Source organism: Thorsellia kenyensis, assembly GCF_042432445.1.
Classification (GTDB): domain Bacteria; phylum Pseudomonadota; class Gammaproteobacteria; order Enterobacterales; family Thorselliaceae; genus Thorsellia; species Thorsellia kenyensis.
On sequence record NZ_JBHLXE010000043.1, the window covers coordinates 1 to 50,615 of the forward strand.

Annotated in this window: 37 protein-coding genes, 2 tRNA genes, 1 other RNA gene and 2 pseudogenes; 17 read left to right on the top strand and 25 right to left on the bottom strand. The window is 36.9% G+C overall.

The features are described 5' to 3' along the window. On the top strand, positions 1 to 2,754 hold a 2,754-nt coding region (locus ACFFIT_RS04040), incomplete at its 5' end, for a YadA family autotransporter adhesin (RefSeq protein ID WP_385876371.1). Positions 2,755 to 2,795: 41 nt separating this feature from the next. Next, positions 2,796 to 3,674, top strand: a complete 879-nt coding sequence (locus ACFFIT_RS04045) for a hypothetical protein (RefSeq protein WP_385876372.1) — start codon at positions 2,796 to 2,798, stop codon at positions 3,672 to 3,674. 54 nt (positions 3,675 to 3,728) lie between these two features. On the opposite strand, the gene ACFFIT_RS04050 is transcribed toward ACFFIT_RS04045, so the two are convergent. Beyond that, positions 3,729 to 4,112: an Hsp15 family ribosome-associated heat shock protein gene (locus ACFFIT_RS04050; RefSeq protein WP_385876373.1), complete on the bottom strand. Its 384-nt coding sequence runs from the start codon at positions 4,110 to 4,112 to the stop codon at positions 3,729 to 3,731. Continuing rightward, entirely contained in the window at positions 4,112 to 6,673 is a 2,562-nt protein-coding gene (locus ACFFIT_RS04055) for a PBP1A family penicillin-binding protein (RefSeq protein ID WP_385876374.1), read from the bottom strand. The genes ACFFIT_RS04050 and ACFFIT_RS04055 overlap by 1 nt, the downstream gene beginning before the upstream one ends. A gap of 236 nt (positions 6,674 to 6,909) precedes the next feature. On the opposite strand from ACFFIT_RS04055, the gene smpB reads away from it, so the two are divergent. Then, positions 6,910 to 7,395 (top strand): SsrA-binding protein SmpB, encoded by a 486-nt coding sequence (gene smpB, locus ACFFIT_RS04060; protein WP_385876375.1) that lies wholly within the window; start codon positions 6,910 to 6,912, stop codon positions 7,393 to 7,395. A gap of 144 nt (positions 7,396 to 7,539) precedes the next feature. Continuing rightward, positions 7,540 to 7,901: a transfer-messenger RNA gene (ssrA, locus tag ACFFIT_RS04065) on the top strand. Between the two features lie 363 nt (positions 7,902 to 8,264). Here the strand turns inward: ssrA and ACFFIT_RS04070 are convergent. The 14 genes from ACFFIT_RS04070 to ACFFIT_RS04135 form a co-directional block, all read right to left on the bottom strand. After that, the gene (locus ACFFIT_RS04070; protein WP_385876376.1) at positions 8,265 to 9,233 is read right to left on the bottom strand and encodes a calcium/sodium antiporter; all 969 of its coding nucleotides are present in this window, start codon (positions 9,231 to 9,233) and stop codon (positions 8,265 to 8,267) included. A 206-nt stretch (positions 9,234 to 9,439) separates the two neighbouring features. Then, a complete protein-coding gene (ompA, locus tag ACFFIT_RS04075) occupies positions 9,440 to 10,501 on the bottom strand; it encodes a porin OmpA (RefSeq protein WP_385876377.1) in 1,062 nt (353 codons plus the stop codon). A gap of 229 nt (positions 10,502 to 10,730) precedes the next feature. Then, on the bottom strand, positions 10,731 to 14,660 hold the full coding sequence (purL, locus tag ACFFIT_RS04080; protein WP_385876407.1) for a phosphoribosylformylglycinamidine synthase: 3,930 nt from the start codon (positions 14,658 to 14,660) through the stop codon (positions 10,731 to 10,733). A gap of 55 nt (positions 14,661 to 14,715) precedes the next feature. Next, positions 14,716 to 15,438, bottom strand: a complete 723-nt coding sequence (gene rph, locus ACFFIT_RS04085) for a ribonuclease PH (RefSeq protein ID WP_385876378.1) — start codon at positions 15,436 to 15,438, stop codon at positions 14,716 to 14,718. 259 nt (positions 15,439 to 15,697) lie between these two features. Then, the gene (locus tag ACFFIT_RS04090) at positions 15,698 to 16,030 is read right to left on the bottom strand and encodes a MaoP family protein (RefSeq protein WP_385876379.1); all 333 of its coding nucleotides are present in this window, start codon (positions 16,028 to 16,030) and stop codon (positions 15,698 to 15,700) included. 69 nt (positions 16,031 to 16,099) lie between these two features. Beyond that, the gene (gene rpoC, locus ACFFIT_RS04095) at positions 16,100 to 20,335 is read right to left on the bottom strand and encodes a DNA-directed RNA polymerase subunit beta' (protein WP_385876380.1); all 4,236 of its coding nucleotides are present in this window, start codon (positions 20,333 to 20,335) and stop codon (positions 16,100 to 16,102) included. 129 nt (positions 20,336 to 20,464) lie between these two features. After that, complete coding sequence (gene rpoB, locus ACFFIT_RS04100; RefSeq protein WP_385876381.1) at positions 20,465 to 24,493, bottom strand: DNA-directed RNA polymerase subunit beta; 4,029 nt, start codon at positions 24,491 to 24,493, stop codon at positions 20,465 to 20,467. Between the two features lie 220 nt (positions 24,494 to 24,713). Then, positions 24,714 to 25,331: a DUF1349 domain-containing protein gene (locus ACFFIT_RS04105; RefSeq protein WP_385876382.1), complete on the bottom strand. Its 618-nt coding sequence runs from the start codon at positions 25,329 to 25,331 to the stop codon at positions 24,714 to 24,716. A 96-nt stretch (positions 25,332 to 25,427) separates the two neighbouring features. Then, positions 25,428 to 25,796, bottom strand: coding sequence for a 50S ribosomal protein L7/L12 (gene rplL, locus ACFFIT_RS04110; RefSeq protein WP_385876383.1), 369 nt, complete (start codon positions 25,794 to 25,796; stop codon positions 25,428 to 25,430). 75 nt (positions 25,797 to 25,871) lie between these two features. After that, complete coding sequence (gene rplJ, locus ACFFIT_RS04115) at positions 25,872 to 26,372, bottom strand: 50S ribosomal protein L10 (RefSeq protein WP_385876384.1); 501 nt, start codon at positions 26,370 to 26,372, stop codon at positions 25,872 to 25,874. 242 nt (positions 26,373 to 26,614) lie between these two features. Beyond that, complete coding sequence (rplA, locus tag ACFFIT_RS04120) at positions 26,615 to 27,316, bottom strand: 50S ribosomal protein L1 (RefSeq protein ID WP_385876385.1); 702 nt, start codon at positions 27,314 to 27,316, stop codon at positions 26,615 to 26,617. A 3-nt stretch (positions 27,317 to 27,319) separates the two neighbouring features. Further along, the gene (rplK, locus tag ACFFIT_RS04125) at positions 27,320 to 27,748 is read right to left on the bottom strand and encodes a 50S ribosomal protein L11 (protein ID WP_385876386.1); all 429 of its coding nucleotides are present in this window, start codon (positions 27,746 to 27,748) and stop codon (positions 27,320 to 27,322) included. Between the two features lie 234 nt (positions 27,749 to 27,982). Beyond that, positions 27,983 to 28,058 (bottom strand) — tRNA-Lys (locus ACFFIT_RS04130). Positions 28,059 to 28,068: 10 nt separating this feature from the next. Further along, a tRNA-Val gene (locus ACFFIT_RS04135) sits at positions 28,069 to 28,144 on the bottom strand. Positions 28,145 to 28,710: 566 nt separating this feature from the next. Between ACFFIT_RS04135 and gltX the strand changes: the two genes are divergently transcribed. The 5 genes from gltX (at position 28,711) to pth (ending at position 33,019) form a co-directional block, all read left to right on the top strand. Continuing rightward, positions 28,711 to 30,123, top strand: a complete 1,413-nt coding sequence (gene gltX / locus ACFFIT_RS04140) for a glutamate--tRNA ligase (RefSeq protein ID WP_385876388.1) — start codon at positions 28,711 to 28,713, stop codon at positions 30,121 to 30,123. Between the two features lie 55 nt (positions 30,124 to 30,178). Further along, the gene (gene dapB / locus ACFFIT_RS04145; protein ID WP_385876389.1) at positions 30,179 to 30,997 is read left to right on the top strand and encodes a 4-hydroxy-tetrahydrodipicolinate reductase; all 819 of its coding nucleotides are present in this window, start codon (positions 30,179 to 30,181) and stop codon (positions 30,995 to 30,997) included. A 72-nt stretch (positions 30,998 to 31,069) separates the two neighbouring features. Beyond that, positions 31,070 to 31,444, top strand: a complete 375-nt coding sequence (locus ACFFIT_RS04150; protein WP_385876390.1) for a diacylglycerol kinase — start codon at positions 31,070 to 31,072, stop codon at positions 31,442 to 31,444. A gap of 13 nt (positions 31,445 to 31,457) precedes the next feature. Further along, positions 31,458 to 32,288 (top strand): bifunctional DNA-formamidopyrimidine glycosylase/DNA-(apurinic or apyrimidinic site) lyase, encoded by an 831-nt coding sequence (gene mutM, locus ACFFIT_RS04155; RefSeq protein WP_385876391.1) that lies wholly within the window; start codon positions 31,458 to 31,460, stop codon positions 32,286 to 32,288. Between the two features lie 137 nt (positions 32,289 to 32,425). Further along, positions 32,426 to 33,019: an aminoacyl-tRNA hydrolase gene (gene pth / locus ACFFIT_RS04160; protein WP_385876392.1), complete on the top strand. Its 594-nt coding sequence runs from the start codon at positions 32,426 to 32,428 to the stop codon at positions 33,017 to 33,019. 92 nt (positions 33,020 to 33,111) lie between these two features. On the opposite strand, the gene glpD is transcribed toward pth, so the two are convergent. From glpD to ACFFIT_RS04180, 4 genes are all read right to left on the bottom strand, one after another. Further along, complete coding sequence (gene glpD / locus ACFFIT_RS04165) at positions 33,112 to 34,599, bottom strand: glycerol-3-phosphate dehydrogenase (RefSeq protein WP_385876393.1); 1,488 nt, start codon at positions 34,597 to 34,599, stop codon at positions 33,112 to 33,114. Between the two features lie 135 nt (positions 34,600 to 34,734). Beyond that, the gene (locus tag ACFFIT_RS04170; protein ID WP_385876394.1) at positions 34,735 to 35,670 is read right to left on the bottom strand and encodes a CYTH domain-containing protein; all 936 of its coding nucleotides are present in this window, start codon (positions 35,668 to 35,670) and stop codon (positions 34,735 to 34,737) included. Positions 35,671 to 35,698: 28 nt separating this feature from the next. Then, positions 35,699 to 36,370 (bottom strand): DedA family protein, encoded by a 672-nt coding sequence (locus tag ACFFIT_RS04175; protein WP_385876395.1) that lies wholly within the window; start codon positions 36,368 to 36,370, stop codon positions 35,699 to 35,701. A gap of 117 nt (positions 36,371 to 36,487) precedes the next feature. Then, entirely contained in the window at positions 36,488 to 37,480 is a 993-nt protein-coding gene (locus ACFFIT_RS04180; protein WP_385876396.1) for a Gfo/Idh/MocA family protein, read from the bottom strand. A 189-nt stretch (positions 37,481 to 37,669) separates the two neighbouring features. Between ACFFIT_RS04180 and rluD the strand changes: the two genes are divergently transcribed. Then, a complete protein-coding gene (gene rluD / locus ACFFIT_RS04185) occupies positions 37,670 to 38,641 on the top strand; it encodes a 23S rRNA pseudouridine(1911/1915/1917) synthase RluD (protein ID WP_385876397.1) in 972 nt (323 codons plus the stop codon). 52 nt (positions 38,642 to 38,693) lie between these two features. Beyond that, positions 38,694 to 39,446 carry a peptidoglycan editing factor PgeF gene (gene pgeF, locus ACFFIT_RS04190; protein WP_385876398.1) on the top strand — a complete coding sequence of 251 codons (753 nt, stop codon included), beginning with the start codon at positions 38,694 to 38,696 and terminating at the stop codon, positions 39,444 to 39,446. 115 nt (positions 39,447 to 39,561) lie between these two features. Here pgeF and ACFFIT_RS04195 read toward each other — a convergent pair whose 3' ends face one another. The 5 genes from ACFFIT_RS04195 to pmbA form a co-directional block, all read right to left on the bottom strand. Next, positions 39,562 to 39,834 (bottom strand): helix-turn-helix domain-containing protein, encoded by a 273-nt coding sequence (locus ACFFIT_RS04195; protein WP_385876399.1) that lies wholly within the window; start codon positions 39,832 to 39,834, stop codon positions 39,562 to 39,564. Positions 39,835 to 40,321: 487 nt separating this feature from the next. Further along, entirely contained in the window at positions 40,322 to 41,293 is a 972-nt protein-coding gene (gene ispB / locus ACFFIT_RS04200; RefSeq protein WP_385876400.1) for an octaprenyl diphosphate synthase, read from the bottom strand. A 91-nt stretch (positions 41,294 to 41,384) separates the two neighbouring features. Further along, positions 41,385 to 42,284 carry a phospholipase A gene (pldA, locus tag ACFFIT_RS04205; protein WP_385876401.1) on the bottom strand — a complete coding sequence of 300 codons (900 nt, stop codon included), beginning with the start codon at positions 42,282 to 42,284 and terminating at the stop codon, positions 41,385 to 41,387. Between the two features lie 21 nt (positions 42,285 to 42,305). Then, entirely contained in the window at positions 42,306 to 42,839 is a 534-nt protein-coding gene (yjgA, locus tag ACFFIT_RS04210) for a ribosome biogenesis factor YjgA (protein WP_385876408.1), read from the bottom strand. Between the two features lie 90 nt (positions 42,840 to 42,929). Next, positions 42,930 to 44,312 carry a metalloprotease PmbA gene (gene pmbA / locus ACFFIT_RS04215; protein WP_385876402.1) on the bottom strand — a complete coding sequence of 461 codons (1,383 nt, stop codon included), beginning with the start codon at positions 44,310 to 44,312 and terminating at the stop codon, positions 42,930 to 42,932. 391 nt (positions 44,313 to 44,703) lie between these two features. Here pmbA and mtnN point away from each other — a divergent pair, with 391 nt between their 5' ends. The 6 genes and pseudogenes from mtnN to ACFFIT_RS04245 all read left to right on the top strand — a co-directional run. Continuing rightward, positions 44,704 to 45,402, top strand: coding sequence for a 5'-methylthioadenosine/S-adenosylhomocysteine nucleosidase (mtnN, locus tag ACFFIT_RS04220; RefSeq protein ID WP_385876403.1), 699 nt, complete (start codon positions 44,704 to 44,706; stop codon positions 45,400 to 45,402). A 95-nt stretch (positions 45,403 to 45,497) separates the two neighbouring features. After that, a complete protein-coding gene (locus ACFFIT_RS04225) occupies positions 45,498 to 46,439 on the top strand; it encodes a helical backbone metal receptor (RefSeq protein WP_385876404.1) in 942 nt (313 codons plus the stop codon). 10 nt (positions 46,440 to 46,449) lie between these two features. Beyond that, on the top strand, positions 46,450 to 47,187 hold the full coding sequence (gene rsmE / locus ACFFIT_RS04230; RefSeq protein WP_385876405.1) for a 16S rRNA (uracil(1498)-N(3))-methyltransferase: 738 nt from the start codon (positions 46,450 to 46,452) through the stop codon (positions 47,185 to 47,187). A 324-nt stretch (positions 47,188 to 47,511) separates the two neighbouring features. Continuing rightward, the gene (locus ACFFIT_RS04235) at positions 47,512 to 49,098 is read left to right on the top strand and encodes a methyl-accepting chemotaxis protein (RefSeq protein ID WP_385876406.1); all 1,587 of its coding nucleotides are present in this window, start codon (positions 47,512 to 47,514) and stop codon (positions 49,096 to 49,098) included. A gap of 106 nt (positions 49,099 to 49,204) precedes the next feature. Then, positions 49,205 to 49,960: pseudogene (locus ACFFIT_RS04240) on the top strand (PAS domain-containing protein); the annotation flags it as partial. Positions 49,961 to 50,080: 120 nt separating this feature from the next. Beyond that, positions 50,081 to 50,503, top strand: a pseudogene (locus ACFFIT_RS04245) (methyl-accepting chemotaxis protein); the annotation flags it as partial. Positions 50,504 to 50,615: the final 112 nt, after the last annotated feature.

Genomic DNA, 50,615 nt, shown 5'->3' on the forward strand with positions numbered 1-50,615 from the left:
ATTGCAACTGATGCGACGAATTCATTAGCAATAGGAAGTGGTGCAACAATTCTAACTGGAGGTGATCATTCCCTTGCATTAGGATCAGGAAGTCGTGTAGATGCTGAAGGTTCAATAGCGTTAGGTTCTGGCTCGGTAGTTGATCGAGATTATGTATTATCAGTGGGATCTGGTGTGGATGGTGATGCATTTAAAACCCGGATAATTGCAAATGTAGGTGCGGGTGTACAAGATAATGATGCTGTCAACTTAGGGCAACTGAATTCAGTTATCGATCAAAATAAAACACGCTATTACAGTGTTAACTCCTCAACTCAGCAAGGTAATTATAATAATGATGGTGCTACAGGACTAAATTCGATGGCTGCAGGTATAAACGCCAGTGCAATTGGAGAGAAAAGTGCTGCATTCGGCTTTGGTGCAACCAGTACAGGTATCGGTAGTTTAGCTTTAGGAACAGATTCTAAAGCAAATTTTAATAGTAGTGTTGCAATAGGAGCAGGTTCAATAGCAGATTTAGCCAATACGGTTTCAGTAGGATCAGTGAATAACACAAGACAAATTACCTATGTGACAGCAGGGACAGCTGATACGGATGCAGTTAATTATGCTCAATTGAAAAATTTAGAAGCCATTGTTAGTGGAATTACTAGTGGCGGTACAAACAATAATAGTTTTTTTGCTGCGTTAGGTGGCGCTGATGGTAATAATCCACAAGCTATCTCTGCTGGATTTGATTCAGTTGCAGCAGGCGCTGGCGCTGCAGCACAGCAACTTGGAAGTATAGCAATTGGGGCCGCATCATCCAGCTCAGGCGTGGGTTCAATTGCGATTGGATATAACACTGAATCCACTTCAAATGCAGTCGCATTGGGTAATGGTGCTAAGGCACAAGATAACAGTGTAGCTCTTGGATCAGGGTCCATAGCTGAAGCTGGGACAGTTTCAGTGGGTAGAGCAGGACAAGAACGAAAAATTACAAATGTAGCAAAAGGAACTCAAGATACTGATGCGGTCAATTTACGTCAACTCAATGAAGTGGATTCTAGAGTCAGCACAATTAATACGACAGTTAACACATTAGTCGACAAAAATAAATATGTTGCAGTCAATAGTAATGGTTCTGCTGCAAGTGCAACAATCCTAGGCAGCTTAGCCATAGGTGGAGGCGCTATAGCGAATGCAGGCAATTCGATTGCAATTGGTGAAAATTCTACTGCAACTGAAGCTAATACTGTAGCATTTGGCAGTGCAAATAATTTAAGGAGATTAACTTTTGTTGGTGACGCCTTAAATAACAATGATGCTGTTAATTTGGGGCAAGTGAGTCGCTTGCTTGCTGATGTATCAATGCACTATTTTAGCGTAAATTCTTCCCCCAATTTAGGTAACTTTGATAACAATGGCGCAATAGGAATTAATTCTATGGCACTAGGGGCTAATGCTACCAGTTCTGGTATGCTCGCTTTAGCTGTGGGTTTTGGTGCGCAAGCAACAGCGCCTAATAGTATCGCCATAGGTTCAGGTTCTATAGCTACTCAAGCAAATACTTTTTCAATAGGTTCTTCTGGAAATGAACGCCAAATTACTCATGTAGCAAAAGGTACGGCTTTAACAGATGCAGTTAATGTGAGTCAGTTAAAGCTACTTGAAGACGAAATAAGTAAGATTACTTCTCAAGGCACTGGTAATAACAGTTTATTTGCCGCGAACCAAGCTGCAGACAATCAAAATACTCAAGCAACAGTTATTGGCGCTGAAGCCGTTGCAGCTGGTTCCAATGCATCAGCAAGTGGGGTCGGTGCAATTGCCATAGGTGGACAAGCTTCAAGTTCAGGTAATGGTTCACTTAGCATAGGATACAAAAGCGAAGCTCTAGGTAATGGAATCGCAGTAGGTCAAGACGCTTATGCAACGAATGATTCTTTGGCTTTAGGTCAAGGAGCTAATGCAGCTAATAACTCTGTTGCACTGGGTAAAAATTCTGTTGCTACAGAGGGAACAGTATCTGTTGGTAGTGCTGGAAATGAAAGGCGCATTACTAATGTAGCAGATGCAATTGACGATACAGATGCGATAAACAAAAAAACACTGACTTCATCAATAAATAATATTAAAACTGAAGTGATTGAGCAGTTGGAAAACTGCACTAATGGTTGTAATGTTGACTTAACTGATAAAAATGTCAAAACTAACTCCTCAAATTCAGTAGTGGCAAATGCATCAGGTACTAATACTGTCTCAATTGGCGGTGCATCCCTTGCATCCGGTACAGGATCTGTTGCGATTGGAGAAAATACGCGTGCTACAGGTACAAATTCTGTTGCTTTAGGGCAAGGCTCTATTGCTGACAGGTCAAATGTCGTGTCCATAGGCAGTAGTGGTAATGAGAGAATACTTTCTAATGTAGCAAGAGGCGAAAGGGCAACAGATGCTATTAATAAAGCACAATTTGATGAATTTAGATTTGAGACTAGCTCTGAATTTTCTCAATTAAGAGATGATTTGAATACTAAAACTGATAAGCTTGAGGCAGGAGTTGCAAGTGCGATGGCAATGGCAGGTATTCCTCAAGCATACAGACCTGATAGTGGTTCAATGGGTATTGCGGCTGGTGGCTATGGGGATAAATCTGCTTTAGCATTTGGCTTATCTAGTATCTCTAAAGATGGTGTGTGGAGCTTTAAAGTTCAAGGAAGCACAAATTCAGAAGGAGAATTTGGAGGTTCTTTGGGTGTAGGGTACCATTGGTAAGCCGTATTAAATTATCTACAGATATCATATAAGGAATCCTCATGGTCTCAAAGTTAAATGTAATTAAAAAAAGTACCCTATTTATCAGTGCTTCAATCTATTTACTGGGTTCAACAGTTGTTTATAGCCAAGATGAAAAAGAATCAACGCAGAAAACTGAGCAAACGCAAAATGCTTTGATGATGACTTATCCAATGAATACTTTGATGTTAGAATCTATTTTCGACCTGGTGCCTAGTGTTGCAAAACAGCGCGATGATGAAATGATGCAATTGCTTTGTAAATTGGCCAGAAAAGAGATTACTAAAGAAGAGTCATTAGCGTTACTCAGTGAGAAAGAAGGGTGGGCACCTAAAACCTTACCTAGCCCAGATCATGAATTTTACTTATGGGTATCAGATGACTTTGCATCACAGCAAACAGCTTGTGCTGCTTATATAGCAACCTCACTTTATACTGAACCAGATAACAAAGAATTTATTGTAAATGTTAAAGAAGACAATTCTATAGAAATCGATAATGCTAAATTTAATGAAGTAATGAAAATCCGATTAGCAATTGCAAAGAGTAATGCCCATACTTTCAATGCGATAGGAAATTTGATTAAACAGGCCGAAATATTATCTAAAGACAAGATAACATCAATCCCTGCAAAAGAAATCTATAAAGAAATTATTAAACAACAGTTTTCTCAAATAGCTCCTTACTATCTTTCACAAATAAAGCTATTTTATACTGAGCAAACAGCTGATCTAACCCTTGTATCATTGAATAGTTCTGATTACGCTATACAAAATAATAATGGAGAATATTTATCCTACCGAAATGGTGAATTAACTTATAGAGTGTTTGGCGTAGATTGGCTGGGTAATGGCAAAATAATGGGAACAGAACAATTTATCGGAGTAGCATACTATTAATATAGCTCTATCATTATTTTTGAAAAATTTAAAAATATTTTTATTAAGAAGGCATTAATTCTGATTGTCATAAATGTTTTTAAATTTAATAATCTCTCTTCTCTCTTTTTTTGATGGTTTGACTTTAGATAGCGGGCTTGGCGCTAGTTTTCTAGCTAATGCAAGTTTTTCACGCTTGGTTATACTTTCAGGTGTCTCAACATAAAGAGAGGAGGCTATTGTAGCTGAGCCTCTTATTTCAGATAATTCTTTTACAATGACCTCTTTTACATCAATGCCTTGTCTTAAGGTAATGTTATCACCGATGTCTATATTTTTACTTGGTTTAGCTCTCTGATTATTAACGTGAACCTTGCCGCCATCAATCATTTCTCTAGCAGTAGAACGAGATTTGTAAAACCTGGCGGCAAAAAGCCATTTATCTAACCGTACTGACATTAGAAAAGCTCTTGTGTTTGACCACTGGCTTCATCTTCAATTTCAGTTCCAAGCTCTTCTACAAAGTAGGTCGAAGGCTCTGTACCTTTGATGAAGTACTCTTTACGAGTCGGGCCACCATTACTGAGTTGTCCTGAATATTTGTCAATTGATAAGCTTATGATACCAGGAGGAGCAGGAAAGTTTTTTTCTTCAATGTTTTCTAGAGCAACTTTCATGTAGTGGTTCCAAGCCGGTTGCGCAGTCTTTGCACCTGCTTCTCCTCCAGATATTCCATCTGGATCGCCTGGCCATGCTGTACCGCTACCTAATGTCTTACGATTATCATCAAATCCTACCCACACACTCGTTACTATGTTGGCTCCATACCCTGAAAACCAAGCATCCTTCGAACTATTAGTAGTACCTGTTTTACCACCTATATCTTTTCTAGGAGCCAGTACTTTACCAGCCCTCCAACCAGTGCCATTCCAACCTGGTTCACCAAAGACATTCGAATTTAAAGCATCGCGCATTAAAAAGGCAACTTCTCCACTAATAACTCTTGGAGCATATCCACCAGATTGGTTTTCACTACTGATGAATTCAACTTCTTTTTCTTCATTCGATAAGATATTTTCGTTACCCTCAGATTGAGCCATGTCCTCGATTTCTTCATATGCAATCGCTGCAATTTTTTCAGATTCACCATAAATTGAAGGGATATTACATTCAGCGCAAGCTATTTTAGGTTTCGCTTCAAATACCATTTTATCCTCACCATCTATGACTCTTGTAATGAAATAAGGTTCAATTAAAAAACCGCCATTAGCAAAAACTGCATATCCTCTTGCAACTTGCATTGGGGTAAAAGAGGGACTTCCTAGTGACATGGCTTCTGTTCTATCAATATTTCCTTCAGGAAAACCAAATCTCTCCAAGAAATCAGCTGCAGCTTCTACACCTATTGCTCGAACTACCCGCACCATCACAACATTTTTAGAAAGGCCAAGAGCTTGCCTTAATCGCATAGGCCCTTCATAGACATTAGGGGAATTTTTAGGTGACCAACTTTTAAGTGAAGAAGGATTCCAGCTAGTAATTGGAGCATCATTAAATACGGTGGCTAAACTTAGGCCTTTATCCAGTGCTGCCGCATAGAAAAAAGGTTTTATATTTGAGCCGATTTGACGAAGTGCTTGGGTTGCTCGATTAAATTTACTTTGTTGAAAATCAAATCCACCAACAAGAGCTTGTACTTCCCCTGTATTACTATCTAGAGAAACTAAAGCGGAATTAACCTCAGGTTCTTGGGTCAACCAAAGCTCATCTTTGTAATATCTTACCCAGATTTGTTCACCTACATGAATAACATCGCTAACTCTTTTAGGTGAAGGGCCTTGAGATCGTTCATTGATATATTTTCTAGCCCACTTAACACCTTTGTGAGACAAAATTTTCCTAGAGCCATCACTGAATAATAGAGTAGCAGTGTTTTCCTCTTTATTGATATCCATAACTGCCGCGGGAATAAAATCTGCAAGTGGTACAACTGTTTTTAGATAGTCAGTAATTGCATTTTCCTCAGGGGTTCCTTCTTGGTGGTCCCAGATAAGTGCAACAGCACCGCGATATCCATGTCTCATATCATAAGATAGAATATTATTACGAAGGGCTTGTTCTCCAGCTAACTGTAATTTTTTCGTGATGGTGGTGTAAACTTTAAATCCACCAGTATAAGCATCTTCTCCATAACGACGATACATCTCTTGTCTCACTGCTTCAGTTATATAAGGTGAAGAAAAGGCTACTTTAGCTTGGTGATATTTTGCATTGATTGGCTCATTTCTAGCTTGGTTATATTCATCAATTGTGATGAAATTTTCTTCGAGCATACGTCTAAGTACAATATTTCTTCTATCGGTAGCACGTGCTACAGAATTAATTGGATTATAGTCAGAAGGGGCTTTAGGTAAGCCTGCAAGAAGTGCCATTTCTGCAAGTGTTAGTTCGTTTAAAGATTTTCCAAAATAAGTATACGCAGCAGCTCCTATACCATAAGAGCGCTGTCCCATAAATATCGTGTTTAGGTAGAGGGCTAATATTTCTTGTTTATTTAAGTTTTTTTCAATATCAAAAGCTAAAAAAACTTCTTTAATTTTTCTTTCAATTGAGCGTTCGTTACCAATTTCAGTTATATTTCTAGCTAGTTGCTGGGTAATCGTACTAGCTCCTTGCGAAGTGCTGCCTGAACTTGCCGCGACAAAGATAGCTCTTAATATACCAATTGGATCTATACCCTGATGCTCATAATATCTAGTGTCTTCAATTGCAATAAAAGCATTAATTAATTGTTCTGGTATGTTTTCAAAAAGTACAGGATTTCTCCTTTTTTCACCAAATTCGGCCATCAGTTCGCCCTCTGCACTATAAATGCGCATAGGTTCTTGCAAACGAACAGACTTTAAATCAGCAACAGTAGGTAATTGAGGTTTGACATAGTCATACAGCCCCACAAAAGAAATAATTCCAAGGGTAAATAATGCAATAGTTAAAAAGAGAACAAACTGTATTAAACGCACTCAAAAGTCTCCAATCATTTATTTTTATGAATTAATAAAATATTGCTATAGTATAAATCAATTACAAAGAATATAGGCAATTTTTAGTCATCAATAAAGCATTTAACTACATTTTTTTTGCATTTAGTCGATAAGTTTTGATTAAAGAAATAAATCATATAAAAAAAATGAGAAATTATGGTAGATTTACACCATATCAGTGACAAATTTTATCTATTAACGTATAATTTTCAATTATGGCTAAGAAAAAAACAAACAAACCCGGCTCTAACACAATTGCTTTAAATCGCAGTGTTAGGCATGATTTCTTTATTGAAGAAGAATTTGAAGCAGGTCTATCTCTTTTAGGATGGGAAGTAAAATCTTTGCGCGCAGGTAAAGCGAATATCAGTGATAGTTACGTGGTATTCAATAAAGGTGAGGCCTTTTTATTTGGGGCCAGTTTTCAACCTTTACTCGCTGCCTCTACGCATACAATTTGCGATCCAATAAGAACGCGCAAGCTTCTTTTAAATGAAAAAGAGATAGCCAAAATATTTGGTAAAGTTAGCCGAGATGGTTATACTGCTGTTGCAATATCACTTTATTGGAAAGGTCCATGGGCAAAGGTTAAAGTAGGCATTGCTAAAGGTAAAAAAGCCCATGATAAGCGTGAAGATGTTAAAGGTCGTGAGTGGAAAATTGATAAAGAAAGGATAATGAAAAATAAAGCTAAGGCTTGATGTTTGATTTTTTAATAATTTATTCATTCATATCTATTTGTATCATTTTTTATTACTATTGGCGCTTGTGTATTATTTTAAATTGTATCTTTTCGTAATATTGATTGCTTTCTTTGGTAATTATAGTGATAATATCAACTATCTGGGGTAGATATGGATTCGACAGGATCAGCGCGGCCCTAGGTGCATGCCGAGGTGCGGTTGGCCTCGTAAAAAAGCCGCAAAAAAATAGTCGCAAACGACGAAAACTACGCTTTAGCAGCTTAATAACCTGCGTAAAGCCTTCTCTCCCTAGCCTCCGCTCTTAGGACGGGGATAAAGAGGAGTCACCCTAAAAGAGATCGCGTGGATGCTTTGCTTGGAGCTGAAGCGTTAAAACTAATCAAGCTAGTCTATTAATGGCGTGTTTGTCCGCAGTTAGTAGGTGAATGTAAAGACAAACTAAGCATGTAGTACCGAAGGCTTAGGGGTCCTGGACGGGGGTTCAAATCCCCCCTACTCCACCAATCTTTTTAAAACACAAAGTTTAATGTGTAGTCATTAACTCCCTGAAACCCTTATTGTATAATAACTTTAAGGGTTTTTTTATTCCTCAAGCATTTTATAAATTTTCTTTGCGATGTTTTTGTTAAGCGTACCTAATGGCATATAATTGAATATGAAATAATTCATATGCATTACCCTATAGCGACAGTTGAATGCTTATGTGGTAAAAATTCTATATTTTAAATAAACAAAGAATAGATAAAAATGTACGAGGGTCAAAGCAACATTGTTTATCATTTAAACTTAACTCGATAATTTTTATCATAGCTCAATTTAAATAATTAAAGTGAGCTATGATAAACCCAAAATACTTAGGCACTTGATTATTTAATAACAGAGAAGATCAGCCAAGCGGTATAAGCAATGTAAGAAGCCAAAAGTATCCCTCCTTCTAATCGAGTGATTTGGCCTTGACGATTTTTAAAGCCATAGCAAAAGATAAATAGTGAAGCAGTTAAAGCAAGCATGACTGCCATATCTCTTGACAGGACTTCAGCATCAATCGAAAATGGTTTTACAAGCCCCGCAATACCCACTACCGCTAATGTATTGAATAGGTTTGATCCTAAAATATTTCCTAGAGCAATATCATGCTCACCCTTTTTAGCCGCTATGACCGATGACGCTAATTCAGGTAGAGATGTACCTACAGCAACAATAGTAAGACCAATAATCATGTCACTGATCTTAAAATGGTGAGCGATTTCAACAGCACCCCATACTAAAAATCTTGAACTCACTATTAAGAGTGTTAGACCTAGCATAAGCCAAAAAATTGCGGCTTTAAGTGACATAGACCCGTTGCTTATGTTATCTAATGTCGATTGTTCTGTATTATTTTTATCTTTTATTCCTTGGTAAATTGACCAGCTTATCAATAATATAAAGACTATAATCAATATAAATGCATCTATTCTCGATAAAGTTAAATCAATTAAAAGAGCAAAACTAAGTAACGTAATTGCCAGTAAAACAGGAAGCTCTTTTTTAAGAATTGATGAATGGACGAGAATAGGGCTGATAAGAGCCGTGACCCCAAGAATAAGCGCAATATTGACAATATTAGAACCATAAGCATTACCAATAGCAATACCAGGACTACCTTCTAAGGCTGCGAGTAAAGATACCACCATTTCTGGTGCAGATGTCCCAAATCCTACAATAATCATGCCAATCAAAATAGGAGGCATACCAAAATATCTTGCAGTTGCTGATGCGCCTTCGACAAATTTGTCAGCACTCCAAACTAAGACAAACAGACCTAATACCACTGCACCTATCGCTAGTAACATGACGAGTACTCCGTTAAATAAATTAAAAATAACCTGCAAAAACTGAGGGGAGGAATACCATTTTAACCATCTAATAGTACCAAATCGATTAAATATTCAGTACCATAAAATATCCGTGAGACGGTTAACTTTTTGCTAAAAATAGTTATAAAAAAACGCAGACAAAGTCTGCGTTAAAAGAGTAATACAAGATTAAAAAATTTTAATTACATTTCGCTTTCAGCGGTTTTTAAACCAGTAACTTGAATTTCAACACGACGATCTGGACCTAAGCACTCAATTAATGCTGAACGTGGTGAAACGTTATCACATTGGCTACCAGTAACTGGATTTTGAGCACCCATACCACGCGCTTCAATTAAGTTGGCTGGAACGCCTAAACCGATTAATTCATTAACAACTGATTGAGCACGACGCTCAGATAGTGCTTGGTTAGCTTGAGCTGAACCAATACGATCTGTGAAACCAATAACTACTGCTTTACCTTCATCCGGATCGATGCGTTGTAATTCAGAGAAAAGTTGTTTTAATGCTTCACGGCCTTCTGCTTTAAGTTCAGATTTACCAAAAGCAAAAAGAACATCTGAACGCAAGTTAAATTTCTTGGTTTCAGGAACAGGAGTTAACGTTGGAGCAACTACTGGAGCAGGTGCACCTTGACCAAAGCGGTAAGATAAACCAACACTTAGCATGCCATTATCAGGTTTCATGCCAATATCACGGCTCTTACCAAGGTTAGGCACATATTGATAATCTAAACGTGTTGCTACAGAAGGAGATAATGCATATTCAACACCTGCTGCGAATACTGGAGAAACGCCTGTTGAGTTATATCTTCCAACAAGCTTAGGATCTCTGCCCTGAGCAACATCTGTTACTCTGTTACTTGATCTCCAACCATATACACCTAGGCGTGTATACACATCAAAATCATGTACTACTTCATAAGAGAATTTACCTGTGGCATATAGGCCTTGACCTGTATATTTTCCAGTATATTCATCTTTTAAAGAATAATTAGCACGACCTAACCAGTCATAACCTACTTCAACCCCGATATTAGGAGTGAATTGGTAACCACCAAATGCGCCTGCACCTAAATGGTTACGGCTGAAATTGTTTTCACCTGCATCAGTAAAGTCAAGATCAAAGTAGTGAGACCATCCGGCTTTTGCACCAATATATGGCGTGTTAGGATCTGGGGCTGCGATTACAGTAGTAGTTAGACCAGCTAATAAAATAGCTGCACTAATTTTAGTTAATTTCATAAAAACTCCTTTAACAAGAATAAGTTTATTTTTTTATAAAAACGAAGAATTATCTAAATAAGTATAAACCGTATAGGTATGCTATGGAAGTTTTTTTTTACTCCATCGCTATTTTAATCTATAAGTCGAGCAATTATAGATTATTTTTCCTACTGTTAATACAATATTTACATTTTTGAATGTTTTAGGCTTAATTAACCGCCTCGTTTCTCACTATCTAGATCTTGAACTACTCACTAAAAAAAAGTCTCGCATTATAAAATAGTCTCATCCAAGGACTATCTTCCATCCAATCATTAGGATGCCAGCTATGTGTTATCGTCCTAAATACCCGCTCAGGGTGAGGCATCATTATGGTTGCTCGTCCGTCTAGGCTAGTCACCCCGGTAATACCAAGATCAGAACCGTTTGGATTCGCAGGATAGTTTTCAGTCGGTTGACCATAATTATCAGTAAATTGCATAATGATTTGTTTATTGTCTTTTAATTGCACTAAATCTCCTGCTTTACGCCATTCTACACGTCCCTCACCATGAGATACTACAATAGGTACTAAAGATGCGCTCATAGATTTAAATAGAGGGGATGTTGATTCATTTATTTTTACTAGGCTAAATCTTGCTTCAAAACGTTCTGATTTGTTCTGTATGAATCTAGGCCAGTTCTCTGCACCAGGGATAATTTCATATAAATTGGACATCATCTGGCAGCCATTACAAACCCCAAGTGATAAGGTATTGGGATTAGCAAAAAAATCAGAGAACGAATTTCGAAGTGTTTCGTTAAAAAGTATGGTTTTAGCCCATCCTTCACCCGCACCAAGTACGTCTCCATAAGAAAACCCACCACAGGCAACTAAGGCATTGAAATCTTTTAAATTACGCCTATTAGCTAATAAATCACTCATATGTACGTCAGTTGCATCAAAACCCGCTCGATTAAATGCAGCAGCCATTTCGACATGTGAATTAACACCTTGCTCTCTTAATATAGCAATTTTAGGCCTGGCATTTAGGTTGATCATTGTCGAGCGAAGTGGATTTTCATTTACATTAAATGTTAAACGAGCTTGAAGACCTGGATTCTCTATATCAGCTTTAAGCCGATGCTCGCTATCAGCACATTCAGGATTGTCTCTTAAACGTTGCATCTGCCAAGTAGTTTCAGCCCAAGTCATCCTTAGCTCAGTCCTGCTAGAACTAAATAGTATTTGCTCATTAAGTGAAATCGTAATTTCATCCTTGAGGGTGAGTGACGCAATTTCATGAAGTAAAGAATCAATATTGAATTGCTTAGCAAGTTGCTTTATTGAATCTAAATCATTTGATTTAATTTGAATCACGGCGCCAAGTTCTTCATTGAATAGGGCGCTAATTGCTTCTGATTTAAGGCTATCTAGCTTGATGTTAAGACCGACATTTCCAGCAAACGCCATTTCTAATAAAGTGACTAATACCCCACCATCACTTCTATCATGGTAAGCTAACAGTTTATCTTCTTTAACGAGTGATTGAATAAAGTCAAAAAAAGCTTTGAGTTTTTTAGCATCAACCACATCCGCAGGTTTATCGCCTAACTGGTTAAAGACTTGGCCCAGAGAAGAAGCTCCTAAACGGTTTTGTCCTTCACCTAAGTCAATTAGAAGTAAATGAGTATCTGTTGAGTTGTTGAGCTCAGGAGTGATGGTTTTACGTACATCTTCTACTCTTGAGAATGCACTGATAACTAAGGATAATGGTGATTTGACTGTATGATCGTTACCTTTTTCATCTGTCCAACGCGTTTGCATTGACATCGAATCTTTACCTACAGGTATGGTAAGTCCAAGTGCAGGGCATAAATCCATACCAACGGCTTTGACCGCTTCATACAACCGAGCATCCTCTTGAGCATCTCCTGTAGATGCCATCCAGTTAGCTGACAGTTTAATGCGCTTAATATCGCCGATGTAAGTTGCAGCAATATTTGTAATAGCTTCACCTACGGCCATTTTAGCTGAAGCTTTTGCATCTAGTAGGGCAATAGGCGCTCTTTCACCCATCGACATAGCTTCACCATGGTAAGTATTAAATCCACTGACCGTAACAGCACAATCCGCCACCGGGATCTGCCAAGGCCCAACCATTTGATCACGTACTACCATACCTGTTACGCTTCGGTCGCCAATGGTAATTAAAAAAGTTTTTTCGCTAACAGCAGGAAGACGTAATACGCGCTCTATGGCATCTTTGAGATCTATTTCCTTAGTATCGATAGCTGGACTCACAATATTTTGAGATACTCCTTTTTTCTCCATTTTGGGAGTTTTACCTAATAAAGCACTGAGCGGTAAATCAATTGGATGCGGTGTTTTATCATCCTGTGAAAAAATTTCATCAGTTAATTTGAGATGTTTTTCTTTCGTTGCTTCCCCTATTACAGCAAAAGGCGCCCTCTCTCTTTGGCAAATCGCTTCAAAAATCGGGAATGCTTTTTCACTTACTGACAGAACATAACGCTCTTGAGATTCATTACACCATATTTCTAGTGGACTCATGCCAGCTTCATCAACCAAAATACGGCGAAGCTCAAATAACCCACCTCTATCCCCATCACTGACAAGTTCAGGCATCGCATTAGATAATCCACCCGCCCCAACATCATGGATAAATTGAATTGGGTTACTGTCTCCTAATTGCCAGCAAGCATCAATGACTTCTTGGCAACGACGTTCCATTTCCGCATTATCCCGCTGTACTGAAGCAAAGTCTAACTGTGCTGCAGATTCTCCAGAGGCTACAGATGAAGCCGCACCGCCACCTAGGCCGATATTCATAGCAGGTCCACCAAGAACAATCAGCTTCGCTCCAACAGTGATTTCACCTTTTTGTACGTGATCTCTTTTGATGTTACCTATGCCACCGGCAAGCATAATTGGCTTATGATACCCTCTTTTCTCTTCCCCAGCAGAGGTTACGATATTTTCTTCAAATGTACGAAAATAACCATTAAGGGCAGGTCTACCAAATTCATTGTTAAATGCCGCAGCCCCTAGTGGGCCTGTTGTCATAATTTCTAATGCAGAACATATTCTATCAGGCTTTCCTAAATCAGTTTCCCAAGGCTGTGTAAAACCAGGTATTTTCAAGTTTGAAACTGAAAAACCAACTAATCCTGCTTTAGGTTTAGCACCACGACCAGTGGCACCTTCGTCACGAATTTCACCACCCGCGCCAGTCGCCGCACCAGGCCAAGGCGAGATGGCTGTTGGGTGATTGTGAGTTTCTACTTTCATTAAAATGTCAGTTTGTTCAGTTTGATATTGGTAAGTTTTGGACTTAGGATCCGGATAAAAGCGTTCAATCAAAGAACCCTCCATAACTGCTGCATTATCTTTATAAGCTGACAATACAAATTCCGGATTTTGCTCAAAGGTATTTTTTATCATACTAAAGAGAGATTTCTCTTGCGCTACGCCATCAATATTCCAGTGTGCATTAAATATTTTATGGCGGCAGTGTTCTGAGTTTGCTTGGGCAAACATATACAGTTCAACATCGGTAGGGTTTCTTTTGAGGTTCTCTTTAAAAGTAGTTTCAAGATAATCGATTTCATCTTCTGTAAGTGCAAGACCTAATTCTTTGTTGGCTACATGAAGGGCATTAATACCTTCTTCTAAAAGTTTTATAACCGTTAATGGTTTAGGATCTTTGTCATTAATCAGTTGACTAGCCTCTTTATTATCAAAAATGACATTTTCTGTCATTTTATCATGCAGAAAATCAATTAAATCATTTTGTTCAGTAGTATCTAGTGGCCGGCTTGTGTGAAAAGTATATTCAATCCCACGCTCTACACGACGTATATTTTCCAGACCTGTATTATGGGTAATATCAGTTGCTTTAGATGCCCAAGGGGAAATAGTCCCTAATCTTGGAATGACTGTAAAGCTAAACTCCACACTCGGAAGAATTTTTTCTCGTTGCTTTGGGCCATATTTTAATAATGTATTGATTAAATCAATATGCTTGTCTGTAAGCGGCGCATCATTGTGAGTAAAAACAAAATGAGTAAATATAGACTTCATTGCAACGACAGGGATTTTTCTTTGTGCAAAAAACTCAATAAACTGATTGATTTTAGCTAACGAATGGGCGTTGGGACCTGAAAAAATATGCATCATAATAATATCTCAATATATAGATGTTAAAAAGATAGATTTGTTTAAATTATCATTAAATGGCATTGTTTAATGCGTTTTTTTGTGCTTGAAATAGTTCTAGTAGCCCTTTCTTTCCAGTGTCTAAAAGGCAATTGAGTTCATCAAGATTAAAAGGAGCCCCTTCAGCAGTTCCTTGAATTTCTATTATTCCCCCATCATCAGTCATTACCAGATTCATGTCTGTGTCGGCGACTGAATCTTCACTATACTCTAAGTCTAAAAGCACTTGTTGATTGATAATACCAATTGAAACAGCTGCAACCATAGATTTTAAAGGTATTGATTTTATTTTTTTATTGTTTAACAAATAGGACATAGCGTCGTGAAGAGCCACGGCAGCACCTGTGATAGAGGCCGTCCTGGTTCCACCATCAGCTTGTATAACATCACAATCTAGAGTGATGGTATATTCCCCAAGTTTTTGTAAATCAACCATTGCACGTAGCGAGCGCGCAATTAAGCGTTGAATTTCCAATGTCCTGCCACCCTGTTTTCCTTTAGATGCTTCTCTTGGATTTCTTGTATTGGTTGCTCTTGGTAGCATGGAATACTCCGCTGTTACCCAGCCCTTACCTTGGCCTTTTAAAAAACGAGGTACGCCTTCTTCAACGCTTGCAGTACATAACACTTTGGTGTCGCCAAATTCTATTAAAACAGAACCTTCAGCGTGTTTAGTATAGTTTCTAGTAATTTTTACGGGACGAATTTGGTCATTTGCTCGTTGATTTGGGCGCATCAGTACTCCTAAAAGACATATGTTAAATTAAATTTTGTGTAAACAGTTTTAGTTTAAGGATTTCTAAATGTTTTACAAGGGATAAGTGAATAATGATAGTGTTTGTTATATATTAAGGATATATCCTGTTAGTGTCATGACTTCTTTGAAAATGAAATATCATTTTTGGGAAAATTTTTTATCACAAACTACGTTTTTCCCAATAACACTATTTAAGATATAAAAAAACCGAGCTTAGCTCGGTTTTTTTATATGAAAATTAGTCGTCTATATATTCATCATTTAGTTCAACTTGTGGTTTTCCACCAGATAAAGTATGGAAACGTTTAGGTTGACGGGTTTTTTGAATATATTTCATCCAAACTTTCTCAATATCAGTAACAGCAGCTTGCTTACCTTCACAGACTGCTACAAATTGTTTCTCTTCTGTAGTTTCAGGCTTTCTTGAACCTGATTCTAACTCTAAAAGAGCATTACCATATTTTTCAAGTAATTGCGCTTCTTTGATGGTGTAATCCCCATGTCTAGACAAACCACGCGGATAATTTTTATTATCAGTGAAACGACGAGGTGATGTAAAGCTATCCGCCATCTCTCATATTCTCCAAAATTGAATATTATAGGCTCTGGGGAATAAATATTCCCCAGCATTAGTTAATAATTATTCATCAGGTTGGTCATCAGAAACCATACCAGTCAGAAGTTCAGCAAGATTAGCAGTCGCTTCTTCTTGGGTTACCTGATGTTGGGTATCATCGTGAAGAAAGGTATTTTCTTGACGACGCTTAGCTCTCTCTTGATGATAAGAGTAGCCAGTTCCTGCGGGAATCAAGCGACCTACGATAACGTTCTCTTTTAACCCTCGTAATTCATCGCGTTTACCAGATACTGACGCTTCAGTTAATACACGCGTAGTTTCTTGGAATGACGCTGCTGAAATAAATGATTCAGTAGCAAGAGAAGCTTTTGTGATCCCTAATAATTCACGTTCATATTTAGCAGGGATTTTACCGTCATTTTCTAGCTGTCTATTAGCCACTTTCAAACGAGAGTATTCAACTTGCTCACCTTCTAAGAATGTACTACTGCCTGAATCAGTGACTGTAGCCTTTCTTAACATCTGGCGTACAATGACCTCAATATGTTTATCATTGATTTTTACACCTTGTAAGCGATAAACTTCTTGAACTTCATTGGTAATATATTTTGTCACTTCATCAACACCACGAAGTCTTAAAATATCATGTGGTGCAGCAGGGCCATCAGCAACAACGTCACCACGCTCAACAACCTCACCTTCAAACACATCAAGTTGACGCCATTTATGAATCATTTCTTCATAAGCTTCACCACCATCTAGTGGAGTGATAACAAGGCGACGTTTACCTTTAGTTTCTTTGCCAAATGAAACAACACCTGTGATTTCAGCAAGTATTGCAGGCTCTTTAGGGCGACGTGCTTCAAATAGATCTGCAACCCGAGGTAGACCTCCTGTTATATCACGGGTACCAACTGATTCTTGTGGAACACGCGCTAAAATATCACCAATACCAACTTTTACATTGTCCTCTAGTTGGACAATCGCTTTACCTGGTAATACATAGATTGCAGGCATATTAATATCGGTTAAGATAATATCGTTGCCTTCTGCATCTACGATTTTGATGCTTGGACGAAGATCTTTTGCTGAACTTTGACGTTCGGCACTATCTAGAACAACCAATGATGATAATCCTGTAATTTCATCAGTTTGACGTGTTACTGTTTGACCATCATTCATATCAGTGAAACGCAAGAAACCATCCGCTTCAGCGATAATCGGGTTAGTATGTGGATCCCAATTTGCTACGACTTCACCAGAAGAAACCTCTGCACCATCAGCTTTTTCCATCAAAGAACCATAAGGGAGTTTATAGTTTTCTTTAGTACGACCAAATTCATCTATAAGCCTTAGTTGAGCATTCCTTGAAGTAATTACGAAACGACCATCTGCTCTTTTTACTGATTTAGCATCAATGAGACGTAGATTACCACGGTTTTTAACCTGGATACTAGATTCAGCAGCCGCACGAGAAGCGGCACCACCAATGTGGAATGTACGCATTGTTAACTGTGTACCTGGCTCTCCAATTGATTGAGCAGCAATTACACCAACCGCTTCACCGTTATTGATTAAGTGTCCGCGTGCTAAATCACGTCCATAACAGTGTGCACATACACCAAAGTCAGTTTCACACATAACTACTGTACGTACTTTAACCGCATCTACAGAGTTTTCCTCTAAGATGTCACACCATGCTTCATCTAACAGTGTATTACGAGGTACTAAAACTTCAGAAGTACCAGGTTTTAAAACGATATCAGCAGTGACACGACCTAGAACACGATCACGTAGGGGCTCTTTAACATCACCACCGTCGATCACAGGTTCCATGATAATACCGCCTAAAGTTCCACAATCATCTTCAGTTACAACTAAATCCTGAGCTACGTCTACTAAACGACGAGTTAGGTAACCTGAGTTAGCTGTTTTTAATGCTGTATCGGCAAGTCCTTTACGTGCACCATGGGTTGATATAAAGTACTGAAGTACGTTAAGACCTTCACGGAAGTTTGCTGTGATAGGAGTTTCAATGATTGAACCATCTGGCTTAGCCATGAGACCACGCATCCCTGCAAGCTGACGAATCTGAGCTGCAGAACCCCTTGCACCTGAGTCTGCCATCATATAGATATTGTTAAAAGAGACCTGCTCCTCTTCTTTACCTTCACGATTTAGAACACTTTCGGTTGAAAGGTTTTCCATCATTGCCTTCGCAACACGCTCATTTGCAGCTGCCCAAATATCAATGACTTTGTTATAACGTTCACCTGCAGTAACAAGACCAGATTGGAATTGTTCTTGAATCTCAGCCACTTCAATTTCAGCTTCATCGATAATAGCAACTTTCTTCTCAGGGATCACCATATCATCAATACCAACTGAAACACCTGATACAGTCGCATAGCTAAAACCTGTATACATTATCTGATCAGCAAAAATAACAGTATCTTTGAGACCTAAAATACGGTAACACGCATTGAGCATTTTTGATATGGCTTTTTTACCCAGAGGTTCATTAACCAATGAATAAGGTAAACCTTTAGGTACGATTTGCCATAAAATAGCACGGCCAATTGTTGTATCAACAATGCTTGTTGAAGGCATGTTTTGGCCATCTTCTGTTCTTGTATATTCAGTTATTCTAACTTTTACACGAGCATGTAATTCAGCAATACCTTGGCGATAGAGTTTTTCCGCTTCTTTTTCGCTGCTTAAAACCATGCCTTCACCTTGGGCATTCACTTTATCACGAGTCATGTAATAGATACCCAATACAACGTCTTGTGACGGAACAATAATAGGTTCACCATTTGCAGGTGATAAGATATTATTTGTTGACATCATCAGTGCACGTGCTTCTAACTGAGCCTCAAGCGTCAATGGCACGTGAACAGCCATTTGGTCACCATCAAAGTCAGCATTGTATGCCGCACATACTAGTGGATGTAGTTGAATTGCTTTACCTTCAATTAGAATAGGTTCAAAGGCTTGTATACCTAATCTATGAAGTGTTGGTGCACGGTTTAATAAAACTGGGTGTTCACGGATAACTTCATCTAGGATATCCCATACAACTGCTTCTTCACGCTCTACCATTTTTTTAGCAGCTTTAATCGTTGCAGCTAAACCACGAAGTTCCAATTTACCATAGATAAATGGTTTAAATAGCTCAAGAGCCATTTTTTTAGGTAGACCACATTGATGAAGACGTAAATAAGGACCAACCGTAATAACCGAACGTCCTGAGTAGTCAACACGTTTACCTAGTAGATTTTGACGGAAACGACCTTGTTTCCCTTTAATCATATCCGCAAGAGATTTTAATGGGCGTTTATTCGAACCTGTAATTGCACGACCGCGACGACCGTTGTCTAAAAGCGCATCAACAGACTCTTGAAGCATACGTTTTTCATTTCTCACAATGATGTCTGGTGCTGAAAGATCTAAAAGTCTTTTTAAGCGGTTATTACGATTGATAACACGGCGATATAAATCATTCAAATCAGATGTCGCAAAACGTCCACCATCTAACGGAACAAGAGGGCGTAGCTCAGGTGGTAAAACAGGTAAAACAGTTAACACCATCCATTCTGGGTTATTTCCAGAAGCAATAAATGCATCGACCAGCTTAATACGCTTAGTTAATTTTTTACGTTTAGTTTCAGAATTAGTTTGCTCTAATTCTTCGTGCATCATTTCACATTCTTTTTGTAAATCTAGGCCTTTTAATAGAGCTTGGATACCTTCAGCACCCATTTTCGCGTCAAACTCATCACCATGCTCTTCAAGAGCATCAAGGTATTGTTCCTCTGTTAAAATTTGACGACGTTCTAATGAAGTTAAGCCTGGTTCTACAACAACATATGATTCAAAGTAAAGTACTCTTTCAATATCACGAAGTGGCATATCTAATAATAAGCCAATTCGAGAAGGCAGTGATTTTAAATACCAGATGTGTGCAGCAGGGGAAGCCAATTCAATATGACCCATGCGCTCACGACGCACTTTAGTTTGTGTTACTTCAACACCACAACGCTCACAGATAACCCCTCTGTGTTTCAAGCGTTTATATTTTCCACAAAGACATTCATAGTCTTTAACTGGTCCAAAAATACGCGCACAAAAGAGTCCATCGCGTTCAGGTTTGAACGTACGGTAGTTAATAGTTTCTGGTTTTTTTACTTCACCAAAAGACCATGAACGAATGGTATCAGGTGAGGCTAACGAGATTTTTATCGCGTTAAACTCTTCGCCTTTGGTTTGTGCTTTTATAAATTTTAATAAGTCTTTCACAGTTAGCTCCTGCGTATTTAGAGAAGCGTCCTTTTAATGATAAAAATTAAAAGGACTGATATCATTAAATGTTAATCAATTTGCTTCGATTACGGTCAATCCACTTTTGCCTATTATATTATAAGATGATTAATCATCTTCTAACTCAATATTAATACCAAGCGAACGGATCTCTTTTAACAGTACATTAAATGATTCCGGAATCGCAGGTTCCATACGATGATCACCATCAACAATGTTTTTATACATTTTCGTACGGCCATTAACATCATCTGACTTAACAGTAAGCATTTCTTGAAGTGTATAAGATGCACCGTATGCTTCAAGAGCCCACACTTCCATCTCACCAAAGCGTTGGCCACCAAACTGTGCTTTACCGCCCAGAGGTTGTTGAGTAACAAGACTATAAGAACCTGTTGAACGCGCATGCATTTTATCATCCACTAAGTGATTTAGTTTCAGCATATACATGTAACCTACAGTTACCGGACGCTCAAATGCTTGTCCTGTGCGTCCATCATAAAGTGTTATTTGACCAGAGGTTGGGATATCACCGAGTTTAAGTAACTCTTTGATTTCTGTTTCTCTTGCACCATCAAATACAGGTGTTGCGATAGGCATACCATTTCTTAGATTTTGTGCAAGCGTCATAACTTCTTCATCGCTGAAGGTATTCAAGTCTACTTTTTGATCAGTATCTTCACTTAAATCATAAGCACGTTGAATAAATTCTCTGATTCTAGCAATTTCTTCCTGCTGCTTAAGCATTGTATTGATTTTGTCACCAATACCTTTCGCTGCCATACCCAGGTGAGTTTCTAAGATCTGACCTATGTTCATACGAGAAGGTACACCTAGTGGATTTAAAACGATATCAACAGGTTGTCCTTTTTCGTCATAAGGCATATCTTCAACCGGATTTATCTTAGAGATAACCCCTTTATTACCATGTCGACCAGCCATTTTATCACCAGGTTGAATTTGGCGCTTAACTGCTAGGTAAACTTTAATTTTGATAAGTTCACCAGGCTTAAGATCAGCACCCTGAGTGATTTTACGACGTTTTTCATCAAGGCGTTTTTCAAATTCATCTTTCAATTCGTCAAATTGCTCAGCAAGTTGTTCTAATTGCTCTTGTTTGGAATCATCTTTTAGACCAATTTCCAACCATTTTTCACGTGGTAAAGCATCTAAGTCTGACTCTTTCACACCTGCACTTAATAGTAGAGTGCGCACGCGGATGAATAAAGAAGCAGCCAAAATTTTGTGTTCATCAGTTAAATCTTTCTTAACTTGTTTTAACTGCATCTCTTCTATTTCATTCGCGCGTTTGTTTTTGATGACGCCATCTCTGGTTAAAATTTGGACATCGATAATGGTTCCTGAAACTCCATTAGGAACACGTAAAGATGAATCTTTAACATCAGAAGCTTTTTCTCCAAAAATCGCACGAAGTAGTCTTTCCTCAGGAGTAAGTTGAGTTTCTCCTTTAGGTGTAACTTTACCTACAAGGATATCTCCGCCTTTAACTTCCGCTCCTACGAATACAATTCCAGACTCATCTAATTTAGACAGGGCAGATTCACCGACATTAGGGATATCAGCGGTAACCTCTTCAGGTCCAAGCTTAGTATCACGAGAGATACACTCTAATTCTTGAATATGAATGGTTGTAAAACGATCTTCTTGGACAACTCTTTCTGAAACTAAGATTGAATCTTCGAAGTTATAGCCATTCCATGGCATAAATGCCACACGCATATTTTGACCAAGAGCTAGTTCACCAATATCAGTAGATGAACCATCTGCTAATACATCATTCGCATCAATTCGTTCACCTTGAATGACGCAAGGACGTTGGTTGATACAGGTATTTTGGTTAGAGCGGGTATATTTTTTAAGATTATAAATATCAATACCCGCTTCACCTGGATTGAGTTCATCGTCATTTACATGAATAACAATCCGAGAAGCATCAACGAACTGAACGATACCACCACGTTTAGCAACAACAGTCACACCCGAGTCAACAGCAACAGTTCTTTCCATACCTGTACCTACTAGCGGTTTATCAGCTTTGAGTGTAGGAACGGCTTGACGTTGCATGTTTGCACCCATAAGTGCACGGTTAGCATCATCGTGTTCAAGGAATGGAATCAATGATGCACCTATAGATACAACCTGTTGTGTTGATACGTCCATGTAGTTAACTTGGTCGCGGCTAAATAAGCTTGACTCACCTTTGTGTCGGCAAGTGACTAATTCTTCGATAAATTCATTTTTATCAGTAAGATTTGAGTTTGCCTGCGCTATGATGAATTGGCCTTCTTCTATTGCTGATAAATAATCTATTTCATCGGTTACAACGCCATTTTCAACACGGCGATAAGGGGTTTCTAAAAATCCATATTCATTTGTTTTGGCATAGACAGAAAGTGAATTTATTAGACCAATGTTTGGACCTTCAGGCGTTTCTATTGGACATACACGTCCATAGTGAGTAGGGTGTACGTCTCGCACTTCAAATCCGGCTCTTTCACGTGTTAAACCACCAGGACCTAATGCAGAGATACGGCGTTTGTGTGTGATTTCAGATAATGGATTATTTTGATCCATGAATTGTGAAAGTTGGCTTGATCCGAAGAACTCTTTAACCGCAGCTGAAATGGGTTTCGCGTTAATTAAATCTCTTGGCATCAACGCATCTAAATCACCTAATGATAAGCGTTCTTTTACTGCTCTTTCAACACGTACTAGACCTATTCTGAATTGATTTTCTGCCATTTCACCAATAGAACGGATACGTCTGTTACCTAAATGATCAATATCATCAACTTCTCCATGTCCATTTCTGATATCGATAAGTTTACGCATCACTTCAATAATATCTTCATGGCTAAGGATATGAGAGCCTTCAACTTCTTCACGATTTAGTGAGCGGTTGAATTTCATGCGACCTACGGCAGATAAATCATATCTGTCTTCAGAGAAGAATAAATTATCGAACAAGGTTTCAGCTGCTTCTCTTGTTGGTGGTTCACCAGGTCTCATCATACGATAGATCTCAACTAAAGCTGATAATCTGTCAGTGGTTGGATCGATACGAAGCGTTTCAGAAATAAATGAACCGTTATCTAAATCATTAGTAAATAGGGTGTCAATTTTTTTGTAGCCCGCTTGAACAATTTTATGAATCAGATCAAGGTTCAAATCACTATTAGCAGGACAAATTAGTTCACCTGATTCTTTGTCCATATAATCAATAGCGGTGGTTCTACCAACTAAATAATCAATTGGGATTTCAATTGAACTGACACCATCTTTCTCAAGTTGACGAATATGGCGTGCAGTAATCCTTTTTCCTTGTTCAGCGTAAGTAACGCCTTTAGAAATGATATCAAAAGCTGCAGTTTCACCTCGTAGGCGTTCAGGAACAAGTTCCATCATCACTTTATCTTTTTTGATCTCATAGGTTACTTTATCAAAGAATAAATCTAAGATTTGCTCAGTAGAATAATCTAATGCTCTTAAAAGAATAGTTGCAGGTAATTTTCTACGGCGATCGATACGTACAAAAAGATTATCTTTAGGATCGAATTCAAAATCTAACCATGAGCCACGGTATGGGATGATTCTAGCATTGAATAAAATTTTACCAGATGAATGTGTCTTTCCTTTATCACTATCGAAGAAAACACCTGGACTACGGTGTAGCTGAGAAACTATAACACGTTCAGTACCATTGATGATAAAGGTACCATTATTTGTCATAAGTGGAATCTCACCCATGTACACTTCTTCTTCTTTGATATCTTTAATTGTACCTTCTGGTGCTTCTTTATCATAAACAACTAAGCGAAGTTTCACACGAAGTGGTGCTGCATAATATTCACCACGAATTAAACACTCTGCTTCTTCAAATTCAGGTTGCCCTAAACGATAACTTACATATTGTAATTCAGAGTTTCCACTGTAACTTTTGATTGGAAATACTGAACGAAACGCCGCTTCAAGTCCATGTTGGCCTGAGGTATCAAGTTCAATAAATTTTTGGAATGAATCTAATTGTATAGAAAGTAAATAAGGTACATCTAAAATACGAGCACGTTTACCAAAACTTTTACGAATTCGTTTTTTTTCGGTGTAGGAATAGGACATAGGATTCCTCAACAGGTACGAGAGATTAAAATAAGATTTCTTAACCATTCAATTTATTTAAATTAAATGTTCCGATTTGCTGTTTGATTGAGCATTTGCTTTTAATACGCTTTTTGTTCGCTTAAACCATTTCATTGCTATATCAATTGTTAGCAGTATATTAAGTCGTTGACAAAAAGATATTTGGTTGTATGCCAGCTTCATACACACCTGAATTTTATTACACACCTAATCGATAATTGGTTAGTGTTTCATAACTAAATTTTATACTATCGATTGCTGTATCACAACCCTCACCAATGGGGGATTGTGATGTGAGCCCCATCAAAATCTTTTCGCTAAATTTATTTTTAAAAATCCTAGCCAATTTCCAATCTGTGCCATTAAGAGAATAGTAACAGCCAACAAGATTTGTATCTGAAGCAATTTTTAAAAATACTGATTTATCGTCAATTTTTTCATGGTTGCAATCATCTGAATATCCACGGGTGTTTACGCTAACAATGCGAGTTTTATTCAGCTCATCTATTTCAAATGCGAGTTTTAGCCATGCATCATCTGCTTCATAAATGAATAAAGCCCCTGCATCATAGGTGGAACCAAAATTTGGGCTTATTGAGGCAGAAAAACAAAAAGGCTTTTCGTTACTTACTTCAAAAAGAGCAAGAGGAGCATTATTTGCTTTATATTTATCATCCGGTGAAACAAAAAAATCTGTTTTAGGATTACTTTTTAATACGAACTTACCTTCACTAACTACTACACTGGGGTTATTTATTTTTGTTACAAATAAATCATCAAATTCATTAATGTGTTCATTATTAAAGATTATTTTCATTAAAAAACCATCCATTAAATCATTTCTTTTCTGGACGCGAAAGGCTGGTATTAAAAATACCAGCCTTTCTTTAGTAAAACTTAATTAATTAAAAAATTATTTGAGTTCTACAGATGCACCTGCAGCTTCTAATTCTTTCTTAAGTGCTTCAGCTTCATCTTTGTTTGCGCCTTCTTTAACTAATGAAGGTGCAGCTTCAACTAAATCTTTAGCTTCTTTTAAGCCAAGGCCAGTTGCTGTACGAACTGCTTTGATAACTGCAACTTTATTACCGCCAGCAGCAGTTAACATTACGTTGAATTCAGTTTTTTCTTCAGCCGCTTCAGCAGGACCGCCAGCAGCAACAGCTACAGCAGCAGCTGCAGAAACACCGAATTTTTCTTCCATTGCAGAAATTAATTCAACAACATCCATTACTGACATAGCAGCAATAGCTTCGAGGATTTGATCTTTAGAAATTGACATAGTAATTGTTCCTAAAATTTAAAGTGAAAGTGAATATATAAATTGCAAATAGCTTATGCAAGCAGCAAAAAAGAATTACGCTGCTTCTTGTTTTTGATCGCGAACCGCGGCCAAAGTACGAGCCAATTTGCCTGCTGCAGCTTCCTTCATGGTTTGCATGAAGCGTGCTAATGCTTCTTCGTATGTTGGTAAAGTTGCTAAACGGTCAATATTGGCCGCAGTAATTAACTCACCTTCATAAGCAGCAGCTTTGATTTCAAATGCTTGATTTTCTTTTGCGAAAGCTTTGAATAAACGAGCAGCAGCGCCCGGATGTTCGTGAGAAAAAGCAATTAAAGTTGGACCTGTAAAATTGTCTTTTAAGCATTCAAACGCTGTACCTTCAACGATACGGCGTAGAAGTGTATTACGTACAACACGTACATATACACCAGCTTCACGACATTGTTTACGTAATGCAGTCATGTTACCTACAGTGACACCACGTGAATCAGCGATGACAGCAGATAATGCATCTTTGGCCACTTCACTCACTTCAGCAACAATCGCTTGTTTGTCTTGAAGATTTAATGGCATGTGCCTTACTCCTGGATATAACCGAGTTATACTCGGAACTCACTTTGCTTTAAAGTAATGTAAATTACTTTAAAACCCTTAATACGGTGAGCAGATTCCAGTTTGAGAAATCAATATGATTTCTAAAGTAGGGGGTCTGTCACCGTCTACGCTAGAAATTAAGTTAAAAAGATATTCAACACTAGCGGTCTTAGACGGGGCTTGGAAGGCCAAGCACCAACTAAATTGTTAAAACTAAGAAGTTAGATTGCAGCGCTTAATGTTGCTTGGTCGATTGCAAGACCTGCACCCATTGTTGTAGATAAGCTAACTTTCTTAACGAACACACCTTTTGCATTAGCAGGTTTTGCACGTTTAAGAGCAACTAGTAAAGCTTCTAAGTTTTCTTTTAATTGATCTTGTGTAAAATCTACACGACCGATTGTCGTATGGATGATACCATTTTTGTCGTTACGATAACGGATCTGACCTGCTTTAGCGTTAGTTACTGCTTCAGCAACATTTGGAGTTACTGTACCCACTTTTGGGTTAGGCATTAAACCACGTGGGCCTAAAACTTGACCAAGTTGTCCAACAATACGCATAGCATCAGGTGAAGCGATAACTACATCAAAGCCCATTTCGCCCGCTTTAATCTTATCGGCTAAATCTTCCATACCAACAAACTCAGCACCAGCAGCTTTAGCTGCTTCAGCGTTAGGACCTTGAGTAAACACAGCAACACGAACTGAACGACCAGTACCGTTAGGTAGTACAGTTGCACCACGAACGTTTTGATCTGATTTACGAGCATCGATTCCTAGATTAATCGCAACATCAACACTTTCAGTAAATTTAGCAGTTGCTAATTCTTTAAGTAAGCTTACAGCTTCGTTGATATCATATTGTTTAGTTGCGTCAACTTTCTCACGAATAGCGCGCATACGTTTGCTTAATTTAGCCATTAATTAGTCCTCCACCGTAATGCCCATTGAGCGAGCAGTTCCAGCGATAGAACGTGTCATAGCATCAATGTCTGAACCTGTCATATCCGCTGCTTTAGTTTCAGCGATTTCTCTTAGTTGAGCAGTTTTTAGTGTAGCAACTTTTTCTTTGTTTGGTACACCAGAACCTGATTTGATACCCGCTGCTTTTTTAAGTAATACTGCAGCAGGAGGGGTTTTAGTTACAAACGTAAAAGAACGATCTGCATAAACTGTAATAACAACAGGGATTGGAAGACCTTTTTCTAAACTTTCAGTTTTTGCATTGAAAGCTTTACAGAATTCCATGATGTTCACACCTTGCTGACCTAGAGCAGGACCAACTGGTGGACTTGGATTTGCCATACCCGCAGCTACTTGTAGCTTAACGTAGGCTTGTACTTTTTTAGCCATTTTTAATTTCCTCAGAATGGGTGTTAACGCAAGGTAGTCTTGCTTCCCGTTAAAATAAAATTTGTAGACTTAATGATACTTAGAGTGTTAAATTCTATATATGTTCATTAAAGGCGCGAAATTTTACAATTTTCCAGGGGCTAATGCAAGGATAATTTTATTTATTTGGTCATAAATATTTAATGGGGTTTAATAGTGATTATTAATGTGATGTGAATTGAAAGATATTTGGTGTGGTGGGTCGTGCAGGATTCGAACCTGCGACCAATTGATTAAAAGTCAACTGCTCTACCGACTGAGCTAACGACCCAATGTCTTAGTGGTGGGCGATACCAGATTCGAACTGATGACCCCCTCCTTGTAAGGGAGATGCTCTACCAACTGAGCTAATCGCCCACTAAGATTGGATTGTTAAGGTTGAATTCTTTCTTTGCCTTAACGGTTGCGCATTATAAAGGGTTGACTGAGTAAGTCAAACTTTTTTTTGTGTTTTTTACCTGTTAGCTTTAAAAATAATCAGGAGAACTATTGGTGATAGTTAAGTGCCGTATTTATATTATTGATTTATAATGATTTGCCTTAATTTCTATTTATTTTGTTTTTTTAGTATTATTTAACCCTTCAATGCCATACATGCGCTTATTGATTACTTGAAGAGTAATTTTTATTTCTCTTTCGAATTTTTCTGTTTTATTCTAATTATTCCTCTTATTTATTGTTTTCTGAGTTTAATTTAGTTTCTCCCCGGTCACTTATTGGCTGAATAAATAGCTATTTAATTTACTCTTTACATTGCGCTATTATGTTATAATTTGTCAGACTTGAAGCAACTCTCTTGCTTTTCTTTATGAGATGGTTTTAGCTACATTAAACTGTTTTGCTACCTATTATTAAGCCTGTTTTGTTGATAGACGTATTTAATTTTTTTTATTCATTATTTGAATTGACTTAAGGTATCTATTATGACCACTAAACCTATTAAAACTCGTTTTGCACCTAGTCCTACAGGGTATCTTCATGTTGGGGGAGCTCGTACGGCCTTATATTCTTGGCTTTTTTCTAAACACCTTGCTGGTGAATTTGTATTAAGAATCGAAGATACCGATCTTGAACGTTCAACCCCAGAAGCTATTGAAGCCATTATGGATGGCATGCATTGGCTAAATTTAGCCTGGGATGAAGGTCCATATTTTCAAACTAAACGTTTTGATAGATATAACCAAGTGATTGATGAAATGCTTGCAGAAGGTACTGCCTATCGCTGTTATTGTTCAACAGAACGACTAGATGAAATGCGAAATGCTCAAATCGAAGCAAAACAAAAAGCACGTTATGATGGACGCTGTTTAGTTCATGGACATGAACATTCTCCAGATCAACCTCATGTGGTTAGATTTAAAAATCCAACACAAGGTAGTGTGATTTTTAATGATTTGATACGTGGTCCTATTGAAATTAGTAATCAGGAATTAGATGATCTAATTATAAGAAGAACTGATGGTTCTCCTACTTATAACTTCTGTGTCGTAGTCGATGATTTTGATATGGGTATCACCCATGTCATTAGAGGTGAAGATCATATCAATAATACCCCTAGACAGATTAATATTTTAAAAGCAATTGGTGCAGACATCCCAGCGTATGCTCACGTATCTATGATTTTAGGTGATGATGGAAAAAAATTATCCAAGCGTCATGGGGCTGTGAGTGTCATGCAATATCGTGATGAGGGCTTTTTACCTGAGGCCCTTTTAAATTATTTAGTTCGCTTAGGTTGGGCACATGGCGACCAAGAAGTATTTTCTGTTGAGGAAATGATCTCTTTATTTACTTTAGATGCCGTAAGTAAATCTGCTAGTGCATTCAATACAGAAAAATTGTTATGGCTAAATCAGCATTATATTACTCATCTTCCTCCTGAGCAGGTTGCTGTCCACTTAAACTGGCACATTAATCAAATGGGGTATAATTTAGAAAATGGCCCTACTCTAATTGAATTAATTAATTTACTCGGTGAAAGATGCAAAACCTTAAAAGAAATGGCTCAAGATGCGCATTATTTTTATCAAGAGTTTGAAGAGTTTGAAGAAAATGCGGCTCAGAAAAATTTAAAAGAAGCTGCTATTTTGCCTTTAGAGGTGTTATTAGCTAAATTTCAAACGTTAGAATCCTGGACTACCCCTCTTATTCATGAAGCAATAAAAACAACAGCTGATGAGCTCGCACTCGGAATGGGTAAAGTGGGAATGCCTCTACGCGTCGCTATTACGGGAGGAGGGCAATCTCCTGCAATTGATGCTACAGCGACACTTATAGGAAAAGAACGCGTAGTAAAGCGTATAGCCAGAGCAATTGAATGGATTAAAATGAAATAATCCCTATAGTAAACATTCGTAGCCTTTAAATTTCCATACAAATAAGGATGTATCCATGATTAGAATAGCGATAGTGGGCGCTGATGGCCGTATGGGCAAGCAGCTACTCGAAGCTGTGATCCTCAGTTCTGAATGCCGCTTAGGTGCAGTGATTGTGCGTAAAGGAACAGATAAACCGCTATTAGGTTTAGATTCAGGTGTTCTGCTTAGTGGTCAAAAATTGAATGTATTAATTGTCGATGATTTGCTAAAAGTGATTAATGATTTTGATGTGTTAATTGATTTTACAAGGCCAGAAGGTACTATGGATTATCTTCAATTATGTGCGGAGTATAACAAAGCCATTATCATAGGTACTACTGGATTTGATGAAAAACAAAAAGAGATTATTCAAAACACTGCTAGACGTATTCCTGTAATTTTAGCCGCTAATTATAGTGTCGGGGTTAATTTGGTGTTGAATTTATTAGAAACAGCAGCCAAAGTAATGGGTGAATATAGTGATATAGAAATTATCGAGGCACATCACAGGCATAAAGTTGATGCACCATCAGGAACAGCTCTTGCAATGGGGGAGTCTATCGCAGCTGCACTTAATCGTTCCTTAGCTGATTGTGCTGTTTATGCAAGAGAAGGGTATACGGGAGAGCGTGAGCAAAAATCGATAGGTTTTGCTACCATAAGAGCTGGAGATATAATAGGGGAACATACTGCACTGTTTGCTGATATAGGTGAAAGGGTAGAAATTACTCACAAGGCCTCAAGCCGTATGACCTTTGCAAAAGGTGCTGTGAGGGCAGCGATTTGGTTGAAACAACATAACCACTCTGAGCTTAGATTGTTTGATATGAGAGATGTCCTAGGCTTTAAATGAGATATATCTATTAGTGTTGGCACTCAATACGTTTTTATTGTTATTTTGTCTTTTTAAGTAAAGGATATTAGTATGTTGAAAGTGAGCTATAAACGAATTATCAATGCATTTATTTATTCTTTACAAGGCCTTAAAGCAGCTTATCGGCATGAGCAAGCTTTCAAGGAAGAAACATTTATACTAATAATTAGTTTCGTTTTGGCTGCGGTTTTGCCCGTTTCTCTCTTAGAACGCATTTTGCTTATAGCGTCAGTACTATTTCTGATGCTCATTGAGTTATTAAATAGTGCAATAGAGGCAGTAGTGGATAGAATCAGTGAAGAAAAACATGAGCTGTCTGGACGAGCTAAAGATATGGGTTCTGCTGCAGTATTACTGGCTACTATTCTCCTAATCATTACATGGGGGTATATTATTATTTCTTACATCTATCATGTTCTAAATTAAGGAGTTTATAGTTATGCCTGAACTTCCTGAAGTTGAAACGAGTTGCCGAGGTATTTCTCCTCATTTGATTGGTCGAACAATCATACGTTCAAGGGTAAGCCAACCACAATTAAGATGGCCTATTTCTAATGAAATTATTCAATTTGACTCTGTAAAAATTGAATCTGTTTCTAGGAGGGCTAAATATATTCTCATCAAATTAGATTTTGGATGGATTATTATTCATCTAGGGATGTCTGGCAGCCTTAGAATATTACCAATAGACACCCCTACCCAAAAGCATGATCATATAGATTTATTGTTAGATAGTGGCTTTATATTACGTTATACAGATCCTAGACGTTTTGGTGCTTGGCTCTTTACTGATTCATTAGCTAATCATCCATTAATGTCTCACTTAGGGCCAGAGCCCCTAAGTGATGAATTTAATTCGTCCTATGTCATAGGGTTAATAAAAAAATTACAGAGCAGAACAACACCTTCTTCTTTGGTTATTAAGCCTTGGCTGATGGATAATAAAGTTGTTGTTGGTGTTGGTAATATTTATGCCTGTGAGTCACTTTTTGAAGCTAATATTCATCCTTCAAGAAAAGTTATTTCCTTGGATGAAAAAGAAATTAATATTTTAGTTCATACGATAAAAACAGTCTTAATGCGTTCTATTAAGGAAGGCGGTACGACACTACGTGATTTTACTCAGTCTGATGGCAAACCAGGATATTTTGCCCAACGCCTTTTCGTATATGGACGTAAAAATGAGACTTGTCGGATTTGTGGCCATATGATAGAACAAATCAAACAATCGCAAAGAACGACTTTTTTTTGTTCAATCTGCCAAAAGTAATATTAAAAGAGTCAATGCACAGATAAATTAATAGAAATAGAAATAGAAATAGAAATAGAAATAGAAATAAAAATAAAAATAAAAATAAAAAAATATTTTATTTTTAATAAAAAGCAGGATATTTAAAAGGTAATGATATGAATGAAAACTCCGTAAAGTTAATTGTGGGGCTTGCTAATCCTGGCGCTGAATATAGCCAAACGCGGCATAATGCAGGTGCTTGGTATATTGATCAATTGACTCGACGCTATAATTTAACTTGGCAAAATGAAAGTAAATTTTCTGCATTGACTTCAAGAACGAGCATATTAGGTAAGGATATTAGATTTTTGATCCCAACAACGTTCATGAATTTAAGCGGTAAAGCTGTTTGCGCATTAGCCAATTTTTATCGTATTGAAACTGAGGAGATATTGGTAGCACATGATGAATTAGATATTCTTCCGGGTATTTCCAAGTTTAAAAAAGGGGGGGGGCATGGTGGACATAATGGTTTAAAAGACATCATCAGTAAAATGCAAAATAATACTAATTTCCTGCGTTTGAGGATAGGCATCGGTCATCCTGGTGATAAGAATAAAGTGAGTGGGTTCGTATTGGGTAAACCGCCACAAAATGAGTTTGAATTGATTGAAAAAAGTATTGCTGAAGCTGCAGTATGTACAGATATTTTATTATGTGAGGGCCTTAAAGAGGCGATGAATAGGTTACATGCTTTTAAAGCACAGTAAAATAAGTGAGCAATTAAATACGATAAGTTAATTCGGAGCTAGATTTTACCCATCAGCATTTTATAATGGGTAAAATCCAAATGAAGTGTGATTTAAGCAGTGTGCTCATTAAGCCATTGTGTAATTTCTTCTTTTTGGCTTTGATTAAGATTTAGACCTAACTTAGTCCTGCGCCAAATGACATCATCTAATTCTACAGCCCACTCATGATTGACAAGATAATGAAGTTCTGCTTCGTATAAATCTGCACCGAAATGTATTCCTAAATCTATTAATGACGACTTATCCTTTAGAATAATCTCACTGTTTGAACCGTAGGTAAAAGCAAATCTTTTCGCCATTTTTTCCCCTAACCACGGATGATCTGTTAACAGCTTCACTGCATAATTTTCACGAGTCCCCTCAAAGTTTCCACCTGGTAATACGTTATTTGCTGTCCAAGCATTTTTTATATTAGGGTAGAAAGGAGCTAAGTCATTTAATGCTTGCTCAGCAAGCTTACGATAAGTCGTTAATTTACCACCAAATACGGAAAGCATAGGGGCTTTATTATCTTTATGTTCAAGAGCAAGAGTGTAATCACGAGTAATCGCTTGAGGGGAATCAGATTCATCATCACAAAGAGGTCTTACACCTGAGAAATGCCAAATAACGTCCTCTTTAGATAACTCTTTTTTGAAGTATAAGTTATAGGCGTTAAGCATATAATCAATTTCATCATCACTGGCTTTTGCTGCTAAAGGATCTTCATGATGCTCTACATCGGTTGTTCCAATCATGGAGTAATCATCTAACCAAGGGATAACAAAGACAATACGATTATCTTTATTCTGTAATATATATGCTTGAGGTTCATCATGAACACGAGGTACAACAATGTGACTACCACGAATTAAGCGAATACCATACGGTGATTTAAGGTTTAATTGCTCATCAAAAACTTTCTTAACCCAAGGCCCTGTTGCATTAGCGATTCCTTTTGTTTTAAGTACATCAGTAGCACCTGTAAGAGTATTTTCAATGGTGACCTCCCACAAATCTCCTACACGCTCTGCTTTTGTTACTTTAGTTCTTGTTTTTACCGCTCCCCCCTTACGAACGACTTCTTGAGCATTTAGTATCACTAAACGTGCATCATCAACCCAGCAGTCTGAATATTCAAATCCTTTGGTAATATGAGGTTTTAGGTAACTTTTTTCTCCAAATTTGATCCCATTACTTTTTTTCAGAGTACTTCTTTTGCCAAGATGATCGTAAAGGAACAAACCAGCTCTTATCATCCATGCTGGTCGTAAATGAGGCTCATGCGGAAGCCTAAAGCGCATTGGAAAGGCGATGTGCGGAGCAAGCTTTAATAAAACTTCTCTTTCAGATAGCGCATGACTTACTAATTTAAATTCATAATGTTCAAGATATCTTAGTCCACCATGGATAAGTTTAGAACTTGCAGATGAGGTAGCACATGCCAAATCTTTCGCTTCAACAAGAAGCGTTTTTAAACCCCTACCTTGTGCGTCGGCTGCTATACCAGCACCATTAATGCCTCCACCTATCACAATTAGATCAAACGGTTCACTCATATTAAAACTCCCTAAGATAGAAAAGAAGAAATCAATTTTTAAAAAAATGTTTGTATTCGAGCATTTTAAGTGTTAACTGTTCGAAATGCAACAAGTTAAGCATAAAGGAAAGCAAATAAAGAGTTTAAGTGACTACTATGCTGCAATAGATTCTAATAGAGTAAGCTTAAATGCGTTATAGTGCGCACTAAATATATAGTCGTTAAGATGAGTTTGGTCTATGAATGCATTTTCTGGTATAGGGAATTGAATTTCTACAGTAGTTGAAGTGAGTGAAGTTGGGAGTTCTAATAGAATTTTAGCAAAACTTTCGTAATCGAGCATGCTTCTTAAAAAAGATTCTTCTAAATAAAATAGTTTATTTAATAGAAAGCAGTATTGATGAGAAATATTTGTTGATGCTGGGGCAGTCAAAGGAAGATTTTCCGGTTTTAGTCGGTTTAAATGGCAATGATTTAAGCGGTATCCTCTGGCAGCTTTAGTCAGTTCACTCAGCCTTAAACAATTAAGAGCCATTAATTGGTGTGCGAATTTAAACATGCCATCTAGAGGCCCTTCTTTGAGCTCTAATTCAACTTCATAAATAGATTCTCTTAGTCCACCAGCTGCAATATAGCCCTCATCTAAAGCTACTTCAATAGTTGTTATACCGCTAGCAGTCGACACTTCTATTAAGCAAAGGGTTCTAATAAAATCAGTAGTGAATTGAGGTTCTAAATTTTCCTTAAGATAACTTAAATTGATTGAATTAGGCCAAACTTTTACTGGGAAGAGATCTAAATCTAATACAGGTTCTAAAAGGGGATAATTATATTCCTCTCTTTTGAGTAGCCCATTAGGACCTAGTGCTGCGGTTTTTAAAGTCATTTCAAATTGGTCATCAAACCCTCGAATTCTTAATCCAGAATCATGCTGGCGAAGTATATTATCTCGGGTTTCAAAATAGGTATTTGACAGTTTTTTTTGCACAAACTGAGCTCGGCAATGTTTAGAAAGAAAGTCAAGTAAATGATACTTTTTATCATTGAGTAAAGAAAATTTAAGCTCTATCTCTAAATTTTTTGCGGGCATAATAACTTTATCCTATTTTCTGGTGTACTTATTTATCAGACTGTTCTTTTTTTCTTTTTTTAGACCAAATAATATAACAGGAACTTATCAAACCGAAACATAAAAGTATAATAGGCAAAGCGAGAAGCACATGCATGAATTGGGATTCATATTTGTCAAAAAGTTTTGTGTTGCCAAAAAAGAAGCCTAATAAAGTCAATGATAGAACCCAAAATAGACTGCTCAGCCAATTAAAAATTTGGAACCTTTTTGCATTTAATCCCGTTACTCCTGCAAGAGTAGGCATCAAGGTCCTTACAAATGCAATAAAACGACCAATCAATAGCGCCATTAAACCATGTTTATAAAATAAATTGTGTGTTCTAATATGGTATTGTTCAGGTAAATGGCTTAACCAGGATTTAACTAATTTAGTATTCCCAAGCCATCGACCCTGAATATACCCAAGCCAACTGCCTAAACTAGCACCTGAGACTAATATAATTAGTGCAATAGGAAGACTCATCGCCCCTTTAGAGATAAGTACACCAACAAGTATAAGTAGGCTATCACCAGGTAAAAAAGCCGCTGGTAGTAATCCATTTTCTAAAAAAAGGATTAAAAATAAAATGGCATAGAGGCCAAGCACAAGTTTGGGATTTTGTAATGTAACAAAATCATTTTCCCATAACGCAAAAAAGATATTCTTAAATAATTCCATGTATTAACCTAAAATATTGTGATCACCTCAATAGAGAATAATCTTTTTAGCACAAAAGAGTACTGATGAGGAGTATTTTGTGTAAAATTTTATTTTTTACAGCATGTTTCTCAGATTTTATTTATTATCGCAAGGGTATTCAATCTGAACTATTGTTCTAATCTTATCAATGATCTCTATCACAGTTTGACTTCTTAATAGATCTTGATGATTAATTTCTTTATTTTTGATTAGGTGAGCAAAATATCTGGCTTCATAAACCATTGAATTCTCATCATCAATGGTTGAAATGATGTGAGAAGATTTATCATGACGATTAATATGAGTGATTTTTTTACATTCAGAAATTGCTTCAATACTTATAGTACCATTTTCCCCTTGAATTTCACTGCACGTAACACCATCACTTACTTTTGAATGAAGAATATTAACCAAAAAATCATCGTATATCAAATTGACTATACCTAAAGCATCAACTCCACTGTCTAATTTCACTGCACATGCATTAATATTTTTTGGTTTCCCCCATAATGCAATAGCTGTAGATAAACAATAAAAACCAATATCCATTAAAGAACCATTCGAAAATTCAGGGTTGAAGGTATTAGGAAGCTCACCAGCAAGATATTTAGGGTATCTAGAGGAATATTGGCAATAGGATAGGTTAGCTAACCTAATTTGTCCTATAGCAGGGAGGGCTGATTTTAAAATTTGAAAATTAGGTAAGTATTGTGTTTTGAAGGCCTCGAATAAAACAACATTATTTTTAATTGCAGTTTCTATCATGAGTTGAATTTGTTGTGAATTAGAAGCAATTGGTTTTTCAACGATGACGTGTTTACCTGCTTGCATGCACTGAATTGCTTGATCTGCATGAAAAGAATTAGGGCTCGCAATATAGACAGCTGCAATTTTATCATCCGCGCACACTAAGGATAAATCATCATAAAGGCGAATTGACTCAAAATTATCATAGGTTTTAGCAAAAGATTCAGCTTTTGCTTTTTCTCTAGAATAAACCGCTGTTAGAACAAACTCTTGGCTTTTTATTGCTGCGTCTAGAAAACGATCAGTTATCCAATTTGTACCTATAATCGCTAAATGTATCATACTGGCCTCTTTAGGGTACTTAGTGTTGTTTTACGGTTAAAATTGAAATTAAGATTGACTGATCAGAATATTAATCAGTACAAGAGAAGCATTTCACGTTATAATCAGAGTTATTTGAGAAAACCTCAAAATTTTCACTTACATTATATGCTATTTTGCATCAGTTATTAATAATACTTTGGTTAATCTATGACATTTTCTTTACTTACAGCACAATTACAAGCTCATCAATTAGGACAACGATTTGATCAAGCGCTCGCAGAAGCCTTTCCTGATTACTCTCGCTCTAGAATAAAAGAGTGGATAATAGGGGGCAAAGCAACAATAGAAGACAAAGTTCTTACTACCCCAAAAGAAAAAGTGTTTGGGTATGAAACCGTTACCTTAGAAGTGGAAATTTTAGAAGCGGTCCATTTCGAAGCGGAAAAGTTGCCTTTAGATATTGTTTATGAAGACGATGATATTTTGATAATTGATAAACCAGCTGGGTTAATTGTTCATCCTGGTGCAGGGGTCAGTAAAGGAACTTTACTCAATGGATTATTAGAATATTATCCGAAGATTGCTGAAGTCCCTAGAGCTGGAATTGTCCATCGTTTAGATAAAGATACCACGGGATTGATGGTAGTTGCAAAAAATGTACCTGCTCAAACCCATCTAGTTACGGCATTACAAGCAAGAGAAATTACGCGTGAATATGAAGCCGTCGCCATGGGATATCTGACTTCCGGTGGTAGAATAGATCAACCTATTGGTCGCCATCCAACCAAAAGAACTCATATGGCGGTTCATCCAATGGGAAAACCTGCTGCGACACAATATCGACTAATTAAGCAATTCAGATCACACACGCATTTGCGGCTCAGATTAGAATCAGGTAGAACCCATCAGATAAGAGTACATATGGCGTATCTAAATCATCCTCTCGTAGGCGATCCTCTCTATGCCGGAAGAAATCGGTTACCCACGAAAGCTTCAGAACAATTAATTCAGGTATTGCAAGGATTTAAACGCCAAGCATTGCATGCAGCGCATTTGTCCCTCATACATCCTATTTCAGGAGAAAATCTGTCATTTGACTCTCCTTTGCCCGAGGACTTTCGTCAATTACTTTTGGCTTTAAAAGATGACTTTCAGCAACATGAAAATTCGTTGTATTAAATTTTAAAAATAATCGATTCTATGGTTTTAGTTATTTCTTGTGGAGGTTTAATTGTCTTATTTTATATATCCAAGCTGGCCTTCCTGTTCTCATGTTTCGGGGTTAAGTACAACACGAATGGGGGGGCAAAGTGAAGGGGCTTATTCAAGCTTTAACTTGGGCGCTCATGTAGGGGATATGCCTGAACACGTGAAGGAAAATCGTCGATTATTTTACGAACGCGCTAACTTGCCTGATTCTCCATTTTATTTAAATCAAACGCATAGTGTTGATGTAGCAATTATTTCCAATGGCCAAATAAGTACGCAAAATGCAGATGCCGTTTATACTTGTGAACCCAATCGAGTTTGTGCCGTATTAACAGCTGACTGTTTGCCTGTGCTATTTTGTTCCAAAGATGGTCTAGAAGTAGCTGCATCTCATGCAGGATGGAGAGGGTTATCCTCAGGTATTTTAGAAAATACAATTAAATGCTTCAAAAATAGTCCTGAAGATATTATGGCTTGGTTTGGTCCAGCGATTGGCTCTACTGCCTTTGAAGTCGGTAAGGATGTTTATGATGCTTTTGTCCAATACGATCCAAGCGCGCATTGTGCATTTTCATTGATTACAGAGAGTGCAGAACAAGAAAAATATTTAGCGAATATTTATCAATTAGCTAGATTGCGACTTAATGCGCTAGGCCTTTACGACATATTTGGTGGTGAATATTGTACGGTTAAGCAAAATGAAAAATTTTACTCTTATCGCAAAGAGGGACAAACGGGAAGAATGCTTAGCGCTATTTGGATTAAATCTCATTAAATGCTAAGCTATCAAAGGTTATTAGATTGTTTTTTCTAAACAGAATAGCTCCCTATTTATCCATTCTAAAGTAAATTGTGATTCTTAGACATTGAAAGCATAGGGAGCTAAGGTATTAAGCGCTTTTTGCTTGACCCCTCATGCGACTTTTCCTATCAATTAAATTACCCTGAGCATCGAAGTATCGTGTAGGCCATATTTCGCTGGGATGTAATCCAATTTTTTCTGCAATCAGCCATTCGCCCTTAGGCCATGGACGAATTAGCGTGTTAGATAGCGTAGAGGAACTTAATCCCGCCTCTCTTGATAATGCTGCAAGTGTAGTCCCTGTTTTTTTTAAAGCCGCAATAATATCTGCCGGATGCCAATCCTGTGACTGTTCTTCCATTCAAACATCTCCTTTGTTTAAATTATTTTTGATTATTTTATAGTTTATGTACTTATGAACTATAGAAATGAAATAAGTAATACGCTGTGGCGATTTTTTATACGCTTATGTATTGCTCATCTCTCTGAACGCTTGCTATGTAGTTATGTATCCTCCTAATTAGGAAGATAGATTTCTCCATAGCTTGAGTCCATGAATCTATTTTATGCATTTTTACTCAAATGTCTAATTTAGAGAAAAAAGTTACTTAAATATTTAAGTTATTGATTAATAGTTGTTTAGAATAGTTATCCACAGGGTTTTGGCGGTAAAGCAATCTATTGATTTATAAAAGTTTTAAAAAGTTGATAAATACTAGACATATTCTTGTCAGTTTCTAGAGGTATTCTTTAAAAAAATAGTAATAATAGAGACTAACACCTCATTTTTTAGTGAATGATGAGGTGCTCTGAATGAATGGATTAGTAAGGAAATCCTAAAAAGAGGATTAATGAGTCCTATTCACAGATAAATGCGCTAAAAACACCAATGCCTCTTTATAGACAGAATCAGGCAAAATACTGAGCGATTTTATCGCTTTATCTGCTTCTTCTTCAGCTCTGCGCAAAGTATAGTCTAGAGAGCCTATACGTTTAAAAATGGCTAGAACCTCTTGGATATGTGAACGTCCATCACCAGATTCAACAATAGTTCTTAATTTCTGTAGCTCTTGTCCATTCGTATAAGCAAGTGCATGCAATAAAGGTAATGTGACCTTACCTTCAGCAAGATCATCGCCTAATGATTTACCTAGTTTTTCACTATCGGCAGTATAATCGAGGTGATCATCTATTAATTGAAATGCAGTTCCTAGGTATTTACCATACTCTTTAAGCGCAATGATGAGTTCCTCACTATCAGTTGCTATTAATGCAGATGCATGTGTTGCTGCTTCAAATAAACGAGCTGTTTTACTATAAATAACTTGCATGTAATCAGATTCAGTAATATCAGGATTGTTACAGTTGATTAATTGTAACACTTCACCTTCAGCAATCACATTTACCGCATCAGACATCACTTTCAGTAGAGGGAGAGAACCAATGTCAGTCATCATTTGGAATGCTCTGGTATAAATAAAATCACCTACCAATACGCTAGCCGCATTTCCAAATGCTGCATTTGCTGTTTCTTTACCTCTTCTGATATCTGACTCATCCACTACATCGTCGTGCAGTAATGTTGCTGTGTGAATAAACTCAATAAGAGCTGCAATTTTAATATGTTCATTACCTTTATAGTTTAATGCATAGGCACTTAATAAGGTCACCAAAGGCCTTAGGCGTTTTCCACCACCACTAATAAGATAGTAGCCCACTTGATTAATGAGCGAGACATCTGAATTAAGTTGCGCAAGGATTTCTTCATTGACCGAAGCCATATCTGCTTGTGTTAATGCAGTAATTTGTTCTAAATTCATTTGTTTCATCTACTTATGTTAGGTAACATTTATTCCATGTTACCAAAATTGTATTCTTAATTGATAAATAAATCTTTGTGTTAAATCTATACTAGAATATATCATTCAGCATAAAACCAAGTCCAATCCGTGTCTGTTTATGGTCATAATCAATTAATGATTCAGAATAGCCTGAATAGAGTTGTGTATAAAATCGAACATGATTAGTAATAGGGTAACTCCACCCAAGTTCAGCTCCGCCATATCCTGTATTCCAGTTATATCCACCTTCAGCACTTAAGGTACTTTCTCCAGCTTTATAGGCCAGCTTTAAGCGATAATGTCCTGTATAATCAGTAATATTGGGATTATCATCATTTTTCTTATTTTCTGGAATTCTCCAAAAGGGTTTTAAATCAACTTGTAAGTTTCCATTTTGCGCCATTGCTCGCCCATATAAGCGATTCCAGCTTCTAGACGTCGGATCTGCTTTCCCATTTGATTGATGATTAAATCCCATTTCCAACTCTCTTACAACCCAATCGCCAAAGCGGTAATCAGTTTCCCACCCAAGAAATAGTTGAGGTTCGTAGTTAGTTTCTCTGAAAGGAGCTGATTCAGATGTGTTAAAAGATTGCCACCAAGACTGTTGAGTATAGGAAAAACCTAGAAGTGAATTGTTACCAGCAATGCCTCTATAAATAGGAAAACCTAAGCTTATTTGGAACTTTGCTTCTTGTTTATCCGCATTTTCAGCCCACTCATACTCAGCAATAGACTTTTTATTTAAATTAGATGTGTGAGTAAAAAGAAGATAGTTGGTATCATAAGGAAAAAGTAAAAAAGGTCTTTCATGGTCACGCATCATTTCAGAAATTACACTTCCAGGTGTAGGCTCAGAAGTATTGCCAGCTAAAGCATGGTACGATACGAAGGATAAACTGACAGTGAATAAAGGAAAAAACAATTTTCTCGAAATGTTTTTTTTTGTAGTTAATGGATAAGTTAGCATAATATTTCCTTATGGGCCGAGTTATATAGATGATTTTAAATATTGAAAAAGTAAACGTGCAGATTTAGGAGGTTTATTCTCCGTGGTCTCTTTTTGTGCATTTCTGATGAGAGATCTTAAATGTTGCCTATCTAAATTAGGATATTTTTCAATAATTTCTGTAAACGCGTTTTCACCATTATTTAGAAGCTGGTCTCTTAACTGCTCGAGTTGATGAAAAGCTACAACATTTTGATTATGCTTGTTTTTTAGTTTATCTAGGGCATCGAGTATAGGAGTAACATCGATCTGACGCAATTTTTTTCCTATTAATTGCAGTTGGCGGCGTCTACCCTCTTTTTTAATTTTTTGAGCAAGTAGTATCGCGTCTTTAAGATCAGTTTCAAGAGGAAATGTGTTTAAAGTCGACACACTTAATTCGACCAATTCAAGTCCAAGTTTTTTTAAATCTTCCGCATCTCTTTTGATTTCGCTTTTGCTTACCCAAATAATTTCTTCCTCTTCTTCCGGTTCTTTGAATATAGAGTCATCAATACCGTAATCTGATAGCGACATTACTGTTTTTTTATTTTCGTTTTCATTCATACTCATAATTTATTTCCAAGATAGCAAAAGCGCATTCATGATGTTTTAATGCAAATACAATTAACTGCCAGCAATTTGCATCTGCTCAATTAAAATAGATCCGGTTTGAATAGTTGAACGATGTTCTATATCGTTAGCTACCGCGACCATATTTTGCCACATTTGCCTTAAATTACCGGCAATTGTTATCCCACTGACTGGATATTGAATGATACCATTTTCAACCCAAAAACCGCTGGCTCCACGTGAGTAATCTCCGGTAACATAGTTAACCCCTTGCCCCATCAATTCTGTTACCACAAGGCCAGTACCCATGATCTTCATCAGATCATTTAATGAATTAGGCTTCTCGTGATTTCTGTTATCTTGAATAGACCAATTATATATTCCCCCTGCATGCCCCGTCGAGATTAAGCCTAATTTTCGTGCTGAGTAACTACTCAGTAGCCAGTGAGATAAAATTCCTTCATGAATGATAGTTCTTGGAGTAGTTTTTACCCCTTCACTGTCATAGAATGCAGAGGCAAGCCCTCCGATTATGTGTGGATTTTCATAAATAGAAAACCAAATAGGCATAATTTGTTTTTCTAAATCATTTAAAAGGAAGGTTGATTTTCGATACACACTGCTACCACTGATTGCACCCACAAGATGACCTAATAACCCAGTAGCTACATCTGCTGTAAAAATAACCGCGGATTGTTGGGTTTTAATACTTCTAGGCGATAGTCGCATGATTGCTTTTTTAGCACATTCAGTACCAATATAAGCAGCTGAGGCTAATTGACCATATTTTCTGGAAATAGTGTATTCTGATTCCCTTTCCATGCTATCACTATCTTTTGCTATTACACTGCAAGAAAGAGAGTGAATACTAGATAAATGACTTTGTAATAATTGATGTGAATTGCCATAAACATTAACGCGATAATGACTGTTTACAGTTGCTCCTTCACTGTTAGTAATTTTCTTGTCATAGTTTCTTGCAATATTTTCAGTTTCTATCGCTAAGGATAAGGCGGCGTCTGCGTCTAAATCAGAGGGGTGAAAAAGATCTAAGTCTTTACTCTCAAAAGCAAGCAGTTCTCGATCAGCGATACCAGCAAAAGGATCTTCTGCACTATATTTGGCAATATTGATTGCGGCCTCAACAGTTTTTTTTATAGTTTCAGCTCGTAAATCAGTTGATGTGGCGCTGCCTTTTTTATTTCCACAGTAAACTGTAATTCCTAATGCTCCATCACTATTAAACTCAATTGTTTCTACTTCACCGAGTCTTGAGGATACACTTATACCTGTGCTTTTATTAATAGCAACTTCAGCGTGTGTGGAACTTTTTTTAGCCTCAGATAAAGCAAATAAAACCGCATCTTCTAATTGCTTTCTCTCTGCTTGGGTTTCACAGAGAATTTTTTTGATTTTTTCATCATCGTTATGAGTCATTTTTTTGCCCAGCGTATTAAGAGGATTTATTCAAGTTTTATGCTAAAACCTACTTTTTTATTCTATCACTTATTCAAAAAACGCGCATCTGATTAAATTAGCTATCATCAAGATTAATATTTTGGATCAGAGAAAAAAGAACTTGGGATATTAGAATAAAGTGTTTTGTGATATGCTTTTGTAAAAAAATGTATGATAAAAGGGATTGTTTAAAATATCTATTTTTAATTCAATTTGTTTTATGTCTGCTTAGTTTTGATAAACTTGTGCACAGTGCAATAAAATACAATCAAAAAACTTATTCAAAATAATAAGCGATGCATTTATTTTTAGAAATGTCAGTTTAAGCCAATTAGTCTAGCTCATTATAAACAGATAAAAGGATATAATAATGAAAAAAATCGGTATCATAGGTGCAATGGAAGAAGAAGTTTTAATTTTACGTCAAAAAATGGATATTGAAGAAACAATTGCTCAAGGTGGTTGTGAAATATACATTGGAAAAATTGGCAGTTCTTCCGTAGCATTGTTAAAATCTGGTATCGGCAAAACGTCGACTGCTATTGGAACAACATTACTCATCACTCATTATTCGCCAGATATTATTATCAATACGGGATCGGCTGGAGGGTTGGCTCAATCCTTGAATGTAGGAGACATCGTTATTTCTTCAGAGGTTCGTTATCACGATGCGGATGTTACGGCATTTGGCTATGAAATAGGGCAGATGGCTGGAGCGCCTGCCTTTTTTAAGGCAGAGAGTTTCCTGATTGAGATAGCAAAAAAATGCGCTCAAGAAATGAGTTTGAATGCTGTTACGGGACTAATTTGCAGTGGTGATGCGTTTATAAATGGGGCTGATAATTTGCAACGCATCTTAAAAGAATTTCCTTCTGTTATCGCTGTCGAAATGGAGGCTGCTTCTGTTGGACATACCTGTTATCAGTTTGGCGTCCCCTTTGTTGTAGTGAGAGCTATCTCTGACGTCGCTGACAAAGAGTCACATTTATCTTTTGATGAATTTTTACAAATTGCTGCGAAACAATCTAGTTTGTTGGTAGTTAAATTAATAGAAACAATTAATCAATAATTTGGTTACCTAAGCGGTGAGATAGATTACTGTATAGTTAATCTATCTTGGTAATTCGTATTTAAAAAATTATTCCTATGAAGATCAATTGTCTTATGCCATTATTCACAAAAATTACCGTAAGAGTGATCTTCTGCCTGTTGCATGTAACACCATTATACGCATTAAATACACAGTTATCTTCTTCATTAAATCAACAGTCAGCAGTCAAAATAGCCACATTGACTCCAAATTTGGCTGAATTAGCTGTAAGTGCAGGGCTTTCTGATAATTTAGTTGGCGTAAGTGCATATTCAGACTATCCTTCTAGTCTTAGTAAACTCCCAATTATCTCAGATAGTCAAGGCGTGTTTGTAGAAACTCTGTTAGCTGCTAAACCAGATGTAGTGATCGCACAAGAGCAACTTATACCTAGTGGCACTCAATTAAAACTTAAAAAAATAGGATTAGATGTTAGAGAATTTTCATTAGATTCAATTGAAGAAATGATTCAAGTAATTACTGAGTTATCACAATGGACAGAAGATAAAACAATTGGACAGCATACACTGATAAGTATAAAAAATGATGTTAAGGAAATAGATGAACTATTTAATACGCACAATAAAAAATATAGAGTATTTATTCAATACTCGACTCATCCTATTTTGACATCGAATAGAAAAAATATATTTAATGAATTACTTTCTAGGTGCGGGGTGGTTAACATCTTTGGAAATGAAATCAATAAATGGCCAATTGTTACCGAAGAAGGAATAGTTAAATCAGCGCCTGAAATAATTATGGCCATTACCGATGATGAAAAATTTTATGTAGAATTTAATGAGAGCATCCAGAATTTTTTTGTTGTTAGAGAACAAGAACCCAGGAAACATTATTTATCTCTACTTCAGCATAATGACTATATATTTAATAATGTCAACCTCATTATATTAAACCCGGATATCTTTTCCAGGGAAACACCAAGACTGGTGAATCAAACACGTTTTTTATGTGAAGTTATTCAAAAAGAGTTAGATGAATTAAAAAAAGAATAGAGGAAATCCAATGCGTGAAGTAAGAATTTATCATTCAGAGCGGTTAGTTAAAGATCAGGAGTTTTTTTTATCTTTAGAAGCAAGCCACCACATAGCCAAAGTGTTAAGGATGAAGGAGGGGCAGCCTTTGACTTTATTTAATGGCACTTCGCAAGAGTTTTCTTCGACCATTATTCAAATAGATAAAAAGCAAGTAAAGGTACTTATCGAAGACTGCTGGAGTAAGGAATGTGAATCCCCGATAAAAATTCATCTTGGTCAAGTGATCTCTCGTGGAGATAAAATGGAATTTACCATTCAAAAAGCGGTTGAATTAGGTGTCAGTGAAATTAGCCCTCTTTATTCCGAACGTTGCGGCGTGAAGTTAGATAAGCAAAGAGAAGAAAAAAAAATTCAGCAGTGGGAAAAAATCATCATTTCTGCTTGCGAGCAGTGTGGACGAACAATTTTACCTAAACTCAATCCGATTCGCTCTTTGGCGCAATTTTGTCAAAATGAAAGTGCAGCACTTAGGTTAACATTACATCCTAGGGCCGAGGAAGGGATTAATAATCTTATATTACCTTCTGAAAACCCGACAATCGATCTTTTAATTGGCTCAGAGGGGGGATTGACAGATGAGGAAATCGGCTTAACAGTTAAACATAATTTCAAAGAAATTATTTTGGGACCTAGAGTATTAAGAACAGAAACAGCCGCATTAACTGCTATTTCAGCACTTCAGCTAAAGTTAGGGGATTTAGGTTAAAACGTTTATTATACATAAATTTTTACAATCTCACCGCTGTAAAGCATAAATCATAGTAGTAAATATTGTTTTTTTATGTCAAAATGTAATCACATTTAATTTAGATTTGAACGGTAATAAGAAAAATAAAAAAACCTTCATTATAATATTAATTAGCTAATAATTAGTCGCTAGAGATTTCAATTAGTGTCAGGCTCAATTACCTCTTTTTCGCAGCTACTTCATTAAGTATGAAGTGGAATTACAAACCACTAGATAAATAAACTTGAATGTGCATGCAGGTTCACAATGATGGTTTTATCTTGTGCTGATATAAGGTATTTTATGAAACTCACCCAAAAGTTCTCTTTTCTTTTTATTGTTATTATATTTGGTTTCATTATTTATGGTGCTTTGTCTTTTAAAGTCATCAATGATGCGAGGATGGACGGCCCCATATTTTTTCAGCTTAAGCAGTTACAAGATTTAAAAGCCGATAGTATGCCACCCACAGTGTATGCTATAGGTGCTTACGTTGCCGCAAACAAAATATATATAGCTCAAGATACTGCGCTTTTTAATGAACAAATTAAATTATTTCAACAGAGTCGAAATGATTATTTTAGAGATCATGAGAAATGGCAAAAAAAAGAGGCAGATAGACCTGAACTACTCAAGTTAATCGAGGGAGAAATCCATACTGAAGCACTGAGGTTTTTTGAGATAGTTGAAAAAGAATTAATTCCTGCAGTGCAGCAAGACATCAGTGCGCAGATTAGAATAAGTGATTCCAGAGATTTAGCATATAAACGATTAGATGAAGCATTTTTTAATCATAAAGTGGCAGTCGATGAATTAATCGTTGTTATTGATAAATTGTTTACTAGTGATGCTGAAATTGCTTCAACAGAAATTTCTCAATCTCTATTCATTCTTTTGCTCGTTTTCGTTGTGGCTTTAATAATTGTTGCATTTTGTATTTTACTGTTATCAAGAAGTATCATGAAACAGTTAGGCGGAGATCCGAATTATGTTTCGACTATAGTAGAAAAAATAGCACAAGGTAAATTAAATGTGCCTATTGAAGTCAATCGGAACGATAGTAATAGCCTCTTATCTCAGATGATTATTATGAAAAATAACCTTCAAGAGATTGTTTTACAAATCCATAAAAGTAGTGATGAAATTCATTCCGCGGTCGCACAAATTAACTCAGGTAATCAAGATTTATCTCAAAGAACGGATGATGAATTAGCTTCGCTAGAGCAAACATCAGTTAGTATGACTCAACTGACAGAAACAGTAAGAGCTAATGCTCTGACAGCTGCAACCGCAGATACACTTACTCAAGCAACAGTTGATATGGTTGATCAAGGAAGCGCAGCAATGGAAAATATGTTAAAAACGGTCAATGGGATGGGCGAAAGTGCATCTAAGATTAATGATATTACCTCAGTCATAGAGGGAATTGCTTTTCAGACCAATATTTTAGCCTTGAATGCTGCTGTAGAGGCTGCTAGGGCAGGAGAGCAAGGTCGAGGTTTTGCAGTCGTTGCTAACGAAGTTAGAACCCTAGCTCAAAGATCTTCAACTGCAGCCCAAGAAATACAAAATCTTATAGACAGTTCAGTACATATGAGCAACGAAAGTATTACGAGAGCTGCTGAAGTTGATGAGTTAATGGATAAGATAAAAGAATCAATTAATGAAGTATCGATTCTAATCAATCAAATAGCCATAGCGTCCAATGAGCAAACTGAGGGTATTTCTCAGGTCAATATTGCCATATCTAGAATTGACACTGCAACACAGCAAAATGCGATGTTAGTCAGTCAGGCTTCTGAGGCAACAGAGCATTTAGAAAAACAAACTGCTGTGTTTGAAAAAGCCATCGGCCAATTCGAGATTGATGCGATCTCCATTAATAAGTAAATAAAAATTCTTCGTTTTAGTTTCAAAATAAATAGTACATTTAAGAAAGACTAAGCAATTGAATGTATCGTTCTTTAGATTTAATTTCCTAGAATAGGAGAGCTGTATGTTTTCTAATATTTTTCATAAAAATAACACACATAAATTAGTTAAAAGTAAAGCAGATAGCCAAAGATTTTTTGACTCTATTAGCTCAACTGTTCCCTATATAGAATTCACTCCAGAAGGCATTATAAAATATGCTAACACCAAACTTTTAGATACGTTAGGCTACTCTGCAGATGAAGTCGTTGGAAAACATCACCAAAATCTTTGCTTTTATCAGGATGTTGAAAAACCAGAATATAGAGAACTTTGGGAAGGGCTTTCAAGAGGAATTCCTGCGACTAGACGTTTTGCAAGACGTTCTAAAAGAGGAGATAAAGTTTGGTTAGAGGCAAGTTACTTTCCGGTCATGAAAAATGGTAAAGTTGATTATGTTGCTAAAGTTGCAGCAAATGTAACGAAAGATCAAAATGATTTAGATCATAATAGAGCACTGATTACTGCATTAGATAAATCATTAGCAGTTATAGAATTTGAACCAGATGGAACTATAGTTAATGCAAACTTAAACTTTCAGCATGTGATGGGTTATACCAATGAGGAATTAGTCGGTAGAAAACATAAAATATTCTGTACCGAAGAGTTTTATGAAAAAAACCCTAATTTTTGGCAAGATTTAGCTAATGGTAATGTTAAAAATGGTCTCTTTTTGAGATTAGATAAACAACAAAGAAGTATTTGGTTAGAAGCAACCTACAATCCTATCTATGATAGCTTTGGTGAAGTCACAAAAATTATTAAATTGGCAAGTAATATTACAGATCGCGTTGATAAGAGCATGAAAGTTCAAAGTGCGGCCCAAAAAGCCAGTGGAATAGCTCAGCAAACTGTGGTAAGTGCAACAACTGGACGTGAATCGATTAACCAATTATTAAGCAATTCAAAAGAAATAAATCTCGCAGTTGAAGATGTTAATCAACTAATTTCAGAATTAAATCGTTTATCAAAAAATGTTGAGGCAATTGTTTCTACTATAAGCTCAATTGCAGATCAAACGAATTTATTGGCATTGAATGCTGCGATTGAAGCGGCAAGAGCGGGTGAACAGGGAAGAGGCTTTGCCGTCGTTGCAGATGAAGTTCGACAACTTGCTGCAATTACATCTGAATCTACCTCTAAGATTGCAGAAGTAATAACAGAAAATTCGTCAGTAACTCAAAAAATTGATGATAAAATTTCTGATGTGTTCAAAATGACGTCTGCTGGTGAAAAACAAGCAACTCAAATTTCTAATGCGATTGAAGACATTATTATTGACGCTGAAAATGTATCTGAAACCGTTAAAGATCTCTCATTATAAAATAAAAAGCACTCAATGTTTTATCAAACATTGAGTGCTTTGTTCTGTAAGCATCCGACAAACACATGTCGTTCATTCGATTTCGTCAAGTATAATAGGCATTATTGAGACT

What these genes read in the sequence shown, in the direction of transcription:
- ACFFIT_RS04045 (WP_385876372.1), top strand. Translation starts at nt 2,796, where the DNA reads ATGGTCTCAAAGTTAAATGTAATTAAAAAAAGTACCCTATTTATCAGT.
- ACFFIT_RS04050 (WP_385876373.1), bottom strand. Translation starts at nt 4,112, where the DNA reads ATGTCAGTACGGTTAGATAAATGGCTTTTTGCCGCCAGGTTTTACAAA.
- smpB (WP_385876375.1), top strand. Translation starts at nt 6,910, where the DNA reads ATGGCTAAGAAAAAAACAAACAAACCCGGCTCTAACACAATTGCTTTA.
- ACFFIT_RS04070 (WP_385876376.1), bottom strand. Translation starts at nt 9,233, where the DNA reads ATGTTACTAGCGATAGGTGCAGTGGTATTAGGTCTGTTTGTCTTAGTT.
- ompA (WP_385876377.1), bottom strand. Translation starts at nt 10,501, where the DNA reads ATGAAATTAACTAAAATTAGTGCAGCTATTTTATTAGCTGGTCTAACT.
- purL (WP_385876407.1), bottom strand. Translation starts at nt 14,660, where the DNA reads ATGCATATTTTTTCAGGTCCCAACGCCCATTCGTTAGCTAAAATCAAT.
- rph (WP_385876378.1), bottom strand. Translation starts at nt 15,438, where the DNA reads ATGCGCCCAAATCAACGAGCAAATGACCAAATTCGTCCCGTAAAAATT.
- ACFFIT_RS04090 (WP_385876379.1), bottom strand. Translation starts at nt 16,030, where the DNA reads ATGGCGGATAGCTTTACATCACCTCGTCGTTTCACTGATAATAAAAAT.
- rpoB (WP_385876381.1), bottom strand. Translation starts at nt 24,493, where the DNA reads ATGTCCTATTCCTACACCGAAAAAAAACGAATTCGTAAAAGTTTTGGT.
- ACFFIT_RS04105 (WP_385876382.1), bottom strand. Translation starts at nt 25,331, where the DNA reads ATGAAAATAATCTTTAATAATGAACACATTAATGAATTTGATGATTTA.
- rplL (WP_385876383.1), bottom strand. Translation starts at nt 25,796, where the DNA reads ATGTCAATTTCTAAAGATCAAATCCTCGAAGCTATTGCTGCTATGTCA.
- rplJ (WP_385876384.1), bottom strand. Translation starts at nt 26,372, where the DNA reads ATGCCATTAAATCTTCAAGACAAACAAGCGATTGTTGCTGAAGTGAGT.
- rplA (WP_385876385.1), bottom strand. Translation starts at nt 27,316, where the DNA reads ATGGCTAAATTAAGCAAACGTATGCGCGCTATTCGTGAGAAAGTTGAC.
- rplK (WP_385876386.1), bottom strand. Translation starts at nt 27,748, where the DNA reads ATGGCTAAAAAAGTACAAGCCTACGTTAAGCTACAAGTAGCTGCGGGT.
- gltX (WP_385876388.1), top strand. Translation starts at nt 28,711, where the DNA reads ATGACCACTAAACCTATTAAAACTCGTTTTGCACCTAGTCCTACAGGG.
- dapB (WP_385876389.1), top strand. Translation starts at nt 30,179, where the DNA reads ATGATTAGAATAGCGATAGTGGGCGCTGATGGCCGTATGGGCAAGCAG.
- ACFFIT_RS04150 (WP_385876390.1), top strand. Translation starts at nt 31,070, where the DNA reads ATGTTGAAAGTGAGCTATAAACGAATTATCAATGCATTTATTTATTCT.
- mutM (WP_385876391.1), top strand. Translation starts at nt 31,458, where the DNA reads ATGCCTGAACTTCCTGAAGTTGAAACGAGTTGCCGAGGTATTTCTCCT.
- pth (WP_385876392.1), top strand. Translation starts at nt 32,426, where the DNA reads ATGAATGAAAACTCCGTAAAGTTAATTGTGGGGCTTGCTAATCCTGGC.
- glpD (WP_385876393.1), bottom strand. Translation starts at nt 34,599, where the DNA reads ATGAGTGAACCGTTTGATCTAATTGTGATAGGTGGAGGCATTAATGGT.
- ACFFIT_RS04170 (WP_385876394.1), bottom strand. Translation starts at nt 35,670, where the DNA reads ATGCCCGCAAAAAATTTAGAGATAGAGCTTAAATTTTCTTTACTCAAT.
- ACFFIT_RS04175 (WP_385876395.1), bottom strand. Translation starts at nt 36,370, where the DNA reads ATGGAATTATTTAAGAATATCTTTTTTGCGTTATGGGAAAATGATTTT.
- ACFFIT_RS04180 (WP_385876396.1), bottom strand. Translation starts at nt 37,480, where the DNA reads ATGATACATTTAGCGATTATAGGTACAAATTGGATAACTGATCGTTTT.
- rluD (WP_385876397.1), top strand. Translation starts at nt 37,670, where the DNA reads ATGACATTTTCTTTACTTACAGCACAATTACAAGCTCATCAATTAGGA.
- ACFFIT_RS04195 (WP_385876399.1), bottom strand. Translation starts at nt 39,834, where the DNA reads ATGGAAGAACAGTCACAGGATTGGCATCCGGCAGATATTATTGCGGCT.
- ispB (WP_385876400.1), bottom strand. Translation starts at nt 41,293, where the DNA reads ATGAATTTAGAACAAATTACTGCATTAACACAAGCAGATATGGCTTCG.
- pldA (WP_385876401.1), bottom strand. Translation starts at nt 42,284, where the DNA reads ATGCTAACTTATCCATTAACTACAAAAAAAAACATTTCGAGAAAATTG.
- yjgA (WP_385876408.1), bottom strand. Translation starts at nt 42,839, where the DNA reads ATGTCGCTATCAGATTACGGTATTGATGACTCTATATTCAAAGAACCG.
- pmbA (WP_385876402.1), bottom strand. Translation starts at nt 44,312, where the DNA reads ATGACTCATAACGATGATGAAAAAATCAAAAAAATTCTCTGTGAAACC.
- mtnN (WP_385876403.1), top strand. Translation starts at nt 44,704, where the DNA reads ATGAAAAAAATCGGTATCATAGGTGCAATGGAAGAAGAAGTTTTAATT.
- ACFFIT_RS04225 (WP_385876404.1), top strand. Translation starts at nt 45,498, where the DNA reads ATGCCATTATTCACAAAAATTACCGTAAGAGTGATCTTCTGCCTGTTG.
- rsmE (WP_385876405.1), top strand. Translation starts at nt 46,450, where the DNA reads ATGCGTGAAGTAAGAATTTATCATTCAGAGCGGTTAGTTAAAGATCAG.
- ACFFIT_RS04235 (WP_385876406.1), top strand. Translation starts at nt 47,512, where the DNA reads ATGAAACTCACCCAAAAGTTCTCTTTTCTTTTTATTGTTATTATATTT.